A 57671-nucleotide genomic window follows, 5' to 3' on the forward strand; every position below is an offset into this window, starting at 1 on the left:
AGAGGCAAGTGACGAGTCAAGAGCAACGAGGCTTGAACAACGTGAAAGCCAGCGTCTTTAGGCGCTGGCTGGTAATTTGGGCTTATAGACCGGGTACAAACCACCCGTTAGACGGGTGGTCATGATTGAGAAACGGCTAGGTCTGAAGGTAAATATGACCAAGACTAAGATTACCAGACCAAGAGAGTTGAAATATCTAGGTTTCGGGTTCTGGAAGTCATCAGATGGTTGGAAAAGTCGTCCACATCAAGATAGCGTACAGACTTTCAAGAGAAAACTCAAGAAACTAACGACTCGCAAGTGGAGTATTGACTTGGATAGTCGTATTGAGAAGCTCAATTGGCTTATCCGAGGTTGGATAAACTACTTTTCAATGACGAACATGAAATCAGTCATGGAGAGCATTGATGAACGACTGAGAACACGAATAAGAGTGATTATCTGGAAACAATGGAAGAAGAAATCTAGGCGACTATGGGGATTCCTCAAACTAGGAGTTCCTAAATGGATAGCAGATAAGGTATCTGGCTGGGGCGACCATTATCAATTAGTAGCTCAGAAGTCGGTACTTAAACGTGCTATATCAAAACCAGTCCTTGAAAAACGTGGACTGGTTTCGTGTTTGGATTATTACCTTGAACGACATGCGTTAAAAGTTAGTTGAACCGCCGTATGCCGAACGGCACGTACGGTGGTGTGAGAGGGGCTAGAGATTATCCCCTACTCGATTTTTATAGGTTGTTTCATATTGTAGAATATGAAACTAAGCGATCGATAAAGGGTTTGTAATCAACCTTACTATAATCTGTCACATCAAACTCAATTAGCTGACCGAGCTGAAAATGATTATACTGCCGCGCTTCGATGATTTCCTTGAAAGCATCTTTCGTGATTAAATCATCTGCTAGTTCATGGTTTGGCAAAGTGTCACCATTATGATAGTGACTCATAATAAAGCTGATATGTCTGTCAGGAGATAAGTCACGCGCAATCCGGCGTTCCCATAGAATATCAAAATCTGCTACGAGCCGAATCGTGATAACTTCATAATCAAATTTATTTGCTAAAGTTTCGAGCCTGTCCTTTTGCTTGTAGGAAAAAGGATACTCGGTCAAGACAAATTGCTTACCAACACCCATATAAACTTCCAAGGCCTGGTAATAATACTCCCAAACACGCTTTTCCAACGTAACCTTTTCCGTGAGATTGTCAAAACCAACACTCTCTGCCATGTCCTGTTTAAACTCATCAGGCGAAACCGTATAGATTTGTGGAAGAGCGACTTGAATCAAATTGGCCAAATAACTTTTCCCTGTTGCTGGCGGCCCAGCTAAGAGCAATAAGTATTTCTTCATAGGCTTACCCCAAATTGGTCGGCTCACCTGTATTCATGAAGAGTCCAATTTTGTGTTTGACGATTTCTTTGACTTTTTGGTTGGCAGGGATGATATTGTGGCGAAGAGACTTATTGACTTCTGTTGCACCAAAAGCATCCTTGGCTTCTTGTGTCCAGTTGACCAGCAATTCTGTTCCGACATTAAACTTGCGAATACCATTGTTGATTAATTGAGGATAGTCCTCTTCCTTAACACCTGTTCCACCGTGGATAACAAGTGGAGTTGGTACAGCTTCGTGGATTTCCTTAAGCAGGGGGATTTTAACATTGGTTTTTGATTTGAATTGACCATGATTGGTGCCAATGCCGACTGCAAGTGCGTCTACGCCTGTTTCTCTGACAAAGGTCACTGCATCGGCTGGACGAGTGTACTCTTTATCTTCTTCATTGACAGAGATTCCTTCTTCTGTTCCACCGATTGTGCCTAGTTCTCCCTCGACAGATACACCTCTTGCATGAGCATATTCTACAACAAGACGAGTTTTTTCGATATTTTCCTTAAATGGAAGGTTAGAACCATCAAACATGATACTAGAATAACCTGCATCAATGGCATCCTTAATCGCATCAAAATCTCGCGCATGGTCTAAATGCAGAGCAACGTCAATCAGCATACTGTTGGCCATTTCTTTGACAACAGCCACGATAACATTGTAGCCGATGTACTTTGCAGTATCAATACTGGTTTGGATAATGATAGGACTTCCCATTTCTTTTGCTGCTCGTATCATATCGGGCAGCATCTCAAGATTGTGCATGTTGAAGGCACCAATAGTCATATTGAGCTTTTCAGCTGTTTCCGTTAATTCTTTAATCGTTTTATACATAATTGTCCTTTCTAACGAGACAGGGTTACTTTTTTGGCGATATTGCGCATGTCATCCATTTTAGACATATAGTAGTCAATGCCTTCACTATCGCGATTTTTAGCAGCTTCTGCTCGCTTCGCATTGTAGAGTGCCATGAGTTTCTTATAGCCGTCTCCCATGGAAAGCTGAGCTTCTAGGCTCTTTTCAAGTGTCTCAATGGCTTGGTTCACCTCACCAAGTTCCCCATAGAGGAGGCCGAGGCGTTCATAAGCCTCAGCCAAGTCTTTATTTTCTGTTAGAGATGTCAGCTTGCTTTTCTCCTCCTCCACTTTTTCAAGGAGTTTCGCACGTTCTTCCTCAGATAAAAGGACTTCCTCTACAGGTTTCTTAGCTTGTTTCGGTTCTTTTTTCTTAAAAAATCCAAACATAACGCTACCTCAACTTAGAACATCTTAAAGATTGGGTTCAAAATCCAAGCGTATAGAAGGGCTGCTACAACCGTATCAACGTCTGTTGCAGTTGCATTCACAAATCCAAGCTGGTTGAAGGCTGTTACCAAGAGTGCTGGGAGCAAGGTGATAAAGAATCCGTGTGCAATACCACCGATAATAGCACCACGACGGCCACCTGTTGCATTACCAAAGATACCCGCTGTACCACCTGCAAAGAAATTGGTCAACATACCTGGCAAAATCATAGCTAGTCCGAACATCGGAAGGACAAACATAGCAATCAAGGTACCGATGGTTGTTGTAATGAAACCAAGGATAACAGCATTTGGCGAATAAGGGAAGAAGACAGGGCAGTCAAGGGCTGGAATAGCATCTGGAACTAATTTCATAGCGATACCGCGGAAGGCAGGTACAATCTCAGCCAAGAGCAGACGAACACCAGCTAAGAGGATATAGACACCTACTACAAACTGAATAGCCTGCATAAAGGCATACACAATGTAGTTTTGTGTACCAGTATCTACTGCACTAGATCCAGCAAAGAGTGCTGTGATGATAAACATGGGTACCATAACGACCATTACAGATAGGTAGGTATCTTGCAAGAAATCAAAAGCTTTTGGCAATTCAATCTCTTCGATTGATTTTTTATTTTCACCACGCTCGCCAAAGAGTTTCGCAATGCCAGCTTCAAAAAGATAACCAATTGTACAGAAATGTCCAAGAGCAATATCATTTGAACCAGTGACTTTTCGGATAATTGGTTGAGCAATGGCTGGCATGGCAACTGTAAAGAAGCCGCCGACAACACCACCAACAAGAATAAGTATAAAGCCACGCAAACCCGCAGCGTAACCAAATACAGTTGTCATTGTTGACATCCATAGTAAAGCTTGACCAGTCAAGAAGATATATTTCCACTTCGTCACCCGAGCAAAGATGATATTAAAGATAAAAATTGCTAAGAAGGTCAAGGCAATTGAGCTACCAAGCCCCAATTCGTTCATGGCTTGGCCATTGATAGCTTCAATAGAAGGAACAATCCCCTGTGTATGAAAACCTTTTTGGAAGATTTCGCCAAAGTAAACCAGACTGGCTACGATAACACTTGAACCTGCACTCAGTACTTGGAATCCAAGTAAGGTTTTCAAGGTTCCAGAGATGACTTGCCCTACGGATTTCTTTTGTAAGAGCAAGCCTAGCATAGCAATCAATGCAATAGTGATAGATGCCTGGGTCAAGATATTATTGATAATAAAATTGATAATGGTCATCCTAATTCTCCTTTACTAATATTAAACGATCCCCTTGTTCTGCAAGATTGGGATAAGTTTTTCTTCAATTTCAGCTGACGAGACAATGTTCTTTAAATAAACAATAGGTGTCACAGTCTCATCAATAGAGAACTGTTCAAATTGTTTTTTAAAGTTTTGCGCTGTGATAATCACATCCGCTGGCATTGAAGCAGCTGTCGAAATATCAACATGGTCCAATTTGGCATCTACCTTGTATTTATTTAATACATCTTCTGCTGCCATTTGTGCGGCAAAGCTGGAACCGAGACCAGCACCGCAGACAAATAAAATTATCGCTTTATTTCCCATTGTTTTTCCTCCTTTGAATGGAATAAAATTTGTTTTACAGTTTCAACATCTCGGGCTTTTCCAAGCTCATCGATTTTTTCTTCATTTTGGATTAGAGACACCAAACTTTTCATGATATTCAAATGTGAGAATGAATCGATCGCAGACAAACAAAAGACAATTTGAACTTGTTGTTCTTCCTCCACACCAAAAGAAACTGGTGTTTCAAAAATCGTCAAACTAAGTCCCAATTTATTTGCCCCGTCTTCTGGACGAGCGTGAGCAAGTGCCAAATGGGGTCCAATGACAATGTATGGACCGTATTTATTAACGCCATCAATCATAGCATCTATATAAATCGGCTCAATAATCTGCTCACTAAGTAAAGGTTCTGAAACGACTTTAATCGCTTCTTGCCAGCTATACTCTCCACTCACAATCGAAATATGGAGATCCGTTAATATATCTTGAATCATAGGTTGTACCTCCCTTCTATTTACATCTAAAGCGTATTTAGAAAAAACACTCTCAAATTTAGTATAGATTTCTCTTGAAACCTCAAGACCTTGATCTCTAATCAAATGCAAGATGTCTAAAAACATTCTGGTATAATCTTGCTTTTTGTTTGTAATTCGTCGTGCTGATTGATGCTGACTCAGAAAATGGTGAATAGCAATTTTTGTGTCCTCTTGGATGATAGAATCGAGCACCAGCACTGGCTTGTGGTCATATTGAATATCAACGGTTGAAAAGACCAAATCAACATCTAACTTGTCAATAATTGAAATCTCTCTTGAGCTGAGAATGGCAATGACTTCAATATTGAAAAATTCCTTTAAATTCTCAGCTAGTAACATCCCTGTGGCCATACCATGATTGCATATGACAACAGCCCGATACCAAACATCATTTTCTTGGTTGATTTCACTAAAAACAGCTGAAAAATGAATGGTTAAGAAAGCAAGTTCATCTTCAGTGATGTCTTTTCCCAACATCAGCTCCAATCTTTCAGTAAACTCTGTTACTGCATCGTAGATTAAGCCATAAGACTTTTTCACCCTATCTTTTAGAGGATTTGTCAATTGAACGTCATTTTCAACACGGGCAACCATACTTACCAAGTGATTGTATAATCCTTGTTGTAAGCTATTTTCTTTCTTGGTAAAGGGGATACCTGTCCTGTGTTCCACATAGTCAATCAGCTGAAGAATAAAGACTTGCAATTGTCCCCAATTGCTCGGACTATCTGAAGTAATCATTTTGAAGGATTTTAGAATATAACCGATGTAGGAAATTTCCTGATTGGGAACAGCTAATCGATAAATCCTGCAGATTTCTTCCAGAAATTCTTGTAAGTTAGTTTCCTCAACATATTCACTTTCATGGGCAACATATTGTTTTTTCTCCACCCTGCGGATCCAGATGATTGTAAACAGAATGAAATTTCTCCGATACAGGTCATCTCCTGTTTCTGTAATTGTCCTGCTAAAAATAGCATTGACTTTTCCAAACAGATTTTCTGGCAGATATTCTGAGACAATATTCATTTTCCCAGTTCCGGCTTGCATGTCGTTTTTAGTCAGTTCTGGATTGATTAAAGAGTACAATATTGTACGGATAATCGATTCCTTGGCTTCAAACAGGAGTCCTTGCTTGGGGTGACTAACCACTTGGATGCCGAAGCTCTGCAATTTCTGACGAATCTGTCTCATATCCTCATCAATAGAAGATTTGGAAACATGGTATTTTCTTTCCTTTTGCGTGAGAAAAACTGGCTGATTTCCTAAACCGATATCGAGGATAATATCCAAAATCCTTTCTTCTCTTGTCAGATATTCATTGAGAGAAACTTCAAACACGAGCTGTTTTATGGTATGGGTTTCTTCCTCTGTCAACTCGATGAAATATCCTTGAGAGCGTTTCTGTTGGACAAATGGAAGCTGGTGTTCTTGCAAGTATTCATTGATTTCACCTATATCATTACGAATGGTGCGAAAACTCACATCATACTCTTCACTCAATCTTTCAACACTCACAGGAAGTTCGGAGATAATAATTTTATTTAAAATGGCGGCCGTTCTTTCTTTCATTTCTCCCCTCCTTCTTGATACTTTAATTGTAAAACATTTGACGTTCAAATTGTAGTAGATATTTTTGCAACTAAAAAAGGAAGAAAAGTAAGCGTTTGCCTTTTAGCAAAAAATAAGTAACGACAACAGATATAACTGTTATCGTCAACAATAACAGTAACCAGTGATTTTCTTCAAAACTTAGCAAGTAATGATAAGCAGGTTGCTTCATAAAAGAAACTTCTGTCTCTGATACCCACTTTTCTGCGAAAAATGGCAAACTGTAACAGAGCAATACAGCAATTAAAAGAAATATTTTCATGTCAAACTTCCTCTCCTATCAAGGGCAATAACTGAACCAATTCCTCCGACTCTTTAATCCTTTTCTTCATGACCATTATATCATAGCTTTATATTTCTATATATTTCCTGTCTGTCATTTTACACCTTTAATTAAAGATAAATTGCAAGAATAAGTGCAACATTTACTCGAACTCATCCTCTAGAGCTTCACTAGCAGTTCTGTAAGCTAAACATTTTCGTGGTCGGTGAATAAAGCCTTGTTCAAAGCCTCATCATAGATAGCGGCTAAATCTGTTTTCTTTGGGAAACATTCTCTTAGTAAGCCATTTGCGTTTTCATCGCTTCCTCTCTACCAGGATGGATAGGCGTCCGCAAAGAAAAAGGAAATTCCTAAATTCTCTACCAGAGGATAGCAGGCAAACTCTTTTCCCCTGTCTGAAGTGAAGGTTTTAAGAGCCTCTTTTGGAAATAGCTTACAAAGTTGTTCGATAGCTGAAAACATGGATTTGGCTCTTCTGTCTGGTATCTTGAAAGCTAAGTAAAAGCGCGTTTTTCGCTCTAGGAAGGTCGCTAAACAGCCCTTGTTTTTGCCTCTGGAAGACACCACAGTATCGAGCTCCCAGTGGCCAAAGGTCTCACGATTCCTGACCTCTTTAGGACGTTTGGCAATCGGCGTACCAATCCTAAATGTTCCACGTGTTTCTTTGGGTTGTCGAGTTTTTCCTTTACGACGAAGGACACTTAAATCCAGATCAATCAAACCATCATAGAGCCAGTTATAGATAGTTTTAAAAGCTACCATTGGCTTTTGTTCAAGCTGATAGTGGCCACAAATCTGTTCAGGCGACCAGGAGGATTTTAAACCGTCCTCAATTTTCTTTTTCAACTTTGGTGTCAAACGAGACTTTCGACCTTTTTGCTTAGCTCTGTGGTCGTACTGTTCCTGTGCTAAGGCTGCGGAATAACCATTTTGGCATCGTCTTACCTCTCTTGAAATAGTAGACTTATGGACGCCAAGTTTATTTGCAATTTGACAAGGTTTCAAACCTAATTCCAAGTAGGTTTCTATCTTTATTCGGTCGGTTATGGTAAGATGGGAGTAGCTCATAGTTTTCCCCTGGAGTCTGTTTGTGTGGTTACTTACAGTTTACACCAATGAAACGCAATGAGTTTTTTGTTGCACTATATTTTACACTATCTTTAGAGAAGATCTTTCTATGTCATTCTTCATTATTTTTGTTTTATATTCTTTGTTGTTTTCTTATCTAATCCATGGTTATTTCAGACTAAAAAGGAAATATCAAGTAGATGGAAGGTGAGTTTCTCGGTCTGTAGACTGATTTTTAGCACTCTTGATAAAAGAGTGCTAATTTTTTGAGTTTTTATCTTGACATTCTCTTCTAAGGGTGTATAATAGAATTATAAGTTAGCACTTGAGTGTATCGAGTGCTAATTGGTCAGACAGAGAGGAGTGATGAGGTGGTTACAGAGCGTCAGCAGGATATTTTAAATCTGATTATTGACATCTTTACCAAAACGCACGAACCTGTCGGATCCAAAGCCTTGCAAGAGTCTATTAACTCTAGCAGTGCAACCATTCGTAATGACATGGCGGCTTTAGAAAAGCAAGGTTTGCTTGAGAAGGCTCATACTTCAAGCGGTCGGATGCCAAGTGTTGCTGGTTTTCAGTACTATGTGAAACACTCACTGGATTTTGATCGACTGGCTGAAAATGAGGTTTACGAGATTGTCAAAGCCTTTGATCAGGAATTCTTCAAGCTAGAGGATATTCTGCAAGAAGCTGCTAATCTACTGACAGACCTGAGTGGCTGTACGGTAGTGGCACTGGATGTTGAGCCGAGCAGGCAACGTTTGACAGCCTTTGATATCGTTGTTTTGGGGCAACATACAGCCTTGGCAGTATTTACCCTAGACGAATCGCGCACGGTTACCAGTCAATTTCTGATTCCAAGGAACTTCTTGCAGGAGGATTTGCTGAAACTGAAGAGTATCATTCAGGAACGTTTCCTCGGCCACACCGTTCTAGATATTCACTACAAGATTCGGACGGAGATTCCGCAGATTATCCAGCGTTACTTTACAACGACGGATAATGTTATCGATCTCTTTGAACACATCTTTAAGGAAATGTTCAACGAAAACATTGTGGTGGCGGGCAAGGTTAATCTCTTGAATTTTGCCAATCTGGCAGCTTATCAGTTCTTTGACCAACCGCAAAAGGTGGCTCTGGAGATTCGTGAGGGGTTGCGTGAGGATCAGATGCAAAACGTCCGTGTTGCAGACAGTCAAGAGTCCTGTCTAGCTGACCTAGCGGTGATTAGTAGCAAGTTCCTCATTCCTTATCGGGGAGTTGGAATTCTAGCCATTATCGGTCCTGTTAATCTGGATTACCAACAGCTAATCAACCAAGTCAATGTGGTCAACCGTGTTTTGACCATGAAGTTGACAGATTTTTACCGCTACCTCAGCAGTAATCATTACGAAGTACATTAAGATTGAAATCATTAAAGGAGGCGAAAATGGCCCAAGATATAAAAAATGAAGAAGTAGAAGAAGTCCAAGAAGAGGAAGTTGTGGAAACGGTAGAAGAAACAACTCCTGAGAAATCTGAGTTGGACTTGGCAAATGAACGTGCAGATGAGTTCGAAAATAAATACCTCCGTGCTCATGCAGAAATGCAAAATATCCAACGCCGTGCCAATGAAGAGCGTCAAAACTTGCAACGTTATCGTAGCCAGGACTTGGCAAAAGCGATTCTCCCTTCTTTGGATAACCTAGAGCGTGCACTTGCCGTTGAAGGTTTGACAGACGATGTCAAAAAAGGATTGGAGATGGTGCAAGAAAGTTTGATTCACGCTTTGAAAGAAGAAGGAATCGAAGAAATCGCAGCTGACAGTGAATTTGACCATAACTATCATATGGCCATCCAAACTCTCCCAGCAGACGCTGAACACCCAGCAGATACCATCGCCCAAGTCTTCCAAAAAGGCTACAAACTCCATGACCGCATCCTACGTCCAGCAATGGTGGTTGTTTATAATTAGGCAATTCTGACGGTAGCTAAAGCAACTCGTCGTCGAAATAAAATCGATTTCGACTCCTCGTGTCGCAATTTACATAATAGAAAACTTGTCCGAAACGACACTAAACTATGAAGAAAGATAAGAGGCAAGCCGGAGGCTTGCAAGGAAGATATTTCCCGCCGTGGTGAAAGTTTCAGTAGCTTCTGCTACTGAAACAGGGGATTTTTGAGACAATAGGCTCAAAAATAAGTGATGAAATCCCGAAGGGAGTTGCTCACGTCCCCACCACTTAAGGGGAATATCAAAATTCGAATTAAAATTTAAGGAGAAAAACACATGTCTAAAATTATCGGTATTGACTTAGGTACAACAAACTCAGCAGTAGCAGTTCTTGAAGGAACTGAAAGCAAAATCATCGCAAACCCAGAAGGAAACCGCACAACTCCATCTGTAGTATCATTCAAAAACGGCGAAATCATCGTTGGTGATGCTGCGAAACGTCAAGCAGTTACAAACCCAGATACAGTCATCTCTATCAAATCTAAAATGGGAACTTCTGAAAAAGTTTCTGCAAACGGAAAAGAATACACTCCACAAGAAATCTCAGCTATGATTCTTCAATACTTGAAAGGCTACGCTGAAGACTACCTTGGTGAAAAAGTAACCAAAGCAGTTATCACAGTTCCTGCTTACTTCAACGACGCTCAACGTCAAGCAACAAAAGACGCTGGTAAAATCGCTGGTCTTGAAGTAGAACGTATTGTCAACGAACCAACTGCAGCCGCTCTTGCTTACGGTTTGGACAAGACTGATAAAGAAGAAAAAATCTTGGTATTTGACCTTGGTGGTGGTACATTCGACGTCTCTATCCTTGAATTGGGTGACGGTGTCTTCGACGTATTGTCAACTGCAGGGGACAACAAACTTGGTGGTGACGACTTTGACCAAAAAATCATTGACCACTTGGTAGCAGAATTCAAGAAAGAAAACGGTATTGACTTGTCTACTGACAAGATGGCAATGCAACGTTTGAAAGATGCAGCTGAAAAAGCGAAGAAAGACCTTTCTGGTGTAACTTCAACTCAAATCAGCTTGCCATTTATCACTGCTGGTGAAGCTGGACCTCTTCACTTGGAAATGACTTTGACTCGTGCTAAATTTGACGATTTGACTCGTGACCTTGTAGAACGTACAAAAGTTCCAGTTCGTCAAGCCCTTTCAGATGCTGGTTTAAGCTTGTCAGAAATCGATGAGGTTATTCTTGTCGGTGGTTCAACTCGTATCCCAGCTGTTGTAGAAGCTGTGAAAGCTGAAACTGGTAAAGAACCAAACAAATCAGTAAACCCTGATGAAGTAGTTGCTATGGGTGCTGCGATTCAAGGTGGTGTGATTACTGGTGATGTTAAAGACGTTGTCCTTCTTGACGTAACACCATTGTCACTTGGTATCGAAACAATGGGTGGTGTCTTCACAAAACTCATCGACCGCAACACAACAATTCCAACATCTAAATCACAAGTCTTCTCAACAGCAGCAGACAACCAACCAGCCGTTGATATCCACGTTCTTCAAGGTGAACGCCCAATGGCAGCAGATAACAAGACTCTTGGACGTTTCCAATTGACAGATATCCCAGCTGCACCTCGTGGAATTCCTCAAATCGAAGTAACATTTGACATCGACAAGAACGGTATCGTGTCTGTTAAGGCCAAAGACCTTGGAACTCAAAAAGAACAAACAATTGTCATCCAATCTAACTCAGGCTTGACTGATGAAGAAATCGACCGCATGATGAAAGATGCAGAAGCTAATGCTGAAGCAGATAAGAAACGTAAGGAAGAAGTAGATCTTCGTAACGAAGTAGACCAAGCAATCTTTGCGACTGAAAAGACTATCAAGGAAACTGAAGGAAAAGGATTTGACGCAGAACGTGACGCTGCTCAAGCTGCCCTTGATGACCTTAAAAAAGCTCAAGAAGACAACAACTTGGACGATATGAAAGCAAAACTTGAAGCATTGAACGAAAAAGCGCAAGGGCTTGCTGTTAAACTCTACGAACAAGCCGCAGCAGCCCAACAAGCTCAAGCAGGAGCAGAAGGCGCACAAGCAACAGGAAACGCAGGCGATGACGTCGTAGACGGGGAGTTTACGGAAAAATAAGATGTTGAGGCGTTAAGAAAACGAAAGAAAAATAGGAAGCCATCGCCTTGTGCGATGCACAAAAGATGGCTTATCTTTTTTCCGAAGTTTTTAGCCGAAACTCAGTTAAGCCTAACTCGTTAAGAATGTTAATAATGATAAGAAGAAATCCAGAGGTTGCAACCCAGCCTCTGTTTTTCGATAAAATAGAGGATGTTGTGTATGAAAAAAGTACTTTGTATCATTTATCCTAATTTTTCTCTTTATGAGATAACCGCTTTAACAAGTACTTTAGCTCTGTCTTTTGATATCACGATTGATTATGTAGCTTCTGAGAATTCGATAGTGGTCTCTGAGGATGGTTTGTCCTGTCAACCGACGAAAACATTGGATCAAATCCGAATAGAAGATTATTCTTGCATGATTTTGCCAGGAATGGTAAATATAGGTCCTGCTCTACAAGATGAGAAATTGATCTCGTTTTTGAGAAGTCTTGCTGAGCAAGATATCCTAATTGCAGCCATTTCTTCAGCGCCCCTTTTATTGGCGAAATCAGGCTTGTTGAACGACACGAAATTTACAGGTGGAATTTGGCAAAACTTCTTTGATTATTTTGAATTTCTTCCACGTGAGAATTTCCAACCGAAAGTTCTTGTCCAAGATAAACAAATCATTACGGCTATCGGTTTTGCACATCAAGAGTTTGCAAGAAAAGTGATTTTCGGTTTAGGGTTGGCAGAGAATACGGACAACTATTTTAAAGAACAGAACGAGTATGCTGAAGAGGATTTGATATTTACTCTATCAGATGAAGAGTTTAATCAAGTAAAGCAGAGTATAGAAAACAGTCTCTAAAGATTTACTTATAAATTATAGAAAGGAATAAGGGTGTTCAGAGAATTGAACTCACACTCTGAGCTTTCCTACTAAATATAAAAGAAAGGAATTGAACCCGACCTAATGGTGGTTCGATTCAGAACATCAATAGAAAGGAACAAGGGTGTTCGTAACTGAACACGGGCTACGGACTGTGCCAAAAAGATAGTTTTTTCTAGGACGCAAGCGTCCGTCGTCAAAACTCCTATTTTGGCTGTGTCCGTTTGACGCCCTTGGTATCTTGTATGAACAATACTGAATTTTATGATCGTCTGGGGGTGTCAAAAAACGCTTCGGCAGACGAGATCAAAAAGGCTTATCGTAAGCTTTCGAAAAAATATCACCCAGATATCAATAAGGAGCCTGGTGCTGAGGAAAAATACAAGGAAGTTCAGGAAGCCTATGAGACTTTGAGTGACGATCAAAAACGGGCTGCTTATGACCAATATGGTGCTGCAGGCGCCAATGGTGGATTTGGAGGCTTCGGTGGTGGAGCTGGCGGTTTCAACGGGGCAGGAGGTTTCGGTGGTTTTGAGGATATTTTCTCAAGTTTCTTCGGCGGAGGCGGTGTTTCGCGCAATCCAAACGCTCCTCGCCAAGGGGATGACCTCCAATACCGTGTGAATTTGACCTTTGAAGAAGCTATTTTTGGAGCTGAAAAAGAAGTTAAGTACAATCGTGAAGCAAGCTGTCGTACATGTAATGGCTCAGGTGCTAAGCCAGGAACAAGTCCAGTCACTTGTGGACGCTGTCATGGCGCTGGTGTCATTAACGTCGATACGCAGACTCCGCTTGGTATGATGCGTCGCCAAGTAACCTGTGATGTCTGTCACGGTCGCGGAAAAGAAATTAAAGATCCATGTACAACCTGTCACGGAACAGGGCATGAAAAACAAGCCCATAGTGTACATGTAAAAATCCCTGCTGGTGTGGAAACAGGTCAACAAATTCGCCTAGCAGGTCAAGGTGAAGCAGGATTTAATGGTGGACCTTATGGTGACTTGTATGTAGTGGTTTCTGTGGAAGCTAGCGACAAGTTTGAACGTGAAGGAACCACTATCTTCTACAATCTGAACCTCAACTTTGTCCAAGCAGCTCTTGGTGATACAGTTGATATCCCAACGGTTCACGGTGATGTTGAATTGGTTATCCCAGAGGGAACTCAGACTGGTAAGAAATTCCGTCTACGTGGCAAGGGAGCTCCGAGCCTTCGTGGCGGTGCAGTTGGTGACCAATACGTTACCGTTAATGTCGTAACACCGACAGGCTTGAACGAACGCCAAAAAGCAGCGCTTAAAGAATTCGCAGCTGCTGGTGATTTAAAAGTCAATCCAAAGAAAAAGGGATTCTTTGACCATATTAAAGATGCCTTTGAAGGAGAATAAAGTAAAAAGAGCTATCGAGCTCTTTTTGCTTATAGATTTTTTAAAACTTTCCTTAAGTAATGACGGACGGTAGCTACCTTTTTCGAAGTTCCATATCTAAACTTTGAGCCCAGGCCTCAAAGTTTCCGGACACCTGAAACCAAGTTGTTTCAGGTGTTTTCATTACGGCGGAAAGCCTGGGAAAGTCTTTGATTTAGTTATGAAACGGTGAATAATACTCTTCAAAAATCTCTTCAAACCACGTCAGCGTCGGCTTATCTACAACCTCAAAACCGTGTTTTGAGCTGACTTCGTCAGTTCTATCCACAACCTCAAAACGGTGTTGTGAGCAGCCTGTGCCTAGCTTTCTAGTTTGCTCTTTGATTTTTATTGAGTATGAGTTGCCTAAATTATGATGTATAGTTGATGGGATATAACTTGTTTACCTTTTAAAAAGAGCCGAGTAGCTCTTTTTACTTATCTTCGATTTTCTGTGTTTCTTTAATCACAGCTAGTCTAGTCTGGATATCTTTTTCCAAGACCTTAAACTTGTAAGTGAGGTCTTCTTGGTATTCCTTGATGAGTTCTTTTTGCTGGTCGATGATTTGCAGGCTGTTTTGGATAATATCCACATCGTCTTTGATAGCTTGAACGCGGTCAGTGGTATTCAAGACTTCATCTGTGATGGTTTGGCGATTTTTTGTGACCAGATAACTTCCGGCTGCGGCTCCTGCAAATAGCAGTAGGTTGGATAATTTCATGGTAACTCCTTAGGCGTTTTTGATGGTTTCAGCGACTTGAGCGAGTTTGTCAAAGTCAGGTTCGTGGGCGATAAAATCAATCTTGAGGTCATCGTCCGCACTGTAGCGAGGCACGAGGTGAACGTGGGTATGAAAGACGGTTTGACCTGCGATTTCTTCACAGTTAGCAATGATATTCATACCAGCAGCCTTGGTAGCTTTCATGACTTTTTGAGCTACTTTTGGTACTTGGGCAAAGAGTTGGCTGGCGCTAGTAGCGTTCATTTCCAAAAGATTGCGATAGTGTTCTTTTGGCACGACTAAGGTGTGTCCTGGTGTCACTTGAGAAATATCCAGAAAGGCAAGAACCTGCTCATCTTCATATACTTTTGAAGCAGGAATTTCCCCTGCGATGATTTTACAAAAAATGCAATCTGACATAAAATCTACCTCTACTGTATTGAATTTTGATATAATATAGCTACATTATACCAGATTTGGAGAAAATATGTTAGAAATTAAAAACCTGACAGGTGGCTATGTCCATGTCCCTGTCTTGAAAGATGTGTCTTTTACTGTTGAAAGTGGGCAGCTGGTCGGTTTGATTGGTCTCAATGGTGCTGGGAAATCGACGACAATCAATGAGATTATTGGTCTGTTGACACCTTATAGTGGCTCCATCAATATCAATGGCCTGACCCTGCAAGAAGATGCGACTAGCTATCGCAAGCAAATTGGTTACATTCCTGAGACACCTAGCCTGTATGAGGAATTAACCCTCAGAGAACATATCGAAACGGTTGCCATGGCTTATGGTATTGAGCAGAAAGTGGCTTTTGAGCGAGTAGAACCTTTGTTGAAAATGTTCCGTCTGGACCAGAAATTAGACTGGTTCCCTGTTCATTTTTCAAAAGGGATGAAGCAGAAAGTCATGATTATCTGTGCTTTTGTGGTGGATCCAAGTCTCTTTATCGTGGATGAGCCTTTCCTTGGTCTTGATCCATTGGCTATTGCAGACTTGATTCAGCTTTTGGAAGTGGAAAAGCAAAAAGGCAAGTCTATTCTCATGAGTACCCACGTGCTGGATTCGGCGGAAAAGATGTGTGATGCCTTTGTCATTCTCCATAAGGGAGAGGTGCGTGCTAAGGGAAATCTCCTGCAACTGCGCGAAGCCTTTAACATGCCTGAGGCTAGTTTGAATGATATTTACTTGGCTCTGACCAAAGAGGAGGAGCTATGAAAGACTTGTTTTTAAAGAGAAAGCAGGCTTTTCGTAAGGAGTGTGTCGGTTATCTGCGCTATGTTCTCAATGACCACTTTGTCTTGTTCCTGCTTGTCCTGCTGGGCTTTCTAGCCTACCAGTACAGTCAACTCTTGCAACATTTTCCTGAAAATCATTGGCCTATCCTTTTGTTTATTGGTATTACCTCTGTTTTACTGTTGCTTTGGGGTGGAATTGCTACTTACATGGAGGCACCTGACAAGCTCTTTCTCTTGGTCGGAGAAGAGGAAATCAAGCTCCATCTAAAGCGTCAAACTGACATTTCCCTAGTCTTTTGGCTTTTTGTCCAGACCCTTTTCTTACTTTTATTTGCGCCCCTATTTTTGGCAATTGGTTATGGTTTGCCTGTTTTTCTGGTCTATGTGCTTTTATTGGGGGTAGGAAAATATTTCCTCTTTCGTCAAAAGGCCAGCAAATTTTACACTGAAACTGGTCTGAACTGGGACTATGTCATTTCCCAAGAAAGCAAGCGTAAGCAAGTCTTGCTTCGTTTCTTTGCTCTATTTACGCAGGTCAAGGGAATTTCAAACAGCGTCAAGCGTCGTGCCTATCTGGACTTTATCCTAAAGGCTGTTCAGAAGGTGCCTGGGAAGATTTGGCAAAATCTCTATCTGCGTTCTTATTTGCGAAATGGAGATCTCTTTGCCCTCAGTCTCCGTCTGCTCTTACTTTCCTTGCTGGCGCAGGTCTTTATCGAGCAAGCTTGGATTGCGACAGCAGTGGTAGTACTGTTTAACTACCTCTTGCTCTTCCAGTTGCTGGCCCTCTATCACGCCTTTGACTACCAGTATTTGACTCAACTCTTTCCACTGGACAAGGGGCAAAAGGAAAAAGGCTTGCAGGCGGTAGTCCGAGGATTGACCAGTTTTGTTTTACTTGTGGAATTAGTTGTTGGGTTGATTACCTTCCAAGAAAAACTAGCCCTTCTAGCCTTGCTGGGTGCAGGTTTGGTTTTACTAGTCTTGTACTTACCTTATCAAGTAAAACGTCAGATGCTGGATTAATCTTGCCTATATGACACTAAAAAAGAAGTTGAGTTCAGTTTGTCTCAGCTTCTTTTATTTTCTACAAGATAATGGTTGGTCCGTAGAGACTTAACTTGGTCTTGACTTGGTCAAAGTGGAAGCGGTCATAGGCTCGCCAAGCGGCGCGAGTGGGAGCATCTGGATCAAGAGCGCTGAGTCCCATGAGAAGACTGGAAGTCTGGTAAAATTTTTCCAGTTCAATCAAGACTCGATTATCCACTGTCTCAGCCTTGGCTAGAAAGCCAAGAATAGAGTTTAATTGCTCCTGAAAGCGGACGTCGTCAGCGGTTGCCTGTCTGCATGCTTGGTAGGCTTTGTTTAAGTCAGTTATCAGTGCCTGAGCAGTTTTAATTGGGTCTGTCATTTACGTGACCTCCTATATAATTTATGTTTTAAGGTAAGGGATTGTGTAAATCTCCTAGTGAGGCACCTATATTATTAGCAACATTGCCAACTATGTTGCCCCAATCAATGATACATTTACCATTATCAAGATTAGCTTTATTATATGAATATCCATTTCTACATAGTACATTATCGCTAATCATATGAAACGGAGAATACCATCCATATGGAATACTACCGCCATTTATATGAGAAAGTTCGATTGATGTTAATTGTTTTGTTTTATTTGACTTGGCCATAATTTTCTCCTTGTTATATTTACGTCAATTGCAATAGAGTATATTTATAGGGTGTTAATCATGGTGGATGTGAATAAATCATATGCACCCCTCCTTTTTTGATGATTTTTAAAGTTGTTGCAAACATAGTCTTTCTATAATCATAGTCTATCACTTTTATCTCCTTTTTCACCATCAAATCTTTAATTGTCCTTGAAATTTCCTGAATGGTACTGTTAAGATTTTATGATAAAATAGTTGTAAGCTCATCATGATGTTGTAGAAAAATAGTCCTTTTAGGAGTTTTCAAAGACTGTTTAGGATTGGGTGTGCTTGTGTTAGACCTTTTCTGTTATTCTTTTCTTAGGAGGAGAATCCAATGAAACATATGATTATTCAGACACAGAAAACAGTTTATAAAGTAAACATCGACGATGTCTACTATATCCAAACACATCCAACTAAAGCCCATACCGTACAGATTGTTACAGAAGAAGCTAGTTTTAATATGGTTCAAAATTTAAGTGATCTTGAGAACCAATATGGGGAAACCTTGATGAGATGTCATCGAAATTGTTTGGTCAATCTTGATAAAGTAAAATCGATTGATTTTCAAGAAAGAATCCTTTTTCTCGGAGAAGAAGGTCAATACGCTGTCAAGTATGCCAGACGTCGCTATAGAGAAATTCGTCAAAAATGGTTGAAAGAAGGAGAGTAGGAAGATGAGAATATTTGTTTTAGAAGATGATTTTTCCCAACAGACTAGAATTGAAACGACGATTGAGAAACTTTTGAAGGAACATCATATCACTCCCAGCTCTTTTGAAGTTTTTGGTAAGCCAGCTCAACTGCTGGCAGAGGTGCATGAGAAGGGAGCCCATCAGCTATTCTTTTTGGACATTGAGATTCGAAATGAGGAGATGAAGGGTCTGGAAGTGGCTAGAAAGATTCGGGATCGGGATCCTTATGCCCTCATCGTCTTTGTGACGACTCACTCAGAGTTTATGCCCCTGTCTTTTCGCTACCAAGTGTCTGCTTTGGACTACATTGATAAGGCCTTGTCAGCAGAGGAGTTTGAATCTCGGATCGAGACAGCCCTCCTCTATGCCAATGGTCAAGACAGTAAAAGTCTGGCGGAAGATTGCTTTTACTTTAAATCAAAATTTGCCCAATTCCAGTATCCTTTTAAAGAGGTTTATTATCTTGAAACATCGCCCAGAGCCCATCGTGTTATTCTCTATACCAAGACAGACAGACTGGAATTTACAGCGAGTTTAGAGGAGATTCTCAAGCAGGAGCCTCGTCTCCTGCAGTGTCATCGCTCTTTTCTCATCAATCCAGCCAATGTGATACATTTGGATAAGAAAGAAAAACTGCTTTTCTTTCCCAATGGTGGAAGTTGTCTAATCGCCCGTTATAAGGTCAGGGAAGTGTCTGAGGCCATCAATAAATTACACTGAGCTAGGAGAGTTTATGAACATTGCTTGGATATTGTTGTATTCACTTGTTATTAATGGACTAGAAATTGTCATTTTCTTTAAGGTAGATGGAATTGGTCTCACTTTTGAGAGGATTTTCAAAGCTTTTCTTCTGAAATTTCTTCTAGGGATCATTTTTACGACTTTTCAATTTTTGGCTGTAAGTAAATATTTGTCCTATTTTATAGAACCTTTGTTCGGTATAGGTCTATCTTTCTTATTGTTAAGAGGGCTTCCTAAAAAAATCCTTATTTTTTATGGTCTCTTCCCAATGATATTAGTAGAGCTCTTTTACAGAGGTGTTTCCTATTTTGTGCTTCCATTTTTGGGGCAAGGAATTGTAGATGGGGATGGCAATCCTATCTTTTTATTGATTATGATATTCGTTTGCTTCATAGTTTTAGTCTTTTTGAAATGGTTAGACTATGATTTCACTAGATTGAGAAGGGAGATTCTAGATAAAGATTTTCAAAAGTCTCTTACTAAGATTAACTGGGTAATGGGGTCTTATTATCTAGTGATGCAAAGTCTATCTTACCTTGAATATGAACAAGGTATTCAATCAAAGACTGTTCGCCATCTCATCCTAGTGTTTTACCTCCTCTTTTTTATGGGGGTTATCAAGAAATTAGATACCTATTTGAAGGAAAAACTTCAGGGAAAACTAAACCGAGAGCAGGCCTTGCGCTACAGAGATATGGAACGCTATAGTCGGCATATAGAGGAACTTTACAAGGAAGTACGGAGTTTTCGCCATGACTACACCAACCTTTTGACCAGTTTACGTCTGGGTATTGAAGAGGAGGATATGGAGCAGATAAAAGAGGTCTACGACTCCGTCTTAAAGGATTCCAGTCAGAAATTGCAGGACAATAAATATGACCTGGGCCGATTGGTGAATATTCGGGACCGTGCCCTCAAAAGTCTTCTAGCAGGGAAATTTCTAAAAGCCAGAGATAAGAACATTGTCTTTAATGTCGAAGTTCCTGAGGAGATTCAGGTCGAGGGGATGAGCCTACTTGATTTTCTAACCATTGTGTCTATCCTTTGTGACAATGCTATTGAAGCTAGTGTAGAGGCCAGTCAACCTCATGTTTCAATTGCCTTTTTAAAAAATGGAGAACAGGAGACCTTTATCATTGAAAACTCCATCAAAGAAGAGAACATCGATATTTCGGAGATTTTTTCTTTTGGAGCAAGTTCTAAAGGGGAGCAGAGAGGAGTTGGTCTCTATACCGTTATGAAAATTGTGGAAAGTCATCCCAATACCAATCTAAATACTACCTGCCAAAATCAAGTCTTTCGTCAGGTGTTTACTATAATACATACAGAATGATAAAAAATAAGACCGAGAGTTCTTGTTACTCGGTCTTATTTTTATAGCTGAACAGGTAGTTCAAGTGCTTTTGTGATTTTAAATTTACTTAAAATTGTTTCATGTAAGAGCTCTTCCCACCATCCTCCACCTGTAATTTGGTTGAGTTCGGTAGTTGTTAGTTCTTGAAATGAAGTTAGGTTTTGTTTCTTATCCATGTTATGATTCTCCTTTTTGATAAGATAATAAATAGTTATAGAGTGTTATCTGAAAATTAATCAGAATGGGTTAAAATTTTATCTTTGAAATAATCAAAATATGTTTTCTTTGCAGTTACACTAGTGACGCGACCTTGTAAGCCGTATTGGATGAGTTTACTATCCTCATTAGATAGTTTTGCAAGAGCGGTTAATTTAAAGAGATTTCCTTGCTCTGTTCTGGTAGGAGTTTGATCAATTGTCTGAAGTTGGCCGATGATGGTAATGCCGTGATTTCCAATTTTCTCCAGTTTTAATCTTACAGTTTGTCCTTTATCTAGTAGAGGTAGATAGTCAGAAGATACGTAGTAAGTGATTAGTACTTCTCTTGTATCTGTGATGACAGGGAATATTTGAGCAATTTCTGTACCAGTTGGAATTCTATTTTTACCTTCAAATTCACTGTTTAAGTGAATGATACCTTTACTTGGGGCGGTTAAGGTATTGTTTTCTAAGCGCTGCGTTGCTTGATCTAGTTGTACTTTTAATTCTGTTAATTGATTCTCCACGGTTAGTTGTTGCTGTGAGGCTGTTTGTAAAAATTGAGTACGGAGTACTTCAATTTTGGTTGCTAAACTATTGTCATAAGTTGCTACACTTCCGATACCAGCTTGTTGAATTTTGAGGCTTGCGATAGATGATTCAAGACCTGCAATACTTTGATTAATTTGAGATAAAAATGGCTCCTCTGCAGTTCCTTGTGTTTGTTCTTGTGAAGCTACAAGATAACGATTCAAAATTGACTGGTGTGGATTGCTAGTTGGTAAGCGTGCTCTGTTATTTATGATAGCATCTCTCAGCTCTTGATATTCTCCAATTTGTTGTTGAACTTTTGTAATTTCTTGTTCGATGGCTGATGAACTGCTATTGGTAAGATTAGCTTGATTTGAAACTTCAGTGTTAGTCTTTGAGATACCCAGTTCAATATCATGGGATTGTTTAGTAAAATTCATAAAGGTATTATGGTAGCCAAACTCATCCTCGCCAGAAAAAAGATCAGTCGCTTTTTCTAAGCTTTGTTTCAAAATTCCAAGTCCTTCTTTTTGCTTCTCAAGTCTTTGTAATTGAGTTTCTAAGGCAGTTTTCTGACTTTCTTCCATTGTTTCAGAGTATTTGATGAGTAAGTCCCCTTTTTCAACTACTTGATTTGCCACTAAATGATTAGCTAGGATAGGATTATCACTTGTTGACTGAATGGATGCAATGACACTTGTAGGGGTGATTTCTCCTTGGGAAGTGACAGTAATTTCTTTTGTGGCAACAAGGGAGAAAATCAAGATGAAAGTAAACAGTAATGAAAGAGGTATAATTAACACTGTCGCATAGTTATGGTAACGTCTCTGATAAAACTCGACGCTTCTAAAAAGATTAGGATTCATGATATTCTCCTTATTTATTGAATAGATGATGGTAGAAACCTTGCGCCTGCATTAACTCTTGGTGACTACCAACTTCAATGATTTTCCCCTGGTCAAGAACAATGACACGGTTAGTCCGTTCAGCTATACTGAGACGATGGGCTACAAAGAGAATGGTTTTATCAGTGAGGGACATAAGATTATCTATAACTTTTTTCTCAGTCAAGACATCAAGACCGCTAGTAGCTTCATCTAGTATTAGAACAGGAGCTTTAGTTAGGAGAGCACGAGCGAGAGCGATTCGTTGCTTTTGTCCTCCTGATAGACCAGCTCCATCAGAGAGCTGAGTTTGATAGCCCATAGGCATTCTTTCAATGTCTTGACGGATTTCAGCTAATTCGCAAGCTTTTAGAATATCTTCTTGGCTAATCATATGATTACCGCCCAAGGTTAAATTTTCCAAGATAGAGCCATTAAGGATATAGGCTTGTTGGGGTAGGTAATTAATATGACGGCGTAAGACTTTTTTATCAATGTTTTTAATATCCTGATGATTGATGGAAATATGTCCTTTGTAGGGTTCAAAGAAATTGACAATCATTTTGGCTAAAGTTGTTTTACCAGAACCACTAACTCCAACTAGGCTAACCTTATCTCCTTGTTTAATCGTGAGATTAATATCTGTTAAGGTATCTCGTCCAAAACCATACTTATAAGAAAGGTCATCAAATTCAATATCGCCCATCAAAAAATGTGAATGAACAGGGTTTTCTGGGGCTTGGAACTCAGACTCGACTAGATAGACTTCGTTCAAACGGTTATTAGCAACCTTCGCAGATTGGAGTTTGGTTTGGAGGTTGATAATATTTTCCATAGGAGTTGTAAAATAAGAAAGAAGTGTGTTAAAGGTAATCAGCTGACCGATAGAAATTTTACTCGACATGACTAATTGAGCGCCAAACCATAGGATGAGGATATTCAGAACTAATTTTGTTCCCTGCTTTAAACTCGTTTGTAAAATAGAATATTTACTGAGCTTAAAGGATTTTTCCAAATACTCTACAAATTCGCTGTCTATATTTTGATAGCGATTTTCTTCACTCGTGAGCGACTTTATAGTTTCAATCCCGTTGATATCTTCGATAATGGCAGAGCTAACCATAGAATTACTTTGCATGACATCATGGTTCATTTTTTCGAAAGGCTTCATAAAAGAAAAGATGATGAACATGTATATAGGAACGGAAATAAGAGAAAGAAGGAAGAGATTAGGGTTTTGTGCCAGTAAGACTCCCCCTACAAGAATCAGAATAGAAACATCCAGAAAAAGAGAAAGAATGGTAGAAGCTAAGGCATCTATAATAGAGTTAGCGTCTGTGAACCGTGAAATGATTTCTCCTGTACGACGTGTCGCAAAGAAAGACATAGGAAGTTCAAAAATATGGCGAATATAGGACAAAATTACATCAATACTTAATCTTTGACTCAGAACAGTTAGGAGATAATCTCTGGAGAAGCTCATGACTTGTTGGAGGATATAGGTGATAACCAGACCAACTGAGATGATTCCTAAAGTTGATTTCATCTGATTTGGAATGTATTCATCCAAGATTCCTTGGAGATAATAAGAACCACCTATATTGATAATCGTGACCAATAAGCTTGAGAGAACAATGTAAGCAATGAGAGATTTTTGCTTGAAAATCAGAGGAAGGAAGCTTAGTAGATCATTCTTTTTATCTTTATGGGGTTGATAGCTGGGTTTGGGAGCTAGAAAAATAGCTACTCCAGTCCATTCAGAGAAAAAGCGTTCTTTTGACATTTTAGTGATTTTTACAGAAGGGTCAGGATCACCAATAATCAGATGGTCTTTCTTTGTTTGATAGACAACATAGTAATGTTGGAGTTTTCCTTCTTTGTTAACGTGAACGATAAATGGATAGGGGACATCACTCATGTCAAAGAGCGTTTTATCTGCTTGAACAGGTCTTGTTTCAAAGCCCATTTCATCAGCGGCTTTTACAATGCCAAGAGCAGTCGTTCCTTCTTTATTGGTCTTTGCAAGTTCTCTCAAGTGAGCTAGAGAAAAATCTGAACCATAGAATTTAGCAATCGAGGCTAAGGCAGCAACACCGCAGTCTCTAGCATCTATTTGAGGAACAAATGTACGTTTATAAGAAGTCATTGGCAATTCCTTTCATATAGTGGATAGGTCTATTATGACATAAAAACAATTTCATGCTTTATAAAATCTTGAATCGTCATTGAAACTTCCTGAATGGTCAAAAAATGTTTAGAGCACATCTTTCTTTAAAAAATAGAGATGATTTTGAAATAAAAAAGCTAATTTAAGACGTTTCGATGACAATTCAAGATTTGGATGAAAAACTTTAAAAAACGATGATATACTAAACTTGTCAAAGTTGCAACAGGACAAAAATTAAAAATAAAAAAGGAGTATTTGTCATGGATACAAAAATGATGTCACAATTTTCTGTTATGGATAATGAAGAACTCGAAATAGTTAGTGGAGGAGGCAATTTAGGGTCTGCAATCGGTGGTTGTATTGGAGCAGTACTATTAGCTGCTGCGACTGGTCCGATAACTGGGGGAGCAGCAACACTTATTTGTGTAGGTTCAGGAATTATGTCCTCTTTGTAAGATTATGATTCTTAAATATAGTATTATTATCGCTATTAATTTACTGTCTTATTTACTTACTTACAAAATATCAAAGTTATCTAAGAATGATGAGAATAAGATAGTTAGCAAAATTTTAATTATATTATCAATAGTTTATGTAATCGTTGATGCTTTACTTAGTTGATGGATTGGTAGGAATAAAAAACTTAACTATAAACTATTATTTACTAATATTTTTTGCTTTCTGCAAGTTAATAAATAGTATAGTAAAACTTTTTATTGCAAGGAGAATAACGAAATTAAGATATTTTAGATACTCAAGATTATTGAAATCTTAGACTAAAAAATAGGTACTGCTACCTTTAAGAAGATAGTAGACGTATATACTTTTTTAAGAAAATCAAAAAGATACTATAAAAAATCTATTTGTTTATTGAATTTAAGACTTTGTAACAAATTGAAAATAAAAAGGAGGTATTCATCATGAATACAAAAATGTTGTCACAGTTAGAGGTTATGGATACTGAAATGCTTGCGAAAGTTGAAGGGGGGTATAGCTCCACTGATTGTCAAAATGCACTGATTGGAGGAGTCATTACGGGAGCTATAACTGGTGGAACTGGAGCAGGTTTGGCCACTTTAGGAGTAGCTGGACTTGCTGGTGCATTTGTTGGAGCACACATTGGTGCAATTGGGGGTGGATTAACATGCTTAGGAGGTATGGTTGGTGATAAATTGGGACTAAGTTGGTAAGACTTATAGTAAAATTATGAGGATTCTATTCTGATTTATTTTAGTTTTTTTAAAAAGGAGTATTTGTCATGGATACAAAAATGATATCACAATTTTCTGTTATGGATACTGAAATGCTTGCTTGCGTTGAAGGTGGAGATAATTCATACGGATTCTGGTATAGAGTAGGTAGTTTAGTAAGAGATGGATTTGATTTGTATGTTGAAAATCAAAGAAGATTGCATGCGATGTGCCCACTGTGTATCTAAGGAGATAATATCATGAAAAATAAATATTTTGAAACTTTAAGTGCAGAAAAACTAATACAAGTTCAAGGAGGTGGAATGCCTTGGTGGACTTCCTTAATTCCTAATTACGACCAACTTCTTGGATCAATTTGTGGTTTCATAGATGGAATTAGCAAATCTACAAACAGGGGACAATGCTAAAAAATCATCTAGACATTAAAGAAAGGATAAACTATGAAGAACATAAGTTTTATCTTTATAAAAGTGCTTACTTGCTTTTTACTTACTTTTGCTATTCAAGTTGTACCATTAACTGTTGTGAGACGATTTTATGACGGAGTGATAGGAGAAGTATTCGGTGTAGGTGTCTACTTTTTATCTTTCTTTATATGTTTAACAATTATTGTATATCTTGTTAAGAGATGGGGGGATGAGACTACTTTAGATCGCTTACCAATCAAGTGGGTAGAATTGAGATGGATTATTTTTGCTTATCTGGCTAATCTAATTTTAGTAGTTAGTTTTATATTTTTTACTACCGTCCTTGGAAAAGCCCATGATAATACAAGTTCTTTGAGCTTTTTTCAACATTTGGAAACTAGTGGTTTCTTTTATACAGTTCTATTTTGGTTGTCAACTGCTTTTACTCAACCTCTTTTGGAGGAGATGCTCTTTAGAGGAATCATTTTAGGAACTTTAGAAAAATATTCTCCTATTTTTGCTGTCTTTCTTTCAGCTGTTCTTTTTGGATTTGCTCATGATGGAGAGATTATTTCTCAGCATCTTGTGACAGGACTTGTATTGGGTTGTCTTTATATAAAGCAAAGAAATCTATATTCCTGTGTAGTTGTACATGGCTTAATGAATGCTACTATTACGTGTCTCTTTTTCTTATCTATTTAATCTTTAAATAACGTCACATAGCTACGTAACAGAGGTTATATACAGTGCTTTGAACTGTTAGATAGAAAAGGAACAAAGAAATGAAAACTTTTCTTGATAAATACGGAACATCTTCCTTGCGAGAGTGCTACTAGGGTAGTTGCCCTTGCTTGTCTCTACTTATTTGTTTCTATTTCGTCAGTTTTTAAATTTTTCCTTAGTTTTCCAATTTCTTTGAGTGATTATCAACTTGGTTTTTATCTTAGTTACTGTTAGGATAAGAGAGTTTGAAGATGATGATTTGGTTAGTCCTAGAACCAATCAACTTATATTCATCGGCTTGACAGGATTGATGTCTATTATTTGTTTGTATAGAAGTATCACAGCAGGAAAATTATACCAACAATTAATCGCTTATATTGGTGATATTCTCTGCTTGCTTATCATGCTTCTGCTTATGTGGGGCTTGAAGTATTATAAAAAGTAGAGCTTAATGAAGTATAAAGGGATAAGTGTTTTCGAAATACTTACCCTTTTATAATGATTTTTTTTGCAATTCAAGATGTTTCGATGACCATTTAAGATTTATATGAATTTGTAATCTTAAATAAGGTAAGATAAAGATAACAAATGTAAAGGAGTATTCTTATGAAGAATCAAAAGATAAAATCGCTATTACTTGTACCACTTGTATTTGCATCTATTACTACGGGTGTTGTATATGCAGAAGAGCAGCCTACTACTTCATCTATTCGGGCGAATGATAGTTCTCTTGTGGCACCAGATTTGCCATCGGCTAAGGAAAAGGTGGAGCATAAGCCTTCTGTTGTAACCCCAGAAGAGTATGAGAAGAATGTTACGGACTTTAAAAAGATAGATATTGAAGCCGTTCGTCAATCTTTTACAGAGGATCAATTGGAACATACTATTTATTTTGGTAGAAAAACTTGCTCTCATTGTCGTCAATTTTCTCCTGAATTGAAAGAATTTAATAACTTGATTGAAAAGAAGTTAGAATATTATGATTTGGATGGTAAGGATTTTGATGGGGAAGCGAGAGAGTTTCTATTTAAAAAAGTCGGTATTCCAGGAACACCAACAATTTTGTATTTAAAAAATGGACATCCGATATCTGGATGGGTTGGTGGCGGAGCAACTGCACAACAGGTGTATGATTATATGTACTCGAGAAACTCACCTAAGCAAACGGAGACAGTGAAATCTTCTGAGGAAACAGTAACTGAAAGTGTCCGTGATGAGAAAACCAGAAATGACAGCATGAGTATTAGTGATAAAGTTGTAAGCGACAGCAAAGGTATGAGTGATGAAAAAAGAACCGAAATGAAAATATCCAATGCTAATTCCAATTCTAATAGTGAAAATAGTGGGAAAGAGGAGAGTACAAACTCAACTACTAAAGCTAAAACTACTCAATCTGACAATTTAGCAATGTTAGACAATAAGAATCAATTGGAAACTCCCAAACCTATTTTTGATGCTGCTCAAGAAAATAAAACTCCTTCAACTGATGTTAAGGGGACTGATTATGTAAGCGAATCTATTACTTCGAATGAAAAATTATTACCGAAAACAGGAGAGGAAGAAAGTTACCAACTGATTCGGCTAGCTGTCGCGTTTTTTTTTGGCTTCTATAATGATTAAAGTGAAACAAAAAATTCATAAATAAAAATAGATGGTAAACAGGTGCAATGATATTATTTGTTTGTAATAACATATAGCTAACATTTGCCTATAGACAAGAGTGAGAAGATAGGTGTATTTATTTTATATATAAAAGATTATAACTGTATATGAACTGAATGATAAAAGGTCAAGTATTTCCGAAATGCTTTCTTTTTCGATTATTTTAACGCCTCAAGATGTTTTGATGACTATTTATGATTTGGATGGAAAATTTCAAAGAATAGTAGTATACTAACATTGTTAAGGTTGTAGTCGAAAGTGGAATATCAACTCTTATAGAGGAGAAAACTAACCACTTTTAGAGAATTAAATAGTAGTTGATGTATAGGTAAAAAAGTATGGTAAGTAGTTAGTATTAGCGGAAGTAGAAAACAGTAAAAGGAGAAAGAAAATGAGTCGTACAGTACGTGCAATATTTAAGAAAGAATTACGTGGAATGACAGCAGTTTTAGTTACCTATTTGATAATTGTATCTTTCTTTTCTTATTTTAGTCAATGCTTCGGGAATTGGAAGTATGTTATAGAATATGTAGGCGCTCCATTTACTATATCCTTCACATTCTTTATTTTAGAAACTATGAAAGAACGACATAACAAAATAAAAGAAGACGAAGAGAAAGAAAAACAACAATCAGAACTAAAAAAATGTAAAATAAAGGGGTAAGAAATGGCAAGGAAAAAGAAGTCACTTGGAGAAGAATATGGAAGATGGTGCTGTCAAGGACGATAGCAACCTATGAAAAAGTAATCAACGCTGAAAAATAACATTTTCAGATGAAAAGATGGAGGAGTTAGACAACATACTATCTAATGGAATGGGGTTGCTTGATGGAGTACAAGCATACGATATTCTAACAGGACGAAAATAAAAAAAGTATTCCTCGTGAATACAAAAACAATGTTTCAATTTGCAGAAGCTAACAGATAAATTTTCTCTTTATCCAGCCTGACTTTTAATAAGTTGGATGTTATATTATTTGAGGTATCCTATATGAATAAGAAATCCTTTTTTATCATCTGTTCTACGTTGATCATAGCATCAAATCTTCTCATGATTTCCGTGGTGAACAAGGGAGAAGAAACGGGGAGCAACCTGTTTGTGATTGCTATAGCCTGTGTTATGCTACCAGTCTTTTTATATGCAGTTGAAAACCAACTGACTTCATTAATAAGAGGAGAATCCATACTTCTGATTCAGTTGACAGTTATATCCCTACTCCGTCTTATCAACAGAATAGAGAGGACGCCTGAAATCTTCAACATTATTATTACCCTTCTCGCTTTGGCAAGTGGGACAGCTGCTATCCTTGTTGCGATTATGAGAATATATGAGAACATACGGAAGTGAGGGTGAGTAGTTTTCTATTTTGTATTTTCACATTGTCAAGTTCCCCCAGGGCAAGTATGTTTTCCATGCTTGCTTTTTAAATTTTTTAACAATTCAAGATGTTTTGATGACCATTTGTGATTTGGATGGAAAATTTTAAAAAATAGTAGTATACTAACCTTATTAAAGTTGTAATAGGACGAAAGTAAAAAGAGGTATTCCTCGTGAATGCAAAAACAATGTTACCATTGGCTATTATGCTTGCTTAAAGGCTTGAGCCTGTGTACTTGGAGGTAATTATGGATTTCAAAACTTTTCTTATTGTTTTTGTTGTTGGCATGTTTGTTTCTTTTATTACTTCTTTAATTAGGGAAAAATTTTTAAAATCTCCAAATAAGAATAAAGATAGATCTAATTAGATAAAAAGATTTTTTATCGCTAGTTTAATCTACAGTGGAGTTTCTTTAATATTGTTTCGCCTGTTAAAATGATATGTGATAGCAGGATAAAAAATCTACAAATTAAGTTGGTATCAATATGGTGTAAAGGGCAAGTATGTTTTTCATGCTTGCTTTTTTAATTTTTAACAATTCAAGATGTTTTGATGACCATTTATGATTTGAGTGTTCCAAGGATAAAATGAGTGCTATACTAGCAGTGTAAAGGTTGTAGCTAAACTAAGATAAAGCATACATTTAGGAGGAAATCTTATGAAGAAAAAATACTGATTATTTTCGTTCTATATCTGATCATGTCTATCCTTCTTTATCCGCTTAGGGAGAGTATTTGGTATCATCTATTTTATACCATAGCCTATATGATTGCAGTTATAATCTATTTTGCTTTAATGAAAAAGAAAGGAGCAAAGAAATGAAAACTTTTCTTGCTAAAAAACGGAATATCTTCCTTACGAGACTGTTCCTAGGTCAGTTGCCCTTGCTTGTCTCTACCTATCTATTTTTATCTCGTCAGTTTTTAAATTTTTCCTTGGTTTTCCAATTTCTTTTAGTGGTGATTAACTTGGCCTCTATTTTGGTTACTGTTTACCTCACTAGGGAAATGAGGATAAGAGAATTTGAAGATGATGATTTGGTTAGTCCTAGAACCAATCAACTCATGTATATCGGCTTGACAGGCTTTATGTCTATTATTTGTTTGTATAGAGGTATAACAGCAGGAGAATTCTATCAACAATTAATTGCCTATATTGGCGCTATTCTCTGCTTGCTTATCATGCTTCTGCTCATTTGGGGTTTGAAGTATTATAAAAAGTAACTTTCTATCCTCTTCTGGCAGTATATTTGAGTAGAAGGCTCTATTAAAAAGTTCGTGAAATAAATGAATGGAGGTATTTAATATGAAATACAGATTATTTCTTGTTATTTTCGTGAGTAGTATGTTGAATATTCTTTTAGGGACATTTTTACAAATCTCTAATGTATCGATTGGGTGGCTTGTTCTCTACAGTGGATTATTTGAAGCAGGCGTTTTCCTTCTTGATAATAAAGGGGTGGCGGTAAAAATCAAGGAAGTAGATATTCGAAATCGCTTTAAATTTATTCTTGGAAAAACCTTATGGTTTCAAATTCTTTTGCTCATCTATTTGATGGTCAAACTTTATCTTGGTTTGGATGCGAGGTTAATTTTATTCTATGGACATATTTTCATTGTCTTTAATGCCTTAATGTATCTATTATCTAGTAGTCAGGTCAGTCTTAAAAAGAACAAACTGTCTTCTTAATCTTGCAGTAGTAGAGACTGGCAAGGCGAGCCATCCTGTCTTGTAGATAGTAGGGAGGATTTATATGAAAAAACACGCTATTCTTTTCAAAACGAGTGCAATTCTTTCTTATTTGTTTCTGTTTTTCGGACTGTCTTGGACGACCCAATTTTGGAGCAATTATTGGGAGTTCTCGTCTTGGGTAGGAAATATTATCTGGATTCGAAACATCATCAGTCTTCTCTTTATCGGCTTGATGGTTTGGATTTTGGTCAGGTCGGGCCATGCTTATCTCTTTCGTATCCCTAGAAAAAAGTGGTTGAGCTATTCTGTTCTGACGGTGTTAGCCGCTGTTGTACTTATCTGCTTTAACTATCTGACAGCTAAACACGTTCAGGGAACTAATGAAGGGTGGAATTTGTTTATTGCCTATAGTGAGACAAATTTTGCGGAGTTTGGTGTTTAACTAACCTTAATCGTACTAGGACCTCTGATGGAAGAATTGGTATGTAGGGGATTGCTTCAACATGCCTTCTTTAAGGATTCGAGGTGGGGGCTGGATCTTCTCTTTCCGTCAATTTTATTTGCTCTTCCTCATTTTTCAAGCCTGCCTAGTTTGTTAGATATCTTCATCTTTGCAACATCTGGCATCATCTTTGCTAGTTTGACCCGCTATACCAAGAGCATTTATCCTTCCTATGCGGTGCATGTGATCAATAATATTTTCGCAAACTTACCATTTTTGCTCACTTTTCTACATAGGGTCTTGGGGTAAAAAAACCAAAGGCTTGCTTTTCAGCCATAGAGGAGGTTATCATGTATAAACACTTATTTTTCCTAGATTCCAAAACCTTAGACTGGTTGACACACCATATTCTGGTCTTGGCTTCTGACACCATTGCTTTTAATATTTTTGTGCTAACCTTTGTGTCTGCGGTGATCTTTAATTTCCTAAATTCCATGCTAGCTTTAATGGCTATCTTCTTAGGGGCTGGCTATGTGGTCGGATTTTGGCTACTAAAATGGTTTGTTTTGGAAAGGCTAGATCTAAAGGATGACTTGTAGGGAAGTTTGTTTGTTGAGGAGGATAATTTTATGAAGTTTTTTGATAAATTTCATGCCTTTTGTTTTGGATTTTTAGTACTACTAATCGTCATTACAGTTCCTTATACGATTAACCACGGGGATTTTTTTCAAAATGAATCTGAATTGATTATTGTAAGTCTTCTTGTAACCTCGCTGAGTGTTACTTATGCTAGAAAGTTTGAAATGATTTCTTTTGGGATGTTAAGCAAGAAAGACCTTTTGCTTTTCATTGCAATCTTTCTTCTAAGTGTGCTTGAGACGCTGGTTTATATTCATTTCTTCGCTGTTTCTTCTGGCGCAGGAGTTCAACACTTGGCGGAAGTCAGCAGAGGAATTTCTCTGTCTTTGATTTTGATTACCTCAGTTTTTGGACCAATCCAGGAGGAACTCATTTTCAGAGGACTTCTTCAAGGTGCGGTTTTTGACAATTCTTGGTTAGGGCTTGTGCTAACTTCCTCTCTCTTTTCTTTTATGCATGGACCTTCTAATGTCCCTTCGTTTATTTTTTATCTACTTGGGGGCTTGTTGCTGGGCTTTGCCTATAAAAAGAGCCAAAACCTATGGGTTTCTACTCTAGTTCACATGTTTTACAATGCTTGGCCACTCTTATATTATTTATAAAAATCATGAAAGGTAAGCAGAAGACGGTGCTTGCCTTTTTCTTTCTATAATGATACCCAAGCCAATCCAGAGGCTTTTCTTTGAGAATCGGGCGTGGAGCGGTTGACGAATAGGCCAAAAACTAGTAGAATAGTAAGGAAACTTTATACGGAGGAAAGAAATGGATTTGGGTGATAATGAGCTAACACTGACTCCCATACCTGGGAAAAGTGGCAAGGCTTATATGGGTAGCTATCCTGATGGGAAGCGTATCTTTGTAAAAATGAACACCTCTCCAATCCTACCTGGTCTAGCTAGAGAACAAATTGCTCCACAATTATTATGGAGTCGCCGTTTGGCAGATGGGCGTGATATGTGTGCTCAAGAATGGTTGACAGGCAAGATATTGACCCCCTATGATATGAATCGTAAACAAATCGTCAATATTTTAACCCGCCTTCATCGCTCACGTCCTTTGATGACACAGTTGAGTCGTTTGGGATATGCCATGGAAACACCTGTAGATTTACTACAGTCTTGGCAAGAAACGGCTCCAGATGCTTTGCGTAAAAATCATTTTATCAGTGAAGTGATGGCTGATTTACGTCAGACTATTCCAGGATTTAGAGAGGACTATGCGACCATTGTCCATGGAGATGTACGACATAGTAATTGGATTGAGACAGATAGTGGCTTGATTTATTTGGTAGATTGGGATTCGGTTCGCTTGACCGATCGCATGTTTGATGTGGCCCATATGCTCTGCCATTATATTCCAGAACATCAGTGGAAGGAATGGTTGACCTACTACGGTTACAAGTACAATCAGACGGTATTAAATAAATTGTATTGGTATGGTCAACTGTCTTATTTGAGCCAGATTTCCAAGTATTATATGAACCAAGATTTAGAAAATGTCAATCGGGAGATCCATGGCTTGCGTCACTTCCGAGACAAGTATGGAAAGAGAAGATGAGAGTTAGAAATCGTAAAGGGGCGACAGAATTACTAGAGGCAAATCCCCAGTATGTGGTCCTCAATCCCTTGGAAGCCAAGGGGAAATGGCGGAACTTGTTTGGCAACGACAATCCCATTCATGTGGAAGTAGGAAGTGGAAAGGGTGCCTTTGTTTCAGGTATGGCCAAGCAAAACCCTGATATCAACTATATCGGGATTGATATTCAAAAGTCTGTTTTGAGCTACGCTTTGGACAAGGTGCTTGAAGTTGGAGTACCTAATATCAAGCTCTTGTGGGTAGATGGTTCTGACTTGACTGACTACTTTGAAGATGGCGAAATTGATCGCTTGTATCTGAACTTTTCAGATCCATGGCCGAAAAAACGCCATGAAAAGCGCCGTTTGACCTACAAGACCTTCTTGGATACCTTCAAACGTATCTTGCCTGAAAATGGAGAAATTCATTTCAAGACGGATAACCGTGGCTTGTTTGAGTACAGCCTAGTGAGCTTTTCTCAGTATGGCATGAAGCTCAACGGCGTCTGGCTAGACTTACATGCTAGTGATTTTGAAGGCAATGTCATGACAGAATACGAGCAAAAATTCTCCAACAAGGGGCAAGTTATCTACCGTGTTGAGGCAGAATTTTAAGAAATAGCCTGAAATCAGGCTGTATAAGTGCTTTTGCTTTACATAAGTTAGCAAATGTGATATACTAAGGGTAAGAATATGAGAAAGAGAGGCGGGGAAATATCTTCGCCTCTTACTTATGAGGAGGTGGACGCAATCGCAACAATCGTAGAATTAGTCAGAGAAGTTGTAGAACCTGTCATCCAAGCACCTTTCGAACTCGTGGATATCGAGTATGGAAAGATTGGCAGTGACATGATTCTCAGTATTTTTGTAGATAAACCTGAAGGAATTACCTTGAACGACACGGCGGACTTGACAGAAATGATCAGTCCTGTCCTAGACACCATCAAGCCAGATCCCTTCCCAGAACAATATTTCCTAGAAATTACCAGTCCAGGCTTGGAACGTCCTTTAAAAACCAAGGATGCCGTTGCTGGAGCGGTTGGGAAATACATCCATGTCGGGCTCTACCAAGCCATCGATAAGCAAAAGGTCTTTGAAGGAACCTTGTTGGCCTTCGAAGAGGACGAGTTGACTATGGAATATATGGACAAGACACGTAAGAAAACTGTTCAAATTCCATACAGTTTAGTATCAAAAGCACGTTTAGCAGTTAAATTATAGAAAAAGAAAGGATAGCTTTTGAGGATTCAAAAGTGAAGAAAACATGAGTAAAGAAATGCTAGAGGCCTTCCGCATTTTGGAAGAAGACAAGGGAATCAAAAAAGAAGATATCATCGACGCAGTAGTAGAGTCGCTTCGTTCCGCTTATCGCAGACGCTATGGTCAATCTGACAGCGTAGCTATTGACTTCAACGAAAAAACAGGTGACTTTACAGTTTATACTGTCCGTGAAGTGGTTGATGAAGTATTTGATAGCCGTTTGGAAATCAGCTTGAAAGACGCTCTTGCCATCAATTCAGCCTATGAACTTGGTGACAAAATCAAGTTTGAAGAAGCACCTGCTGAGTTTGGTCGTGTAGCAGCCCAATCTGCCAAACAAACCATCATGGAAAAAATGCGCAAGCAAACACGTGCCATCACTTACAATACTTACAAAGAGCATGAACAAGAAATCATGTCTGGTACTGTAGAACGCTTTGACAACCGCTTCATCTATGTCAACCTTGGTAGCATCGAAGCCCAATTGTCAAAACAAGACCAAATCCCTGGGGAAGTTTTTGCTTCTCATGATCGTATTGAAGTTTATGTCTACAAGGTTGAAGACAACCCTCGCGGTGTCAACGTCTTTGTTAGCCGTAGCCATCCAGAAATGATCAAACGTTTGATGGAGCAAGAAATTCCAGAAGTTTATGATGGAACTGTTGAAATCATGAGCGTGGCTCGTGAAGCTGGTGACCGTACCAAGGTTGCCGTTCGTAGCCACAATCCAAACGTGGACGCTATCGGTACAATCGTTGGACGTGGTGGTGCTAATATCAAGAAGATTACTAGCAAATTCCACCCAGCTCGTTACGATGCTAAGAATGATCGTATGGTGCCAATTGAAGAAAATATCGATGTTATCGAGTGGGTAGCAGATCCAGCTGAATTTATCTACAATGCCATCGCTCCTGCTGAGGTTGACCAAGTTATCTTTGACGAAAACGACAGCAAACGTGCCTTGGTGGTTGTTCCTGATAACAAGCTTTCCCTTGCCATTGGTCGTCGTGGACAAAACGTGCGCTTGGCAGCTCACTTGACTGGTTACCGTATCGATATCAAGTCTGCTAGTGAATTTGAAGCTATGGAAGAAGCTGGTTCGGTAGATTTGGAAGCAGAAAACGATACTGTAGAAGAATAAAAGCTGCTAGAGGAGGGAAAGATGAAAACGAGAAAAATCCCTTTGCGCAAGTCTGTCGTGTCCAATGAAGTGATTGATAAGCGTGATTTGCTCCGCATTGTCAAAAACAAAGAAGGACAAGTCTTTATCGATCCGACAGGCAAGGCCAATGGCCGCGGCGCTTATATCAAGCTAGACAATGCAGAAGCCTTAGAGGCGAAAAAGAAGAAAGTCTTTAACCGCAGCTTTAGCATGGAAGTGGAAGAAAGCTTTTATGACGAGTTGATCGCTTATGTGGATCACAAAGTGAAAAGAAGAGAGTTAGGACTTGAATAAGCAAAAGATAAGCAATCTCTTGGGACTTGCTCAGAGAGCAGGGCGGATTATATCGGGTGAAGAATTGGTGGTCAAGGCCATTCAAGACGGCAAGGCCAAGTTGGTCTTTCTAGCCCATGATGCTGGACCCAATCTGACCAAGAAGATTCAAGATAAAAGTCATTATTATCAAGTAGAAATTGTAACCGTGTTTTCAACACTGGAATTAAGCATAGCAGTCGGAAAATCGAGAAAGGTTTTGGCTGTAACAGATGCTGGATTTACAAAGAAAATGAGGTCTCTTATGGAATAGAAGAGGAGGACATGATTTGTCTAAGAAAAGATTGTACGAAATCGCAAAAGAACTTGGAAAAGAAAGTAAAGAAGTTGTAGCGCGTGCAAAAGAGTTGGGCTTGGATGTGAAAAGCCACTCATCGAGTGTGGAAGAAGCTGTCGCTGCAAAAATCGCTGCCAGCTTTAAGCCTGCAGCTGCTCCAAAAGCAGAAGCAAAACCTGCAGCCCCAAAAGCAAGTGCAGAAAAGCAAGCCGAGAAATCTGAACCAGCAAAACCAGCTGTAGCTAAGGAAGAGGTAAAATCTGCAGCCCCAAAAGCAAGTGCAGAAAAGAAAGCCGATAAATCTGAGCCAGCTAAACCAGCTGTAGTCAAGGAAGAGGTAAAACCTGCAGCCCCAAAAGCAAGTGCAGAAAAGAAAGCCGAAAAGTCTGAACCAGTAAAACCAGCTGTAGCCAAGGAAGAGGCAAAACCAGCTGAGGCAGTCGCTCCGAAGGCAGAAAAAGTAGCGGCTAAACCGCAAAGTCGTAATTTCAAGGCTGAGCGTGAAGCCCGTGCCAAAGAGCAGGCAGAGCGACGCAAGCAAAGTAAGGGCAATAACCGTGACCAACAACAAAACGGAAACCGTCAGAAAAACGACGGTCGCAATGGTGGAAAACAAGGTCAAGGCAACCGCGATAATCGTCGCTTTAATGACCAAGCTAAGAAACAGCAAGGTCAGCAAAATCGTGGAAATGAGCGCCGTCAACAAGGGGACAAACGTCCAAATCAAGCGGCTCCACGTGTTGACTTTAAAGCCCGTGCAGCAGCCCTAAAAGCAGAGCAAAATGCAGAGTACGCACGTTCAAGCGAGGAACGCTTCAAGCAGTATCAGGCTGCTAAAGAAGCCTTGGCTCAAGCTAATAAACGCAAGGAACCAGAGGAAATCTTTGAAGAAGCGGCTAAGTTAGCTGAACAAGCGCAACAAGCGCAACAAGAACAGCAAGTTCAAGCAGTGGTTGAAGTCGTCCCTGAGAAAACAGAACCTGCAGTGGATACACGTCGTAAAAAACAAGCTCGACCAGACAAAAATCGTGACGATTATGATCATGAAGAAGATGGTCCTAGAAAACAACAAAAGAATCGAAGTAGTCAAAATCAAGTGAGAAATCAAAAGAATAGTAACTGGAATAACAACAAAAAGAACAAAAAAGGCAATAACAAGAACAACCGTAATCAGACTCCAAAACCTGTTACAGAGCGTAAATTCCATGAATTGCCAACAGAATTTGAGTATACAGATGGTATGACCGTTGCGGAAATCGCAAAACGTATCAAACGTGAACCAGCTGAAATCGTTAAGAAACTCTTTATGATGGGTGTCATGGCCACACAGAACCAATCCTTGGATGGAGAAACCATCGAACTCCTCATGGTAGATTATGGTATCGAAGCTAAACAAAAGGTTGAAGTGGATAATGCCGACATCGAACGTTTCTTTGTCGAAGATGGTTATCTCAATGAAGATGAATTGGTAGAGCGTCCACCAGTTGTAACTATCATGGGACACGTTGACCACGGTAAAACAACACTCCTAGATACCCTTCGTAACTCTCGTGTTGCGACAGGTGAAGCGGGTGGTATCACTCAGCATATCGGTGCCTACCAAATCGTGGAAAATGGCAAGAAGATTACCTTCCTTGATACACCAGGACACGCGGCCTTTACATCTATGCGTGCGCGTGGTGCTTCTGTTACCGATATTACTATCTTGGTCGTAGCGGCAGATGACGGGGTTATGCCTCAGACTATCGAAGCCATTAACCACTCAAAAGCGGCCAACGTTCCAATCATCGTAGCCATTAACAAGATTGATAAACCAGGTGCTAACCCAGAACGCGTTATCGGTGAATTGGCAGAGCATGGGGTTATGTCAACTGCTTGGGGTGGAGATTCTGAATTTGTTGAAATCTCAGCTAAATTCAACCAAAATATCGAAGAATTGTTGGAAACAGTCCTTCTTGTGGCTGAAATCCAAGAACTCAAGGCAGACCCAACAGTGCGCGCGATCGGTACAGTTATCGAAGCTCGCTTGGATAAAGGAAAAGGTGCGGTCGCAACCCTACTTGTTCAACAAGGTACCTTGAATGTTCAAGACCCAATCGTTGTCGGAAATACCTTCGGTCGTGTCCGTGCTATGACCAACGACCTTGGTCGTCGTGTTAAGGTAGCAGGTCCATCAACACCAGTTTCAATCACAGGTTTGAACGAAGCGCCAATGGCAGGTGACCACTTTGCCGTTTACGAGGATGAAAAATCTGCGCGTGCAGCAGGTGAAGAGCGTGCCAAACGTGCTCTTATGAAACAACGTCAAGCTACCCAACGTGTCAGCCTTGAAAACCTCTTTGATACCCTTAAAGCTGGTGAACTCAAGTCTGTTAACGTTATCATCAAGGCCGATGTACAAGGTTCTGTTGAAGCCCTTTCTGCCTCACTTCAAAAGATTGACGTGGAAGGTGTCAAAGTGACCATCGTCCACTCAGCGGTCGGTGCGATCAACGAATCAGACGTGACTCTTGCCGAAGCTTCAAATGCCTTTATCGTTGGTTTCAACGTACGTCCTACACCACAAGCTCGTCAACAAGCAGAAGCTGACGATGTGGAAATCCGTCTCCACAGCATTATCTACAAGGTTATCGAAGAGATGGAAGAAGCCATGAAAGGGATGCTTGATCCAGAATTCGAAGAAAAAGTTATCGGTGAAGCAGTTATCCGTGAGACCTTCAAGGTGTCTAAAGTGGGAACTATCGGTGGATTCATGGTTATCAACGGTAAGGTTACCCGTGACTCTAAAGTTCGTGTTATCCGTGATGGTGTCGTTATCTATGACGGCGAACTTGCTAGCTTGAAACACTACAAAGACGACGTGAAAGAAGTGACTAACGGCCGTGAAGGTGGTTTGATGATTGATGGTTACAATGATATCAAGACTGATGATGTGATTGAGGCTTATGTCATGGAAGAAATCAAGAGATAAGATTTTTGCTCCTTTCTTAGGTGGTGAGGGACGCAAGCAAACCGATGGTTTCATTGCTTATTTTTGAGCCTGGGGTCTCAAAAATCCCCTGTGATGGGACTGATAAATCAGTTCCATCACTTTCACCACAGCGAAAGAAGCGGATGATTTCAAATTGAACTTCGTTTCAATTTGAACTGAAAATCAATAAATTTAAAAATAGCTAGGTCTGCTGGCCTAGCTTTTGGTTCAAAGTAGAGAAAGGAATATCATGGCAAATCATTTCCGTACGGATCGTGTGGGCATGGAAATCAAGCGTGAAGTCAATGAGATTTTGCAAAAGAAAGTCCGTGATCCGCGTGTCCAAGGCGTAACCATTACAGATGTTCAGATGCTAGGTGACTTGTCTGTTGCCAAGGTTTACTACACCATTTTGAGTAACCTTGCTTCGGATAATCAAAAAGCTCAAATCGGGCTTGAGAAAGCAACTGGTACCATCAAACGTGGACTTGGTCGAAATTTGAAATTGTACAAAATCCCAGATTTGACCTTCGTCAAAGACGAATCCATCGAATATGGAAACAAGATTGACGAGATGCTACGCAATCTGGATAAGAACTAAGAAGGAGGGGCAACCCTCTTTTTTGGTGGAGAAAATAGGTGGAATTTGAAATGGAAAAATATTCTTTTAAAAAAGGGATTCTGTATTTTTTAATGTTATCTAATCAGAAAATGCTTTTTTTTTTTTTAGGAAATATGATATGATGATTTCATAAATAAAAGGAGATTCTATTAATGAATAATAAAAAAAAAGTTTGTCGTTTAGCTTTGCTATGTCTTTCCGTTTCTACTCTAGTTGCTTGTAGTTCTCTTTCTGAAAAAACAAGTAGCTCTTCTAGTGAGAATAAAACAGAAGCTTCATCTAGTAGTTCTGAAAAGAAAGGATTGTTTGCTAAAGCAAAAGAAAAACTCAGTTCAAGCGATTTTAACCCACAAGATGTTAGCGATGCGACAATTGAGTCTATAAAAACCTATGAAGATTACTTGATTATGAATGAGAAAATAATCGATAATTACTATACAGAAGCAGACGAAGCCTTTAAAGGAACTGTTTTAGAAGATAGCGCTGCTATCCAAGAACTAAAAGATAGCACTAAAAAAGAAATGGAAGATTTGAAAAAACAATATGGTCCACTAAAGAAAGCACCGATTCAAGGGAAAGAAGAAGTGATTAAGACTCTAAAAGATTATCGTGATAATCTACATGAACAAGTGGAGCAGTGGAAAGCTAGTCTTTAATAGGAAGAGTGGGGTTCAAGATGGATTATCAATTATTGCCACATGAATACATGGTTATGAATAGTGACCATGTGAGTTTTGGGAAAAATGGTTTGTCTACAGATGAATTAATTTTAACGAATCTACACTTAGTACATATCAAAAAAGGTTTTTGGGGAGGGAAAAAAGACCAGGTTACCATTCCTATTAACCAGATTAAAATTTTTGAAGGGAAACCTCAAGTTTCAGTAACCAAAACCAATGGTGTGAAACGGCTGGAAATTTATTATAATGGCGGACAAGCTATCTTTGCATTTAATAATACTAAGGATACTGACAAGTGGGCTAGGAACATTATTAAATTGATTTCAGGTGATACAAGTAATTTTGAAACCTTGGGAGATAGTAGCTTGTTTGGAGCAGATGTTTTAGCAGAAACATTTAAGGATACATTTGACACTTTTAAAGCAGGGCTTGGGATTAAGGATGCAGAGCCAGAAAAGATTTCAACCAAGTGTAGCTTTTGTGGAGCACCTTTGTCAGGTCAAGTGAAGCAAACAGTGAGATGTGCCTATTGTGATATGGAGCAAAGTTTATAAGGGGGCAATTAAATGGGGTTGATAAAAGCAATCACAGATTCTATTGGTGGGACATTTGCAGATCAGTGGAAAGAAATTATCACAGTTCAAGCTTTTGATGAACATACAGCTGTAAGTCCCGGTATTGTTCAAGAAAGTAATAATGGTAGGGGTGTCAATACGAAGGGAGCTGTAGGTGTTATTTCCAACGGATCCAAGATTTTTATTCCAGAAAATACTGCTGCCTTTATCTTTAGTCAGTCTGGTATCGAGGAAATTATTACAGAACCAGGTGGATATGAATACCAAAATGGTGAGAGCAGTGTTTTTAACGGTGATGGATTGAAAAAGTCACTGTTTGACAATGTTGTTAATCGTGTTGGATTCGGTGGTCAAAGTGATCAGCAAAAACAGATTTGTTTTGTTAATTTGAGAGAAATTCGTGATATTAAATTTGGAACCCGTGGTCCAGTCATGTATAATGATTTGTTTTATGGAACAGATTTAGAAGTACGTGCTTTTGGAACATTTTCTATCCAAATTACAGATGCTAAGCAATTTATCAGAAACTTTCTTCCTGCCAATGTGACTTATTATACCTTTGATAGCGCTCAAGCTAGGTCACAAATAGTGACAGAGTTTCTTCAATCTTTTATTGTTGCACTTAATTCTTTGTCAACAACTTATCGTATTTCACAATTACCCTCACAAGCTGCAGTTCTTGCGGAACAAGTATCAAATGATGGACAGTATGCAGGGACTTGGAAAGAACGTTTTGGATTTGAGATTGTAAAAGTTGCCATTGCTAATATTGAGTTCTCACCAGAATCTAAGGAACTGGTTAAACAATTTTCATCAAATAAGATGAATTTAAAAGCTTATGATGATGTATCGCAGAAATCTTCTAATATTGTAGCACAACAAAAAATTGCATCAGGAGTGGAGCAACATGGTCTAGGTGATAGTGCTGGAATGATATTTGGAATGAATATGGCTCAAAGTTTAGATGAAAAAGCCATGAAACCAAGTCTATCATTAGATGAGCAAATCGAAGCACTTACAAAACTAAAATCTCTTTTAGATGCAGGGATATTATCTCAGGAAGAATTTGATCGAAAGAAAAAAGAAATTATGGATTTATAAGATGAAGCTCGGAAGCTCATAGTTAGTGTGTATTCAAGGAACATTTTAGGTGAAACAATAATAGACTATCGTTCACAGATAGAATATCATGTTGTAAGGGTAGGAGTTGAATATTCTAGCTGTCTCTACAAAGACTATTAAACATCTTTAACAAATAAGTTGCTAAGGATTTTTTGAAAATTTTTGAGGGGAATTTGAAACATACTTTAAAAGAGTATGCTATCATAGAATATAACTTACAGAAGTAAAAGGAGTTTGTATATGGCTGAACAAGACTTAGCTATGCAAGTATTGCAACAAGTGGTGAAACTACCTGTTGTTAAGGTTGATCGTTCGAAATTTTTAGTGGATAAGTTTTCCAAAGAATTGGATCAAAAAGATATTCCTACCTTATTGGAACAAGGTCCAACGACTCTTCTATCTCAAGAAATCTTAGATCGTGTAGCTAATGCTTGTATTCGGGATAATGTTTTATTGGCGAGTGGAACCTCTGTTTTGGCAGGATTACCAGGAGGGATTGCTATGGCAATTACCATTCCAGCTGATGTGGCTCAATTTTATGGTTTCTCTCTGAAATTGGCTCAAGAATTAGGTTATATTTATGGTTATGAAGATCTTTGGGCTTCACGCGAGGAATTGAGTGAAGATGCTCAAAATACCCTCTTGCTTTATCTAGGTGTAATGTTGGGGGTGAATGGAACCGCTGCCTTGCTACGTGCAGGTGGTATAACAATTGCCAAACAGGTAATGAAAACAGTACCTAATAAAGCGTTAACAAAGACGCTTTGGTACCCTATTTTGAAAAAAGTTTTAAAAATATTTGGTGTGAATCTGACCAAGGGAGGGCTGGCCAAAGGAATGGGAAAATTCATTCCTATCTTGGGTGGTATCATTTCAGGTGGTTTAACCTTTGCAACTATGAAACCAATGGGGGAAAGCTTGCAGAAAGAATTATCCAAGCTAGTCAACTATAGTGAAGTTCAATATCAAGAAGATGTTGAAACAATCCGAAAAGAGGCTGAAATCCTCGAAGGAGAGTAATATGGGACTCATAAAAACTTTAGCTAAAACTTACGGGAATTACTTTTTGACCATGCAAGGTGTAAAAGTCATGAAAACGATAAAGAAAGATGACCACGCCGTTGTCGGTCTGGGAAAACTTTTTATTGCAGACAAGCTAATGGATACGGCTCGGTGGCTCATCAAGCCAGAGGAGAGAGAATGAAATTTTTCTGGGGACTTCTTGCCATTATTTTTATCAAACCGATTATTGGAATTGTGAAATTCTTTTGGATGCTCATCTCTTTTGCAGTTCAATTATTGTTTTACAAGCTATTATTTAAGATATTGGATTGGCTCTTTAAACTTATCTAGATGGTAATCCATGTCGCAGAGAACTAGCAGGAACTCCACTGCTAGTTTTTTAATCTCTCTCCATATGGTATAATATAAGCAGTAAAATCATTTTAGAACATACAATGGAGGTCGTCATGGACAATATCATCGATGTGTCAATTCCTGTTGCAGAAGTAGTGGACAAGCATCCAGAAGTCTTGGAAATTTTAGTGGAGTTGGGTTTTAAACCCCTTGCCAATCCCTTAATGCGCAACACAGTTGGTCGTAAGGTATCGCTCAAACAGGGTTCTAAGCTTGAAGGAACTCCTATGGACAAGATTGTCCGCACGCTGGAAGCAAACGGCTACGAAGTGATTGGGTTAGACTAATGGCAGATGAACGGATTCATGTCCTGCGGGATATTTTGTTAGAATTGCACAATGGCGCCTCTCCTGAGTCGGTTCAGGAGCGTTTTGATGCGACCTTTACAGGTGTTTCAGCCATCGAGATTTCCCTCATGGAGCACGAGCTGATGAACTCAGACTCGGGCGTCACTTTTGAAGATGTCATGGAACTCTGTGATGTCCATGCCAATCTTTTTAAAAATGCTGTTAAGGATGTCGAAGTTGCAGATACCGAGCATCCCGGCCACCCAGTTCGGGTCTTTAAGGAAGAAAATCTGGCTCTCCGTGCTGCCTTGATTCGTATTCGGAGATTGATAGATACCTATGAGTCTATGGAAGATGAGGAAATGCTGGCGGAGATGCGCAAGGGTTTGGTCCGTCAGATGGGACTTGTGGGGCAATTTGACATCCACTACCAGCGTAAGGAAGAGCTCTTCTTCCCCATCATGGAGCGCTATGGTCACGATTCACCTCCTAAGGTCATGTGGGGAGTGGATGATCAGATCAGGGAACTCTTTCAAACAGCTTTAGCGACAGCCAAGTCACTACCAGAAGTGTCAATTAGAAGCGTAAAGGAAGCTTTTGAAGCCTTTGCGACAGAGTTTGAAAGTATGATTTTCAAGGAAGAGTCCATCCTTCTCATGATTCTCCTCGAGTCCTTTACTCAGGATGACTGGCTTCAGATTGCGGAGGAGAGCGATACCTATGGCTATGCTATCATCCGTCCGTCTGAGAAATGGGTGCCAGAACGCCAGAGTTTTGTCGAGGAAAAGACTGCAGAGGAGCCTGTACAGCTAGATATGGCAGAAGGTCAAGTTCAACAAGTTATCGATACGCCAGAAGGACAGTTTACCATTACCTTTACCCCTAAGGAAAAGGAAGCAGTGCTGGACCGCCATAGTCAACAGGCTTTTGGGAATGGCTATCTTTCAGTCGAGCAGGCCAATCTCATCCTCAATCACCTCCCTATGGAGATTACCTTTGTCAATAAAGACGATATTTTCCAGTATTACAATGACAATACGCCGGCTGACGAGATGATTTTCAAACGGACGCCGTCCCAAGTCGGGCGTAATGTTGAACTTTGCCATCCGCCTAAGTACTTGGACAAGGTCAAGACTATCATGAAGGGGCTTCGTGAAGGTACTAAGGATAAGTATGAAATGTGGTTCAAGTCTGAGTCGAGAGGTAAGTTTGTCCACATCACCTACGCAGCAGTGCACGATGAAGAGGGAGAATTCCAAGGTGTGTTGGAGTATGTTCAGGATATTCAGCCCTACCGTGAGATTGACACGGACTATTTCCGTGGATTAGAATAAGGAGAAAAAATGAGTTACGAACAAGAATTTATGAAGGAATTTGAAGCTTGGGTCAATACCCAGATTATGATCAACGACATGGCGCATAAGGAAAGCCAAAAAGTCTACGAAGAAGACCAAGACGAACGTGCCAAAGATGCCATGATTCGCTACGAAAGCCGCTTGGATGCTTATCAGTTCTTGCTTGGTAAGTTTGAAAACTTCAAGGCAGGTAAGGGATTCCATGATTTACCAGAGGGATTGTTTGGTGAGCGGAATTATTAAATGAGATAGATTCTTGATTTTTTACTAAAATCTTGATAGAATATTTATATTAAATCCTTGTCAGAACAGGGGTTTTTTATTGAAAGGATTTTATCATGTCAAAGAAACTCAATCGTAAAAAACAATTACGAAATAGCCTCCGTCGTGCAGGTGCCTTTTCAAGTACTGTGACTAAGGTTGTAGAAGAGACAAAAAAAGTCGTGAAACGTGCAGAACAGTCAGCAAGCCAAGCTGGTAAGGCTGTTTCTAAAAAAGTTGAACAAGCAGTCGAAGCTACCAAAGAACAAGCTCAAAAAGTAGCCAATTCTGTAGAAGATTTTGCAGCAAACTTGGGTGGACTTCCACTTGACCGTGCCAAAACTTTCTATGATGAAGGAATTAAGTCTGCTTCAGATTTCAAAAACTGGACTGAAAAAGAACTCCTTGCCTTGAAAGGAATCGGCCCAGCTACCATCAAGAAATTGAAGGAAAATGGCATCAAGTTCAAGTAATTTTTCTTGTTCCTTGCATTTCCGAAAAAATCTTGCTACAATAGAGCCATTAGAGGTGTTTTGAATCCCACATTTTACAGAAAGTGGCGGAGCTGAGAAGTCCACAAATGTGTCAAAACTGGTTGCTAATGGATGAAAATGAAATAAACAAAGTTGCGGGCAACTGCCCGAAATTGGGTGGTACCGCGGATAAGTACATTCGTCCCTGTCATGTAGATGGCAGGGGCGATTTTTTGTAGAAAGCGAGGTATAAGGATGACAAGAACTGAACTGCCAGAACGATTAGAAACAGAACGTCTCGTTTTACGAGTCCGTACAGTGGCGGATGCTGAGGATATCTTTGATTATGCTAGTCGTCCAGAAGTTTCTTACCCAGCAGGTTTTCCACCTGTCAAGACCTTGGAAGATGAGATTTATTATCTGGAGCATATCCTTCCTGAGCGTAATGAAAAGGAAAATCTCCCAGCTGGCTATGGAATTGTCGTCAAAGGAACTGATAAAGTCATTGGCTCTGTTGACTTCAATCACCGACACGAAGATGATGTGTTGGAACTCGGCTACACCTTGCACCCAGACTATTGGGGTCGAGGCTATGTACCAGAAGCAGCGCTTGCCTTGATTGACTTAGCCTTTAAAGATTTGGGCCTTCACAAGATTGAACTAACTTGCTTTGACTATAATGTCCAAAGTCAACGAGTCGCAGAAAAACTTGGATTTACCCTCGAAGCTCGCATAAGAGACCGTAAAGATATTCAAGGAAACCGCTGTGACAGCCTGATATATGGCTTGTTGAGGAGTGAGTGGGAGGCTCAATGGAACTTAGAAGTATGTGTCTGATTTTAATCAGCAGTTTAGGAAGATTATGGAGGATAGTTAAATGGATATTTGGAAGCTGATTAGTGAATTGTATGACTCTGATAAGGTTGCCTTTATAGCGCTGGTAATTTCATTAATTACAGGATTTTTTACATTTTTTTCAAATCGTAAAAAGCAAAAAGATGATGATAAGAGGCAAAAAGCACAGAATGCTTTTAATAAAGAAGCGCAAGAGAAATTAAGTGATTTTCAGGATTTTCAAAAGAGTTTTTCAGAATATCAACAGATAACGAATGAATTACAATTTAGTATTGAAAATCAATCCAATTTGAAACCATATTTCCATATTAACAGAACTAAATCATGCATAGAATATGATTCAAATAAGAAATTATATGTGAAGTTGTACTTAACGAATGTTGGTAGAGGAACAGCGACCAATATAATGACTAGGGAGATGAGAAATGATTCAAATGGGAATACAATTTTTTTCGATCAAGTACCATCGTTAGGAAAAGTAACTCATGGATTTCATAATTATTTTAGTGAGAACTTTGCAATACCAAATGAATCAATTAATTTAGAAATTTGTGAATTAGCAAATAACCAAAAACAGATTTATTTTATAGAATTCAAAATTAAATTCAGTGATGTCATTGGTAGAGAGTATGAGCAACAATTTAGATTTGCTTATGATAATTATTTGGTTAGGGGAATTAATCAAAACTCCACTTCATATCCACCGAAATTAATTAAAGATATTAACTAGAAAGGACAAACACATGTCTAAAGAACTTTCACCTAAATACAATCCAGCCGAGGTTGAGGCTGGTCGTTACCAAAAATGGCTTGATGCGGACGTTTTCAAGCCTTCAGGCGATCAAAAGGCTAAGCCTTATTCAATCGTCATTCCGCCACCAAACGTAACTGGGAAACTTCACCTTGGTCACGCTTGGGATACGACTCTTCAGGATATCATCATCCGTCAAAAACGCATGCAAGGCTTTGATACCCTTTGGCTTCCAGGGATGGACCATGCTGGGATTGCCACTCAAGCTAAGGTTGAGGAGCGTTTGCGTGGTGAGGGCATTAGCCGTTATGACCTGGGTCGTGAATCTTTCTTGACGAAGGTCTGGGAATGGAAAGACGAATATGCCACTACTATCAAGGAACAATGGGGCAAGATGGGGCTCTCTGTAGACTACTCACGCGAGCGTTTCACTCTTGATGAAGGCTTGTCAAAAGCTGTTCGTAAGGTCTTTGTGGACCTTTACAAGAAAGGCTGGATCTACCGTGGTGAATTTATTATCAACTGGGACCCAGCTGCTCGCACTGCCCTTTCTGATATCGAAGTTATCCATAAGGATGTGGAAGGTGCCTTCTACCACATGAATTATATGCTGGAAGACGGTTCACACGCCCTTGAAGTTGCGACAACTCGTCCTGAGACCATGTTTGGGGACGTTGCGGTTGCGGTCAATCCAGAAGACCCACGCTACAAGGACTTGATTGGAAAAAACGTCATTCTTCCAATCGCTAATAAACTCATCCCAATCGTTGGGGATGAGCATGCTGATCCTGAGTTTGGTACTGGTGTCGTGAAAATCACGCCTGCCCACGATCCAAACGACTTCTTGGTTGGTCAACGTCACAACTTGCCGCAAGTCAACGTCATGAACGACGACGGAACTATGAATGAGCTTGCCTTCGAGTTTGCAGGTATGGACCGTTTTGAAGCCCGCAAAGCGGTTGTCAAGAAACTGGAAGAAATTGGTGTCCTCGTCAAAATCGAAAAACGTGTCCACAGTGTTGGTCACTCAGAACGTACAGGTGTAGTGGTTGAGCCACGCTTGTCTACTCAATGGTTCGTCAAGATGGACCAATTGGCTAAAAATGCTATTGCTACCCAAGACACAGAGGACAAGGTTGAATTCTACCCACCTCGTTTCAACGATACCTTCCTCCAATGGATGGAAAATGTTCACGACTGGGTTATCTCTCGTCAGCTCTGGTGGGGTCACCAAATCCCTGCTTGGTACAATGCTGAGGGTGAAATGTATGTCGGTGAAGAAGCTCCAGAAGGTGACGGATGGACTCAGGACGAAGACGTCTTGGATACATGGTTCAGTTCTGCCCTTTGGCCATTCTCAACCATGGGCTGGCCTGATGTCGATTCAGAAGACTTCAAACGTTACTTCCCAACTTCAACCTTGGTAACAGGTTACGACATCATCTTCTTCTGGGTATCTCGTATGATCTTCCAATCCTTGGAATTTACTGGTCGTCAGCCATTCCAAAACGTGCTTATCCACGGTCTCATCCGTGACGAGCAAGGGCGCAAGATGTCTAAATCTCTCGGAAATGGGATTGACCCAATGGATGTCATCGAGAAATACGGTGCCGATGCCCTTCGCTGGTTCCTTTCAAACGGTTCTGCACCAGGTCAAGACGTGCGTTTCTCTTATGAGAAAATGGATGCTTCATGGAACTTCATTAACAAGATCTGGAACATCTCTCGCTACATCCTCATGAACAATGAAGGGTTGACCCTTGAGCAAGCAACTACCAATGTGGAAAAAGTTGTCAACAAGGAAGCTGGAAATGTTACAGACTGCTGGATTCTCCACAACCTCAATGAAACCATCGGAAAAGCTACTGCTAACTTTGACAAGTTTGAATTTGGTGTGGCTGGCCACATCCTCTACAACTTTATCTGGGATGAATTTGCGGACTGGTACGTTGAGTTGACTAAGGAAGTCCTTTATAGCGACAATGAAGAAGAGAAAGTCATCACACGCTCTGTTCTCCTTTACACTCTGGACAAGATCCTTCGTCTCCTCCACCCAATCATGCCATTCGTGACAGAGGAAATCTTTGGCCAAATCTCAGAAGGTTCTATCGTTACAGCAGCATACCCAACTGTCAACCCAGCCTTTGAAGACCTTGTTGCCCACACTGGTGTGGAAAGTCTCAAAGACTTGATTCGTGCTGTTCGTAATGCGCGTGCAGAAGTAAATGTTACTCCAAGCAAGCCTATCACCATCCTTGTTAAGACCAGCGATAGCGACTTGGAAGCCTTCTTTAACAGCAATGTCAACTACATCAAACGCTTCACAAATCCTGAACACTTGGAAATCGCATCAACCATCCCTGCACCTGAACTCGCAATGTCAAGCGTCATCACAGGAGCAGAAATCTACTTGCCACTCGCAGACCTCCTCAATGTCGAAGAAGAACTCGCTCGTCTCGACAAGGAACTAGCTAAATGGCAAAAAGAACTGGACATGGTCGGTAAGAAGCTCTCTAACGAACGCTTCGTAGCCAATGCCAAACCAGAAGTCGTCCAAAAAGAACGCGACAAACAAGCCGACTACCAAGCTAAATACGACGCGACCGTCGCACGTATTGATGAGATGAAGAAACTCGTTAAATAAACACAGAAACACGGTGATGAGCCGTGTTTTTTTTGGTATAATGAAGTCACTATCTATTGATGGAGAAAGTGATGTCTAAGCACCCGCATTATGAATTGTTAAATCTAATTGGTTACGGTCTTGCAAAGTTTGACAAGCTTTTTATAAAAGAATTTCAATGTTCTAGTAAGTCGGAGTTTTATCGCTATGTGGTTTCTCTGGGAATTGCTGAAACAACTGGAGTTGTAAAGAATAGAATGGATTTATTTGATCCTTATTTTGACAATAATCGAAAAGGTTGGTGGCAGAAAGCTGAAGTTTACCGTTTTCGTAAAGATTTAATTGATATGATGTTTGGAAATGAAGATGTTCAGAGTTATGCTGAAATCGTTAAAATGTTACTTGCCAGTGAAGGAAAGCGGACAGGCATTACTACCCTTGAAAAACCAATCATTCGAACCAAATTCAAACGTCTACAGGAAACGGGAATGGAGGCAGAGAATTATTTTATCCTTCATTTTGATAAAGAAGAAAAATTCCAAGGTGGACAGTTAACCGATGCCCGTCTTTATGGTGATGGATATGATTTCCAAGTAGATGTTCAAGAGCATTCTTACCTTGCCGAAGTAAAAGGTATCCGAAAATCTAAGGGGCGTGTGCGTTTGACTGCGAAAGAATTCGAAAAAGCCAAAGAGTTTCAATCGGATTTTATTTTATCCTTGGTCACAAACCTAGATGATATTCCAAAGTTAGTATTAGTTGATAATCCTTTAAAACATTTTGAGTTTAAAAAGAATATTATCAAAAATGAAATTATTGAATACAGAAGCTTAGAAGATTTGTATTAGTTCCCCCTTAATTTTACTAGTTGAAGAAGATAGAAACCTTGACAGGTCAACGACTCAATGAACTGGAAATCAACGGTATTCGTTTAACCAAGTTTAAAAATGGGGAAATCGGTATTGAATTTATCTGGATTGATACCGAAAATCCCCCAAGCGATGCCATCGGATGGGCAGCAAAGAAATAAAAGTTTTCAAAGCTATTGTAACAAATAAGGGATTTTATTTTCGTGTACAATTTCAGCCATTCTTGTTATAATCAGCCTATAGGAATCAAGGAGGTGATTGTTATGGCTGTTTTTGTATCTTTGGATGGAATTGTGGTAGAAGTACTTGATGTCTTTTCTTCTTTTAATGGGGATAGTGAGTTTTTCTTGTGTAAACATCTTAAAGACAAGAGTCAGTTTGTGATGGAACGCTCTCAGTTCGAGGAGATGTTCCAACTTCAAAGTAGTCGCTTGACGACGCAAGAAAAATTACAATTGTTTACCTCCGTGTTTGCTGGCCGTTATGATGTTTATGCTAAGAGTTTCATCAATGATCAAGGGAAAATTCAATATTTTCCATCCTATGATTATGGTTGGAAGCAGTTGCCACCTGAAAAACGGAGTTTCCAGACATTGACAGATTCCGTTTTGAAATCTCATTTTCGTGGGGAGACAGCTATCGGTATCTTTCCTATGCACTTAGATGATAGTTGTTATTTTTTGGTACTTGATTTGGATGAAAGAGATTGGAAAGAAGTTGGTTTAACTATTCGAAGAATAGCCAGGGAACGCCAGATGGAAGCCCATCTAGAGATTTCTCGTTCGGGTCACGGACTCCATATTTGGTTCTTCTTTGAGGAAGCGATTCCGAGTCGAGAGGCTCGCTTATTTGGAAAGAAATTGTTAGAACTGGCAATGCAGGAAAGTATGCAACTGTCCTTTGATTCTTTTGATCGCATGTTTCCGAATCAGGATGTCCTTCCTAAGGGGGGATTTGGTAATTTGATTGCCTTGCCTTTTCAAGGAGAAGCTTATCATCAAGGGCGAACGGTCTTTGTGGATGAACAGTTTCAGCCTTATGAAGACCAATGGAGGTATTTACAAGAAATTCAGAGGGTTTCAACTGCTAAAGTGGCACTGTTAATCCAAGAGGAGTTAGGGAAGCAAGAATTGGATAAGGAGTTGAAGGTCATCTTATCCAATATGATCCAACTTGAAAAATCGTCTGTGACACCCAAGACACTTTTTTTCTTGAAAAATATGGCTTCATTTTCTAATCCCGAATTTTATTTAAAGCAGGCTATGCGACAACCAACCTATCAAATTTCTGAGCGAATGTATTTATTTGGAGAATCCGATCATTATTTATGGCTACCAAGAGGTTTACTGTATCCATTGCAAGATAAATTTAAGCAGGTATCTGTGGAAGATAGGAGAAAGGTACAGAGGTCTATTAGAGTGGAATTTAAGGGAGAACTCACTTTTGAGCAAGAGTTAGCCCTGTCAGATATGATTTCCAAAGAAAATGGTTTACTCCATGCGGAGACTGGTTTTGGGAAGACCGTTTTAGGTGCTGCTCTCATCTCTGAACGGAAGACAAAAACAATTATTCTAGTTCATAATAAGCAACTCTTAGACCAATGGCTGGATCGTTTAAACCGTTTTCTGACTTTCGAAGAGGCAGAAGCTACCCGTTATACACCATCAGGTCGTGAAAAGGTAATCGGCTATGTTGGGCAGTACGGTGGGACTAAGAAATGGCTGAGTAAACTGGTTGATGTTGTTATGATTCAATCTCTATTTAAGTTGGAAAATAGTCAAAGTCTTTTGGATGAGTATGAGATGATGATTGTGGATGAGTGTCATCATGTCTCTGCCTTGATGTTTGAAAAAGTTGTTGCTCAGTTTAGAGGGAAGTATCTTTACGGTTTAACGGCTACGCCTGAGCGTAAGAATGGTCATGAGCCTATTGTTTTTCAGAGAGTTGGTGAGATACTCCATACTGCTGATAAGAGGGAAACGGATTTTAAACGGCAATTGCAATTAAGATTCACTTCTTTTGGTCATTTGGAGATTGAAAAGACCAAAGCAAGTAATTTTATACAGCTTAGTGATTGGATTGCTACTGACTCAGTGAGGAATCAGTTGATTCTCAAGGATATTCTAGCCCAAGTGGCAGAAGGACGAAATATCTTGGTTTTAGTTAATCGAATTCAACAGATAGATGTCTTTGAAAAGTTATTGAAAGAGAAAGAGGTTGATGACTGTTACATTATTAGCGGAAAAACCAAAGTCCGAGAGAGAACGAGTTTACTGGAGACGTTAGAACAGTTAGATAAAGGGTTTGTATTATTGTCAACTGGAAAATACATTGGCGAAGGTTTTGACTTACCTCAGTTGGACACGCTTATCTTGGCAGCACCCTTTTCTTGGAAAAATAATTTGATTCAGTATGCAGGTCGGATTCATAGAAACTACAAGGATAAGTCTTTGGTGCGGATTTTCGATTATGTGGATATTCATGTTCCTTATTTAGAAAAGATGTTTCAGAAACGACAAGTAGCTTATCGAAAGATGGATTATTGTGTCATTGCGGGTGAGGAGAAACAATTCGTTTATGTTGATAATAGATATGAGAATGTGCTGAGAGAGGACTTTGCAGGGGAAAGACAGGAGTGTATGCTTATTTTACCTTATGTGCACCAGACAAAACTGATGAAATTTCTAAAAGAATTTAGGATTAGTCAAATTAAGATATGTGTACCAGAGACGGTTGCAAATAAAACATGGATAGACCAGATGAAGAGCCAGAAAATTAAAGTGTCTTTTACTCAATCAAAAATAGTCACGCCTATTCTTTTGGTAAACAAGACCATTGTTTGGTATGGTGCAATGCCATTATTAGGGAAGGTAGATGAAGTGACCATATTACGTTTGGAATCAGCTAGTATAGTTTCTGAACTAGTGGCAGGTTTACGATAGAGAAAATTTTTAAAAATTTCTATGTATGATTTTCATTTCTTTAGTGAGAGTGATGACATTTTCACATTCGAATCACACAAAATAAAAAAATTTCTACAAGTACTTGACAAATAGATTGAAATATCTTAAAATGAAAATGGTTACAGAGTTATTAATTATTTAAGCTTCATGTCACCATTAAAAATTGAAATAAAAGGATGTTATCACTAATACAAGTGAGCAGGAACCTATTTAATCACATCGGAAGAAGTTTCTTGATGTTTTTAAGTAGGTTCCTTTTATTTTAAAAGGGAAATTTTATGATCATAAAACGAATACTAAACCACAATGCTGTAATTGCGCAAAGTAAAAAAGATATCGATATTCTTCTTTTTGGAAGGGGAATAGCTTTTGGAAGAAAAATTGGAGATAAAGTAAATCCAATTGATATTGAGAAAAGTTTTTTTCTCAAAAATAGAGATAATATGACCCGTTTTACAGAGATGTTTATTAACGTTCCTTTGGAGTTGGTGTACATCACCGAAAAAATAATTAATCTAGGTAAAATAACATTGGGTAATAATTTTGATGAGATTATCTATATAAATCTAACGGATCATATTTCTTCGAGTATAGAACGTTATAAAGAAGGAGTTATTATTTCGAATCCCCTACGTTGGGAAATCTCGAAATATTATAAAGAAGAATTTGAGCTTGGGAAAAGGGCTTTACAAATAATAAAAAAAGAGTTAGGTATTGAACTTCCAATTGACGAAGCTGCATTCATAGCGCTACATTTTGTTAATGCTAATTTAGAAAATAATTTTCAAGAGTCGTATAAAATCACTGAAATAATTATGGGAATTGAGAAAATCATTCAAGATTTCTATTGTACTGAGTTTAACCAAGATTCTATTGATTATTATAGATTCATAACTCATATAAAATTATTTGCCCATCGTTTGGTTGAAAATACAACTTATTGTGACGATGATGATGAAGACTTGTTAGCATTAATGAAAAATAAATATCCTAGGGAATATGAATGTGGTAAACAGGTGGCAATGTTTATACAAACTGAGTACAATTATTTGCTGACTTCTAGTGAATTAGTTTATTTGATGGCTCATATTCGTCGCTTAACAAAAAATTTAGATTAATAGAATAGGAGAATACCATGAGTTATAAAGATACGGTACAAAAAATCCTCGATGTAATTGGAGGCGAAAAAAATGTCAATAGAGTTACCCATTGTGTAACACGTTTAAGATTAGAATTAAAAGATGAAAATTTAGTCAATGATGATGATGTGAAGAAGATACCAGGTGTAATAGGTATTATGAAAAAGAATGGGCAATATCAAATTATACTTGGTAATGATGTAGCCAATTATTATAAAGAATTCATTAAACTTGGCAATTTTGAAACAGATTCAGTTGATCAAGGGCATAAAGGGAATATTTTAGAAAGAATCATTGAATATATCGCTGGTTCCATGACTCCAATCATTCCAGCAATGTTAGGGGGAGGTATGTTGAAAGTCTTGGTAATCATTTTACCAATGCTTGGTATATTGCAATCAGATTCTCAGACTATTGCTTTTTTGACATTTTTTGGGGATGCTCCATATTATTTCTTACCGCTGTTATTAGCTTATTCTGCATCACAAAAATTAAAAGTAACATCTACATTAGCTATATCTGTAGCAGGTGTACTTCTCCATCCAAATTTTGTTCAAATGGTGCAATCAGGGAATCCTCTTAGTTTATTTGGTGCACCTGTGACACCAGCTAGTTATGGTTCATCAGTCATTCCAATTCTTATTATGGTTTGGTTGATGAAATATATTGAAAAAATGATTGCTAAATTAACACCAGCTGTTACTAAGAGTTTTTTGCAACCTACGCTAGTATTATTAGTATCAAGCTGTATTGCCTTAGTTGTAGTCGGACCTATTGGAGTAATTGTTGGTCAAGGATTATCAAATCTAGTTGGGCAAATGTATGGTGTAGCTGGATGGCTTACATTAGCTATTCTTGGTGCTATTATGCCATTTATTGTTATGACTGGAATGCATTGGGCTTTTGCACCTATTTTTTTGGCGGCATCTATTGCTACTCCAGACGTATTAATTCTTCCAGCAATGTTAGGGTCAAACTTAGCTCAAGGAGCTGCTTCGATGGCTGTTGCATTAAAGAGTAAAAATAATAATACAAAACAAATTGCTTTTGCAGCAGGTTTCTCAGCCTTACTTGCAGGGATTACCGAACCTGCATTATATGGTGTGACTTTAAAATATAAAAAACCACTTTATGCAGCTATGATTGGTGGTGGATTAGCGGGATTATTTGCAGGTCTTACTAGTGTTAAAGCCTATCTATTTGCTGTTCCATCTTTGATAGCGTTGCCTCAATTTATTTATTCTGATGTACCATCAAATATTGTAAATGCTTTAATTGTGGCGGTCATTTCTGTTGTTATTACCTTTGTCTTGGCTTATATATTTGGAATCGATGAAGAAGAGAGTTCTAGCCATTTAGAAGTTGAGGCTAGAGTTTCAAATAAAAAAATGGTATTTTCTCCTATATCAGGAGAAATCATTCCGTTAAGTGATGTCCAGGATAAAACATTTTCAGATAAACTTATTGGAGACGGAGTAGCGATTATCCCAAATGAGGGTAAGGTTTATGCACCATTCGATGGGGAAATTACAAATATTTTTCCGACTAAGCACGCAATTGGATTGAAGAGTGATGAAGGTGTTGAGTTACTAATTCATATTGGATTAGATACTGTTGAGCTAAAAGGTC

General features: G+C 39.0%; 62 protein-coding genes and 6 pseudogenes (1 of these 68 running past the window's edge). 53 read left to right on the top strand and 15 right to left on the bottom strand.

Translation table 11 applies throughout. The annotated features are described in order from the left end of the window. Positions 1-124: 124 nt before the first annotated feature. A pseudogene (locus PCY12_RS06695) lies at positions 125-664 on the top strand (group II intron maturase-specific domain-containing protein); the annotation flags it as partial. A gap of 79 nt (positions 665-743) precedes the next feature. Here the strand turns inward: PCY12_RS06695 and PCY12_RS06700 are convergent. The 8 genes and pseudogenes from PCY12_RS06700 to PCY12_RS06735 form a co-directional block, all read right to left on the bottom strand. Further along, positions 744-1355, bottom strand: a complete 612-nt coding sequence (locus PCY12_RS06700; protein ID WP_261060090.1) for an ATP-binding protein — start codon at positions 1353-1355, stop codon at positions 744-746. A 4-nt stretch (positions 1356-1359) separates the two neighbouring features. After that, the gene (locus PCY12_RS06705; RefSeq protein ID WP_261060091.1) at positions 1360-2223 is read right to left on the bottom strand and encodes a class II fructose-bisphosphate aldolase; all 864 of its coding nucleotides are present in this window, start codon (positions 2221-2223) and stop codon (positions 1360-1362) included. 11 nt (positions 2224-2234) lie between these two features. Further along, positions 2235-2633, bottom strand: coding sequence for a tetratricopeptide repeat protein (locus PCY12_RS06710; protein ID WP_261060092.1), 399 nt, complete (start codon positions 2631-2633; stop codon positions 2235-2237). A gap of 14 nt (positions 2634-2647) precedes the next feature. Further along, a complete protein-coding gene (locus tag PCY12_RS06715; protein WP_261060093.1) occupies positions 2648-3931 on the bottom strand; it encodes a PTS sugar transporter subunit IIC in 1284 nt (427 codons plus the stop codon). Positions 3932-3952: 21 nt separating this feature from the next. Beyond that, complete coding sequence (locus PCY12_RS06720; protein ID WP_261060094.1) at positions 3953-4261, bottom strand: PTS sugar transporter subunit IIB; 309 nt, start codon at positions 4259-4261, stop codon at positions 3953-3955. Then, positions 4243-6330 carry a PTS sugar transporter subunit IIA gene (locus PCY12_RS06725; RefSeq protein WP_261060095.1) on the bottom strand — a complete coding sequence of 696 codons (2088 nt, stop codon included), beginning with the start codon at positions 6328-6330 and terminating at the stop codon, positions 4243-4245. The genes PCY12_RS06720 and PCY12_RS06725 overlap by 19 nt, the downstream gene beginning before the upstream one ends. Before the next feature lie 70 nt (positions 6331-6400). Continuing rightward, positions 6401-6631: a hypothetical protein gene (locus PCY12_RS06730; RefSeq protein ID WP_261060103.1), complete on the bottom strand. Its 231-nt coding sequence runs from the start codon at positions 6629-6631 to the stop codon at positions 6401-6403. 163 nt (positions 6632-6794) lie between these two features. After that, a pseudogene (locus tag PCY12_RS06735) lies at positions 6795-7720 on the bottom strand (IS30 family transposase). An 85-nt stretch (positions 7721-7805) separates the two neighbouring features. Between PCY12_RS06735 and PCY12_RS06740 the strand changes: the two are divergent. The 6 genes and pseudogenes from PCY12_RS06740 to dnaJ form a co-directional block, all read left to right on the top strand. Continuing rightward, positions 7806-7931, top strand: a pseudogene (locus PCY12_RS06740) (DUF2812 domain-containing protein); the annotation flags it as partial. 160 nt (positions 7932-8091) lie between these two features. Continuing rightward, a complete protein-coding gene (hrcA, locus tag PCY12_RS06745) occupies positions 8092-9126 on the top strand; it encodes a heat-inducible transcriptional repressor HrcA (protein ID WP_000255759.1) in 1035 nt (344 codons plus the stop codon). A gap of 26 nt (positions 9127-9152) precedes the next feature. After that, positions 9153-9677 (top strand): nucleotide exchange factor GrpE, encoded by a 525-nt coding sequence (gene grpE, locus PCY12_RS06750; RefSeq protein ID WP_301352167.1) that lies wholly within the window; start codon positions 9153-9155, stop codon positions 9675-9677. Between the two features lie 315 nt (positions 9678-9992). Next, complete coding sequence (gene dnaK / locus PCY12_RS06755) at positions 9993-11816, top strand: molecular chaperone DnaK (protein WP_000034661.1); 1824 nt, start codon at positions 9993-9995, stop codon at positions 11814-11816. A gap of 201 nt (positions 11817-12017) precedes the next feature. Further along, entirely contained in the window at positions 12018-12650 is a 633-nt protein-coding gene (locus PCY12_RS06760) for a DJ-1/PfpI family protein (RefSeq protein WP_261024219.1), read from the top strand. Between the two features lie 266 nt (positions 12651-12916). Then, positions 12917-14056 carry a molecular chaperone DnaJ gene (gene dnaJ, locus PCY12_RS06765; protein WP_261025346.1) on the top strand — a complete coding sequence of 380 codons (1140 nt, stop codon included), beginning with the start codon at positions 12917-12919 and terminating at the stop codon, positions 14054-14056. A 452-nt stretch (positions 14057-14508) separates the two neighbouring features. On the opposite strand, the gene PCY12_RS06770 is transcribed toward dnaJ, so the two are convergent. Beyond that, a complete protein-coding gene (locus PCY12_RS06770) occupies positions 14509-14796 on the bottom strand; it encodes a hypothetical protein (RefSeq protein ID WP_296172384.1) in 288 nt (95 codons plus the stop codon). Between the two features lie 9 nt (positions 14797-14805). Next, positions 14806-15216 (bottom strand): HIT family protein, encoded by a 411-nt coding sequence (locus tag PCY12_RS06775; protein WP_050275810.1) that lies wholly within the window; start codon positions 15214-15216, stop codon positions 14806-14808. A 67-nt stretch (positions 15217-15283) separates the two neighbouring features. Between PCY12_RS06775 and PCY12_RS06780 the strand changes: the two genes are divergently transcribed. After that, complete coding sequence (locus PCY12_RS06780; RefSeq protein ID WP_000889956.1) at positions 15284-16015, top strand: ABC transporter ATP-binding protein; 732 nt, start codon at positions 15284-15286, stop codon at positions 16013-16015. Beyond that, entirely contained in the window at positions 16012-17061 is a 1050-nt protein-coding gene (locus tag PCY12_RS06785; protein WP_301352168.1) for an ABC transporter permease, read from the top strand. The genes PCY12_RS06780 and PCY12_RS06785 overlap by 4 nt, the downstream gene beginning before the upstream one ends. Before the next feature lie 61 nt (positions 17062-17122). Here the strand turns inward: PCY12_RS06785 and PCY12_RS06790 are convergent, their stop codons facing one another. After that, the gene (locus PCY12_RS06790) at positions 17123-17446 is read right to left on the bottom strand and encodes a hypothetical protein (protein WP_000131861.1); all 324 of its coding nucleotides are present in this window, start codon (positions 17444-17446) and stop codon (positions 17123-17125) included. A 28-nt stretch (positions 17447-17474) separates the two neighbouring features. Then, a complete protein-coding gene (locus PCY12_RS06795; protein WP_001130045.1) occupies positions 17475-17726 on the bottom strand; it encodes a hypothetical protein in 252 nt (83 codons plus the stop codon). A 358-nt stretch (positions 17727-18084) separates the two neighbouring features. Here PCY12_RS06795 and PCY12_RS06800 point away from each other — a divergent pair, with 358 nt between their 5' ends. Genes PCY12_RS06800 through PCY12_RS06810 form a run of 3 tightly spaced genes read left to right on the top strand, consistent with a single transcriptional unit; the run spans position 18085 to position 20519 of the window. Continuing rightward, positions 18085-18423 (top strand): LytTR family DNA-binding domain-containing protein, encoded by a 339-nt coding sequence (locus PCY12_RS06800; RefSeq protein ID WP_000682127.1) that lies wholly within the window; start codon positions 18085-18087, stop codon positions 18421-18423. A gap of 4 nt (positions 18424-18427) precedes the next feature. Beyond that, complete coding sequence (locus PCY12_RS06805; RefSeq protein ID WP_301352169.1) at positions 18428-19165, top strand: response regulator transcription factor; 738 nt, start codon at positions 18428-18430, stop codon at positions 19163-19165. A 13-nt stretch (positions 19166-19178) separates the two neighbouring features. Further along, the gene (locus PCY12_RS06810; protein ID WP_301352170.1) at positions 19179-20519 is read left to right on the top strand and encodes a sensor histidine kinase; all 1341 of its coding nucleotides are present in this window, start codon (positions 19179-19181) and stop codon (positions 20517-20519) included. Positions 20520-20560: 41 nt separating this feature from the next. Here PCY12_RS06810 and blpC read toward each other — a convergent pair whose 3' ends face one another. From blpC to blpA, 3 genes are read right to left on the bottom strand one after another with little or no spacing between them, the layout of a single operon-like run. Further along, positions 20561-20716, bottom strand: coding sequence for a quorum-sensing system pheromone BlpC (gene blpC, locus PCY12_RS06815; protein WP_218757135.1), 156 nt, complete (start codon positions 20714-20716; stop codon positions 20561-20563). Between the two features lie 56 nt (positions 20717-20772). Beyond that, on the bottom strand, positions 20773-22134 hold the full coding sequence (locus PCY12_RS06820; protein ID WP_301352172.1) for a bacteriocin secretion accessory protein: 1362 nt from the start codon (positions 22132-22134) through the stop codon (positions 20773-20775). Between the two features lie 10 nt (positions 22135-22144). Then, on the bottom strand, positions 22145-24298 hold the full coding sequence (blpA, locus tag PCY12_RS06825) for a peptide cleavage/export ABC transporter BlpA (protein ID WP_301352173.1): 2154 nt from the start codon (positions 24296-24298) through the stop codon (positions 22145-22147). A gap of 281 nt (positions 24299-24579) precedes the next feature. On the opposite strand from blpA, the gene blpI reads away from it, so the two are divergent. The 41 genes and pseudogenes from blpI to PCY12_RS07035 all read left to right on the top strand — a co-directional run. Further along, entirely contained in the window at positions 24580-24774 is a 195-nt protein-coding gene (gene blpI, locus PCY12_RS06830) for a bacteriocin-like peptide BlpI (RefSeq protein WP_049533692.1), read from the top strand. 465 nt (positions 24775-25239) lie between these two features. Next, the gene (blpJ, locus tag PCY12_RS06835; protein ID WP_049533694.1) at positions 25240-25509 is read left to right on the top strand and encodes a bacteriocin-like peptide BlpJ; all 270 of its coding nucleotides are present in this window, start codon (positions 25240-25242) and stop codon (positions 25507-25509) included. A 68-nt stretch (positions 25510-25577) separates the two neighbouring features. Further along, on the top strand, positions 25578-25757 hold the full coding sequence (locus tag PCY12_RS10335) for a bacteriocin class II family protein (protein ID WP_049533696.1): 180 nt from the start codon (positions 25578-25580) through the stop codon (positions 25755-25757). Between the two features lie 12 nt (positions 25758-25769). After that, positions 25770-25937, top strand: a complete 168-nt coding sequence (locus PCY12_RS06845) for a hypothetical protein (RefSeq protein ID WP_153226613.1) — start codon at positions 25770-25772, stop codon at positions 25935-25937. A 33-nt stretch (positions 25938-25970) separates the two neighbouring features. Next, the gene (locus PCY12_RS06850) at positions 25971-26639 is read left to right on the top strand and encodes a CPBP family intramembrane glutamic endopeptidase (protein ID WP_049533698.1); all 669 of its coding nucleotides are present in this window, start codon (positions 25971-25973) and stop codon (positions 26637-26639) included. Between the two features lie 80 nt (positions 26640-26719). Beyond that, positions 26720-27105 (top strand): annotated as a pseudogene (locus PCY12_RS06855) (immunity protein). Positions 27106-27266: 161 nt separating this feature from the next. Further along, positions 27267-28305: pseudogene (locus tag PCY12_RS06860) on the top strand (thioredoxin domain-containing protein). Positions 28306-28713: 408 nt separating this feature from the next. Next, a complete protein-coding gene (locus PCY12_RS06865) occupies positions 28714-28986 on the top strand; it encodes a hypothetical protein (protein ID WP_049533701.1) in 273 nt (90 codons plus the stop codon). 327 nt (positions 28987-29313) lie between these two features. Beyond that, positions 29314-29670 (top strand): hypothetical protein, encoded by a 357-nt coding sequence (locus tag PCY12_RS06870; RefSeq protein ID WP_140833405.1) that lies wholly within the window; start codon positions 29314-29316, stop codon positions 29668-29670. A gap of 661 nt (positions 29671-30331) precedes the next feature. Further along, positions 30332-30523, top strand: coding sequence for a hypothetical protein (locus PCY12_RS06880; RefSeq protein WP_301352225.1), 192 nt, complete (start codon positions 30332-30334; stop codon positions 30521-30523). Further along, positions 30520-30924, top strand: coding sequence for a hypothetical protein (locus PCY12_RS06885; protein WP_000846947.1), 405 nt, complete (start codon positions 30520-30522; stop codon positions 30922-30924). Before PCY12_RS06880 ends, PCY12_RS06885 begins: the two co-directional genes overlap by 4 nt. An 82-nt stretch (positions 30925-31006) precedes the next feature. After that, positions 31007-31390 (top strand): immunity protein, encoded by a 384-nt coding sequence (locus PCY12_RS06890; protein WP_301352176.1) that lies wholly within the window; start codon positions 31007-31009, stop codon positions 31388-31390. A 64-nt stretch (positions 31391-31454) separates the two neighbouring features. Then, positions 31455-32144: pseudogene (locus tag PCY12_RS06895) on the top strand (lysostaphin resistance A-like protein). A gap of 41 nt (positions 32145-32185) precedes the next feature. Next, positions 32186-32434 carry an immunity protein BlpZ gene (blpZ, locus tag PCY12_RS06900; protein WP_301352177.1) on the top strand — a complete coding sequence of 83 codons (249 nt, stop codon included), beginning with the start codon at positions 32186-32188 and terminating at the stop codon, positions 32432-32434. A 30-nt stretch (positions 32435-32464) separates the two neighbouring features. Further along, positions 32465-33076 carry a type II CAAX endopeptidase family protein gene (locus PCY12_RS06905; RefSeq protein ID WP_301352178.1) on the top strand — a complete coding sequence of 204 codons (612 nt, stop codon included), beginning with the start codon at positions 32465-32467 and terminating at the stop codon, positions 33074-33076. Positions 33077-33236: 160 nt separating this feature from the next. Next, entirely contained in the window at positions 33237-34031 is a 795-nt protein-coding gene (gene ccrZ, locus PCY12_RS06910) for a cell cycle regulator CcrZ (RefSeq protein WP_000363005.1), read from the top strand. Continuing rightward, positions 34028-34663, top strand: a complete 636-nt coding sequence (gene trmB / locus PCY12_RS06915; protein ID WP_001266103.1) for a tRNA (guanosine(46)-N7)-methyltransferase TrmB — start codon at positions 34028-34030, stop codon at positions 34661-34663. The genes ccrZ and trmB overlap by 4 nt, the downstream gene beginning before the upstream one ends. A 126-nt stretch (positions 34664-34789) precedes the next feature. Beyond that, on the top strand, positions 34790-35269 hold the full coding sequence (gene rimP, locus PCY12_RS06920) for a ribosome maturation factor RimP (protein ID WP_050230440.1): 480 nt from the start codon (positions 34790-34792) through the stop codon (positions 35267-35269). A 43-nt stretch (positions 35270-35312) separates the two neighbouring features. Further along, a complete protein-coding gene (gene nusA / locus PCY12_RS06925; protein ID WP_000032274.1) occupies positions 35313-36449 on the top strand; it encodes a transcription termination factor NusA in 1137 nt (378 codons plus the stop codon). Positions 36450-36470: 21 nt separating this feature from the next. Then, positions 36471-36764 (top strand): YlxR family RNase P modulator, encoded by a 294-nt coding sequence (locus PCY12_RS06930; protein ID WP_000857562.1) that lies wholly within the window; start codon positions 36471-36473, stop codon positions 36762-36764. Then, positions 36757-37056 carry a YlxQ-related RNA-binding protein gene (locus PCY12_RS06935; protein WP_001041390.1) on the top strand — a complete coding sequence of 100 codons (300 nt, stop codon included), beginning with the start codon at positions 36757-36759 and terminating at the stop codon, positions 37054-37056. Before PCY12_RS06930 ends, PCY12_RS06935 begins: the two co-directional genes overlap by 8 nt. 16 nt (positions 37057-37072) lie before the next feature. Next, the gene (gene infB, locus PCY12_RS06940) at positions 37073-40051 is read left to right on the top strand and encodes a translation initiation factor IF-2 (protein ID WP_301352179.1); all 2979 of its coding nucleotides are present in this window, start codon (positions 37073-37075) and stop codon (positions 40049-40051) included. A 250-nt stretch (positions 40052-40301) separates the two neighbouring features. Continuing rightward, a complete protein-coding gene (gene rbfA, locus PCY12_RS06945; protein ID WP_301352180.1) occupies positions 40302-40652 on the top strand; it encodes a 30S ribosome-binding factor RbfA in 351 nt (116 codons plus the stop codon). 173 nt (positions 40653-40825) lie between these two features. Further along, on the top strand, positions 40826-41329 hold the full coding sequence (locus PCY12_RS06950) for a hypothetical protein (RefSeq protein WP_261040032.1): 504 nt from the start codon (positions 40826-40828) through the stop codon (positions 41327-41329). Between the two features lie 20 nt (positions 41330-41349). Continuing rightward, entirely contained in the window at positions 41350-41907 is a 558-nt protein-coding gene (locus tag PCY12_RS06955; protein WP_261040029.1) for a hypothetical protein, read from the top strand. 12 nt (positions 41908-41919) lie between these two features. Then, a complete protein-coding gene (locus PCY12_RS06960) occupies positions 41920-43029 on the top strand; it encodes an SPFH domain-containing protein (RefSeq protein WP_301352181.1) in 1110 nt (369 codons plus the stop codon). Positions 43030-43290: 261 nt separating this feature from the next. Further along, on the top strand, positions 43291-44070 hold the full coding sequence (locus tag PCY12_RS06965; RefSeq protein WP_261040025.1) for a hypothetical protein: 780 nt from the start codon (positions 43291-43293) through the stop codon (positions 44068-44070). Position 44071: 1 nt separating this feature from the next. Continuing rightward, complete coding sequence (locus PCY12_RS06970; protein ID WP_020903130.1) at positions 44072-44254, top strand: hypothetical protein; 183 nt, start codon at positions 44072-44074, stop codon at positions 44252-44254. Next, positions 44251-44403: a hypothetical protein gene (locus PCY12_RS06975; RefSeq protein WP_000668197.1), complete on the top strand. Its 153-nt coding sequence runs from the start codon at positions 44251-44253 to the stop codon at positions 44401-44403. The genes PCY12_RS06970 and PCY12_RS06975 overlap by 4 nt, the downstream gene beginning before the upstream one ends. Before the next feature lie 116 nt (positions 44404-44519). Beyond that, positions 44520-44753: a DUF1858 domain-containing protein gene (locus PCY12_RS06980; RefSeq protein ID WP_000368739.1), complete on the top strand. Its 234-nt coding sequence runs from the start codon at positions 44520-44522 to the stop codon at positions 44751-44753. After that, positions 44753-46087, top strand: coding sequence for a DUF438 domain-containing protein (locus PCY12_RS06985; RefSeq protein ID WP_301352182.1), 1335 nt, complete (start codon positions 44753-44755; stop codon positions 46085-46087). Before PCY12_RS06980 ends, PCY12_RS06985 begins: the two co-directional genes overlap by 1 nt. A 9-nt stretch (positions 46088-46096) precedes the next feature. After that, entirely contained in the window at positions 46097-46351 is a 255-nt protein-coding gene (locus PCY12_RS06990) for a DUF1912 family protein (protein WP_000119707.1), read from the top strand. Between the two features lie 95 nt (positions 46352-46446). Further along, complete coding sequence (locus PCY12_RS06995) at positions 46447-46842, top strand: helix-hairpin-helix domain-containing protein (RefSeq protein ID WP_000038635.1); 396 nt, start codon at positions 46447-46449, stop codon at positions 46840-46842. A gap of 255 nt (positions 46843-47097) precedes the next feature. Continuing rightward, a complete protein-coding gene (locus PCY12_RS07000) occupies positions 47098-47679 on the top strand; it encodes a GNAT family protein (RefSeq protein ID WP_301352184.1) in 582 nt (193 codons plus the stop codon). A 40-nt stretch (positions 47680-47719) separates the two neighbouring features. Further along, positions 47720-48427 (top strand): hypothetical protein, encoded by a 708-nt coding sequence (locus PCY12_RS07005; protein WP_301352186.1) that lies wholly within the window; start codon positions 47720-47722, stop codon positions 48425-48427. Positions 48428-48440: 13 nt separating this feature from the next. Beyond that, a complete protein-coding gene (locus PCY12_RS07010; protein ID WP_301352187.1) occupies positions 48441-51092 on the top strand; it encodes a valine--tRNA ligase in 2652 nt (883 codons plus the stop codon). Positions 51093-51163: 71 nt separating this feature from the next. Then, positions 51164-51919 (top strand): DUF3883 domain-containing protein, encoded by a 756-nt coding sequence (locus PCY12_RS07015; RefSeq protein ID WP_301352188.1) that lies wholly within the window; start codon positions 51164-51166, stop codon positions 51917-51919. Between the two features lie 38 nt (positions 51920-51957). Further along, positions 51958-52101: a hypothetical protein gene (locus PCY12_RS07020; protein WP_301352189.1), complete on the top strand. Its 144-nt coding sequence runs from the start codon at positions 51958-51960 to the stop codon at positions 52099-52101. Positions 52102-52203: 102 nt separating this feature from the next. Then, positions 52204-54882 (top strand): DEAD/DEAH box helicase family protein, encoded by a 2679-nt coding sequence (locus PCY12_RS07025; protein ID WP_301352190.1) that lies wholly within the window; start codon positions 52204-52206, stop codon positions 54880-54882. A 299-nt stretch (positions 54883-55181) separates the two neighbouring features. Further along, the gene (licT, locus tag PCY12_RS07030) at positions 55182-56021 is read left to right on the top strand and encodes a BglG family transcription antiterminator LicT (protein ID WP_050242269.1); all 840 of its coding nucleotides are present in this window, start codon (positions 55182-55184) and stop codon (positions 56019-56021) included. Between the two features lie 17 nt (positions 56022-56038). Further along, positions 56039-57671, top strand: the 5' portion of a protein-coding gene (locus PCY12_RS07035) for a beta-glucoside-specific PTS transporter subunit IIABC (RefSeq protein ID WP_301352191.1). Its footprint extends 206 nt past the window's final position; only the first 1633 of its 1839 coding nucleotides appear in the window; it begins with the start codon at positions 56039-56041; its stop codon lies beyond the right edge, outside the window.

The sequence above is a fragment of the Streptococcus sp. SPS1 genome (assembly GCF_030439915.1).
GTDB lineage: Bacteria > Bacillota > Bacilli > Lactobacillales > Streptococcaceae > Streptococcus.

Coding starts and splice junctions, on each gene's coding strand:
- PCY12_RS06790 (WP_000131861.1), bottom strand. CDS start 17,446: ATGACAGACCCAATTAAAACTGCTCAGGCACTGATAACTGACTTAAAC.
- PCY12_RS06870 (WP_140833405.1), top strand. CDS start 29,314: ATGAATAAGAAATCCTTTTTTATCATCTGTTCTACGTTGATCATAGCA.
- PCY12_RS06995 (WP_000038635.1), top strand. CDS start 46,447: ATGTCAAAGAAACTCAATCGTAAAAAACAATTACGAAATAGCCTCCGT.
- PCY12_RS06775 (WP_050275810.1), bottom strand. CDS start 15,216: ATGTCAGATTGCATTTTTTGTAAAATCATCGCAGGGGAAATTCCTGCT.
- PCY12_RS06700 (WP_261060090.1), bottom strand. CDS start 1,355: ATGAAGAAATACTTATTGCTCTTAGCTGGGCCGCCAGCAACAGGGAAA.
- licT (WP_050242269.1), top strand. CDS start 55,182: ATGATCATAAAACGAATACTAAACCACAATGCTGTAATTGCGCAAAGT.
- ccrZ (WP_000363005.1), top strand. CDS start 33,237: ATGGATTTGGGTGATAATGAGCTAACACTGACTCCCATACCTGGGAAA.
- PCY12_RS06770 (WP_296172384.1), bottom strand. CDS start 14,796: ATGAAATTATCCAACCTACTGCTATTTGCAGGAGCCGCAGCCGGAAGT.
- PCY12_RS07015 (WP_301352188.1), top strand. CDS start 51,164: ATGTCTAAGCACCCGCATTATGAATTGTTAAATCTAATTGGTTACGGT.
- blpZ (WP_301352177.1), top strand. CDS start 32,186: ATGTATAAACACTTATTTTTCCTAGATTCCAAAACCTTAGACTGGTTG.
- PCY12_RS06780 (WP_000889956.1), top strand. CDS start 15,284: ATGTTAGAAATTAAAAACCTGACAGGTGGCTATGTCCATGTCCCTGTC.
- PCY12_RS06980 (WP_000368739.1), top strand. CDS start 44,520: ATGGACAATATCATCGATGTGTCAATTCCTGTTGCAGAAGTAGTGGAC.
- PCY12_RS06955 (WP_261040029.1), top strand. CDS start 41,350: ATGGATTATCAATTATTGCCACATGAATACATGGTTATGAATAGTGAC.
- PCY12_RS06760 (WP_261024219.1), top strand. CDS start 12,018: ATGAAAAAAGTACTTTGTATCATTTATCCTAATTTTTCTCTTTATGAG.
- PCY12_RS06970 (WP_020903130.1), top strand. CDS start 44,072: ATGGGACTCATAAAAACTTTAGCTAAAACTTACGGGAATTACTTTTTG.
- PCY12_RS06975 (WP_000668197.1), top strand. CDS start 44,251: ATGAAATTTTTCTGGGGACTTCTTGCCATTATTTTTATCAAACCGATT.
- PCY12_RS06990 (WP_000119707.1), top strand. CDS start 46,097: ATGAGTTACGAACAAGAATTTATGAAGGAATTTGAAGCTTGGGTCAAT.
- grpE (WP_301352167.1), top strand. CDS start 9,153: ATGGCCCAAGATATAAAAAATGAAGAAGTAGAAGAAGTCCAAGAAGAG.
- PCY12_RS06730 (WP_261060103.1), bottom strand. CDS start 6,631: ATGAAAATATTTCTTTTAATTGCTGTATTGCTCTGTTACAGTTTGCCA.
- PCY12_RS06785 (WP_301352168.1), top strand. CDS start 16,012: ATGAAAGACTTGTTTTTAAAGAGAAAGCAGGCTTTTCGTAAGGAGTGT.
- PCY12_RS10335 (WP_049533696.1), top strand. CDS start 25,578: ATGGATACAAAAATGATATCACAATTTTCTGTTATGGATACTGAAATG.
- blpJ (WP_049533694.1), top strand. CDS start 25,240: ATGAATACAAAAATGTTGTCACAGTTAGAGGTTATGGATACTGAAATG.
- nusA (WP_000032274.1), top strand. CDS start 35,313: ATGAGTAAAGAAATGCTAGAGGCCTTCCGCATTTTGGAAGAAGACAAG.
- PCY12_RS06820 (WP_301352172.1), bottom strand. CDS start 22,134: ATGAATCCTAATCTTTTTAGAAGCGTCGAGTTTTATCAGAGACGTTAC.
- PCY12_RS06965 (WP_261040025.1), top strand. CDS start 43,291: ATGGCTGAACAAGACTTAGCTATGCAAGTATTGCAACAAGTGGTGAAA.
- PCY12_RS06930 (WP_000857562.1), top strand. CDS start 36,471: ATGAAAACGAGAAAAATCCCTTTGCGCAAGTCTGTCGTGTCCAATGAA.
- PCY12_RS06850 (WP_049533698.1), top strand. CDS start 25,971: ATGAAGAACATAAGTTTTATCTTTATAAAAGTGCTTACTTGCTTTTTA.
- dnaK (WP_000034661.1), top strand. CDS start 9,993: ATGTCTAAAATTATCGGTATTGACTTAGGTACAACAAACTCAGCAGTA.
- PCY12_RS06705 (WP_261060091.1), bottom strand. CDS start 2,223: ATGTATAAAACGATTAAAGAATTAACGGAAACAGCTGAAAAGCTCAAT.
- PCY12_RS06715 (WP_261060093.1), bottom strand. CDS start 3,931: ATGACCATTATCAATTTTATTATCAATAATATCTTGACCCAGGCATCT.
- blpA (WP_301352173.1), bottom strand. CDS start 24,298: ATGACTTCTTATAAACGTACATTTGTTCCTCAAATAGATGCTAGAGAC.
- PCY12_RS06805 (WP_301352169.1), top strand. CDS start 18,428: ATGAGAATATTTGTTTTAGAAGATGATTTTTCCCAACAGACTAGAATT.
- PCY12_RS06985 (WP_301352182.1), top strand. CDS start 44,753: ATGGCAGATGAACGGATTCATGTCCTGCGGGATATTTTGTTAGAATTG.
- PCY12_RS06810 (WP_301352170.1), top strand. CDS start 19,179: ATGAACATTGCTTGGATATTGTTGTATTCACTTGTTATTAATGGACTA.
- dnaJ (WP_261025346.1), top strand. CDS start 12,917: ATGAACAATACTGAATTTTATGATCGTCTGGGGGTGTCAAAAAACGCT.
- PCY12_RS06845 (WP_153226613.1), top strand. CDS start 25,770: ATGAAAAATAAATATTTTGAAACTTTAAGTGCAGAAAAACTAATACAA.
- trmB (WP_001266103.1), top strand. CDS start 34,028: ATGAGAGTTAGAAATCGTAAAGGGGCGACAGAATTACTAGAGGCAAAT.
- PCY12_RS06885 (WP_000846947.1), top strand. CDS start 30,520: ATGAAAACTTTTCTTGCTAAAAAACGGAATATCTTCCTTACGAGACTG.
- PCY12_RS06960 (WP_301352181.1), top strand. CDS start 41,920: ATGGGGTTGATAAAAGCAATCACAGATTCTATTGGTGGGACATTTGCA.
- PCY12_RS07010 (WP_301352187.1), top strand. CDS start 48,441: ATGTCTAAAGAACTTTCACCTAAATACAATCCAGCCGAGGTTGAGGCT.
- PCY12_RS07025 (WP_301352190.1), top strand. CDS start 52,204: ATGGCTGTTTTTGTATCTTTGGATGGAATTGTGGTAGAAGTACTTGAT.
- PCY12_RS06795 (WP_001130045.1), bottom strand. CDS start 17,726: ATGGCCAAGTCAAATAAAACAAAACAATTAACATCAATCGAACTTTCT.
- PCY12_RS07000 (WP_301352184.1), top strand. CDS start 47,098: ATGACAAGAACTGAACTGCCAGAACGATTAGAAACAGAACGTCTCGTT.
- PCY12_RS06865 (WP_049533701.1), top strand. CDS start 28,714: ATGAGTCGTACAGTACGTGCAATATTTAAGAAAGAATTACGTGGAATG.
- PCY12_RS06905 (WP_301352178.1), top strand. CDS start 32,465: ATGAAGTTTTTTGATAAATTTCATGCCTTTTGTTTTGGATTTTTAGTA.
- blpI (WP_049533692.1), top strand. CDS start 24,580: ATGGATACAAAAATGATGTCACAATTTTCTGTTATGGATAATGAAGAA.
- PCY12_RS06800 (WP_000682127.1), top strand. CDS start 18,085: ATGAAACATATGATTATTCAGACACAGAAAACAGTTTATAAAGTAAAC.
- PCY12_RS06720 (WP_261060094.1), bottom strand. CDS start 4,261: ATGGGAAATAAAGCGATAATTTTATTTGTCTGCGGTGCTGGTCTCGGT.
- PCY12_RS06950 (WP_261040032.1), top strand. CDS start 40,826: ATGAATAATAAAAAAAAAGTTTGTCGTTTAGCTTTGCTATGTCTTTCC.
- blpC (WP_218757135.1), bottom strand. CDS start 20,716: ATGGATAAGAAACAAAACCTAACTTCATTTCAAGAACTAACAACTACC.
- PCY12_RS06710 (WP_261060092.1), bottom strand. CDS start 2,633: ATGTTTGGATTTTTTAAGAAAAAAGAACCGAAACAAGCTAAGAAACCT.
- PCY12_RS06890 (WP_301352176.1), top strand. CDS start 31,007: ATGAAATACAGATTATTTCTTGTTATTTTCGTGAGTAGTATGTTGAAT.
- PCY12_RS07005 (WP_301352186.1), top strand. CDS start 47,720: ATGGATATTTGGAAGCTGATTAGTGAATTGTATGACTCTGATAAGGTT.
- rbfA (WP_301352180.1), top strand. CDS start 40,302: ATGGCAAATCATTTCCGTACGGATCGTGTGGGCATGGAAATCAAGCGT.
- PCY12_RS06725 (WP_261060095.1), bottom strand. CDS start 6,330: ATGAAAGAAAGAACGGCCGCCATTTTAAATAAAATTATTATCTCCGAA.